This window comes from Pseudomonas sp. LG1D9, from assembly GCF_002949995.1.
GTDB lineage: Bacteria > Pseudomonadota > Gammaproteobacteria > Pseudomonadales > Pseudomonadaceae > Aquipseudomonas > Aquipseudomonas proteolytica.
This window is the reverse complement of the sequence record NZ_CP026881.1, coordinates 1-57,671: the sequence shown is the minus strand read 5'-3', so window position 1 is coordinate 57,671 and position 57,671 is coordinate 1. Positions and strand designations below refer to the sequence as shown.

Here is a 57,671-nt window from a genome sequence, read left to right as displayed (position 1 = left end):
CGCGGTGCAGCACTTCCAGGGGGATATTGGCTGCATGGGCTGCCGAAATAAAGCTCTCGGACATCGCCGCCAGGGCGATGCTCATGCCGCCGGAGGCAGAGCCGGTGATACCGGCCAGCAGGGTCACGGTAATCGCTTCGTTGACCAGCGGGTTGGGGATGCCCTTGAGCCAGTCGGCCAATACCAGGAACCCCGGCAGCGAGGCGATCACGGCTCCGAAGCCGTATTCCGAGGCGGTGTTCATCGCCGCCAACAGGGCGCCGCTGACTGCGCTCTTACTGCCTTCGGCCAGCTTGCTCTTGATCGCCGAAAAGCCGAACACCAGGACCATGATGATCCCCACCAGCAACGCGGCCTGCACCGCCCAGATGGCGGTGAGCTTGGCGATTTCCGTGGTGACCGGCGCGCTCATGCCCGGCAGCGCGAGGCTGTGGGTCTTGCCATACCACTGTGGGATCCAGTGGGTGAACAGCAGGTTCATCACCCCCACCAGAATCAACGGTGACAAGGCGATCCACGGGTTGGGCAGGCTCAGGTCTTCGGCGGTTTCCGGCTCGTTGCGCAAGTCGGTGCCATAGCCTTCACCGGCACGCTGGGCCTTGTTGCGCTGGCGTGCCAGGTACAGCATGCCGGCGCAGAACACAAAGATCGTGCCGATCAAGCCCAGCCAGGGCGCGGCCCAGGCGGTGGTGTTGAAGAACGTGCTGGGGATGATGTTCTGGATCTGCGGCGTGCCGGGCAGGGCGTCCATGGTGAACGAGAACGCGCCCAGGGCGATGGTCGCCGGGATCAGGCGCTTGGGGATATTGCTCTGGCGGAACATCTCGGCGGCAAACGGGTACACCGCAAACACCACCACGAACAACGACACGCCGCCGTAAGTCAGCAGGGCGCAGACCAGCACGATCACCAGCATCGCCTGGCGGGTGCCGAGCAAGCGGATGGCCGCTGCCACGATCGAGCGCGAAAAGCCCGACAGCTCGATCAACTTGCCGAACACCGCGCCGAGCAGGAACACCGGGAAATACAGTTTGATAAAACCGACCATTTTTTCCATGAACACCCCGGTAAACGCAGGGGCGACGGCGGAAGGGTCGGTGAGCAGGACGGCGCCGAGGGCGGCGATGGGGGCAAACAGGATGACGCTGTAGCCACGGTAGGCAGCCAGCATCAGCAGCGCAAGCGCCGCCAGGGCAATGATCACACTCATGGTGTGTCTCCATCGGATTGTTATTGTTGTGGGGTAAAGCTGTAGGAAGGGGCTATAGCGGGAATTGTGCCAAGTTCGTAACTTGTTGATATATATGGATATTTAAAGATTTTGGTGATTGGTTTTCGAGTCTTTTCTCTATATCAAGACAAACGACGTTCCAATGTGGGAGCGGGCTTGCTCGCGAAAGCGGTGTGTCAGCCAATGATTTTGTTGCTGATAGGCCGCTTTCGCGAGCAAGCCCGCTCCCACAATGGGATTGTCTTTGGTTTGAGATGCATGTCTCTTTATTGAGATTGGGCGATGCCCAACGCCACCATTTTCTTGTACAGCGTCGAGCGCCCCAGCCCCAGCCGCTTGGCCGCCTCCACCACATTACCCTCGCACTGGCGCAATGCTGCAGCGATCAACTGCCGGTCAAAGCGCTCCCGCGCCATGCTGAAGGTTTCGACTTCAACGGGTGCCATGGCATCGCGTTCCACCGGGCTGAACGTACCGATTGCTGCGCGAATCTCCCGCGCATCCAGCACCAGATCATCACTGAGCAAGGCGGCCCGCTCCAGCACGTTGCGCAATTCGCGGATGTTCCCCGGCCAGGCATGCTGGGCCAGCAACGCCAGGGCTTCGCGGTCCAGTTCATGCTGGCTGCGCAGTTCTTCAAGGATCGCTTCACTCAACGCCGGGATGTCATCCAGGCGTTCGCGCAGGGGCGGGACCTGGATCGGCAACACGTTGAGGCGGTAGTACAAGTCGGCGCGAAATTCGCCGCGCTTGATCGCGGCTTCCAGGTCGGTGGAGGTCGCGGCGATCACGCGCACGTCGCTGTGGATCATCTCGTTGGAGCCCACCGGCTCAAACTCTTTTTCCTGCAACACCCGCAGCAGTTTGCTTTGCAGGGGCAAGGGCATGTCGCCGATTTCATCGAGAAACAACGTCCCGCCCTGGGCGATTTGCAGTTTGCCGGGGCGGCCCTTGCGGTCGGCACCGGTGAATGCGCCGGGCGCGGTGCCGAAGAACTCGGCTTCCAAAAGGTCGTGGGGGATGGCGGCACTATTGATGCTGACAAAGGCTTTATTGGCGCGCGGCGAGGCACCATGGATGGCCTGGGCCAGCAGCTCCTTGCCGGTGCCGGTCTCGCCCAGCAGCAACACCGGTGACTCGGCGCTCGCACTGCGCCTAGCGCGGCGCTTGACTTCCAGGCTGGCGGCGCTGGTGCCGATAAAGTGCGCAAAGTTGTATTTGCTCTGGCGTGAGCGCAGCAGCGAACGGGTCGAGGCCAGTTCCTGTTGCATGCTCAGGTAGCGCTCGATCATCGGCGAGAGGTTGCGTAACTCATCGAACAGGGCAAAGCCGATGGCGCCGATCACCTTGCCGGCATCGTCGTGGATCGGCAGGCGCATCACCACCAGCGGGCCTTTGGGCGTGTCCTGGATATCCAGGAGGATCGGTTGGTCACTGCGTACCACCTGGCGCAGCAGGCTGTTGGAAATGACCTGTTCGCAGGGTTGGCCGATGGCCTGGTCAGCGCTTTTCAGGCCAAAGCGCTTGGCGTAGCGCTCGTTCATCCACACGATATTGGCGTCGCGGTCGACAATCACAGTGCCTTCGCTGGACTGCTCGATGATTTCGAACAGGGACTGGATCGCCAGGCCGCGAACGTGCTGGTAGTCCTTGAGGCTTTCGCTGGTGTTCATGCTGGCGCCGCCAATAAAAAGGTGAATAGGATCACGTCGCCCCTTGTAGGAGCGAGCTTGCTCGCGAAAAACCTGAGGACGCCTCGGGGTGGCAGGCTTTTCGCGTTATCGTTAACGATCTTCGCGAGCAAGCTCGCTCCTACAAGGGCAGTTGTGTGGCTGCGAGCAGTTCTTGGGTGTAGGGATGTTGTGGTGAGTCGAACACCTCAGCGCTCGGGCCGCGTTCGACCACCTTGCCGTCCTTGATCACGATCATATCGTGGGCCATGGCCCGCACCACGGCCAGGTCATGGCTGATGAACAGGTAGGTCAGGCCGTACTTTTCCTGCAGTTCGCGCAGCAGCGTCACGACTTGTTTTTGCACGGTGCGGTCCAGGGCGGAGGTGGGCTCGTCCAGCAGCATCAAGGCCGGGCGCAGTACCAGCGCGCGGGCAATGGCGATGCGCTGGCGCTGGCCACCGGAAAATTCGTGGGGGTACCGATAGCGGCTGGCCGGGTCGAGGCCCACATCCTGCAGCACCTTGATCACCTGCGCGTCACGCTCCTGCAGGCTGCAGGGTGCGTGTACCTCCAAGCCTTCGCTGATGATCTGGTGCACAGACATGCGCGGGCTGAGGCTGCCGTAGGGGTCCTGGAATACCACCTGCATCTGCTTGCGCCAGGGCCGCATCTGCTTCTGGCTCAGGCCATCGAGGGCCTCGCCCTGGAAGCGGATGCTGCCGCTGGAGTCCAGCAGGCGCAGGATCGCCTGGCCCAGGGTGGACTTGCCGGAGCCAGACTCGCCGACGATACCCAAGGTCTTGCCCCGTTGCAGGTCCAGGCTGATGCCGTCCACCGCCTGCAGGTACTGCTTGCGCCGGAACAGCCCGCCACCGATGGGGAAGCGCACACTCAAGCTGTCGACCTGCAGGACATTTTCGCGTTCCTCCTGGCCCAGCGCCGTGCCGACTGGTTCGGCATCCAGCAGCAGGCGGCTGTAGGGGTGTTGCGGGGCACTGAACAGGGTTTGGCAGTCGGCCTGCTCGACAATTTCCCCGGCCTGCATCACGCACACGCGCTGGGCAATGCTGCGCACCAGGTTGAGGTCATGGCTGATCAACAGCAAGGACATGCCCAGGCGTTGCTGCAAGGATTTGAGCAACTGCAGGATCTTGCGCTGCACCGTCACATCCAGCGCGGTGGTTGGTTCGTCGGCGATCAGCAATTCCGGCTCGCACGCCAGGGCCATGGCAATCATCACCCGCTGGCGCTGCCCGCCCGACAACTGATGGGGGTAGGACTTAAGACGCTCCTGAGGGTTACGGATGCCCACCAGGTCCAGCAGTTCGAGGATACGAGCCTGGGCCGCCTTGCCGGCGAGGCCCTTGTGCAGCAGCAGGGTTTCGCCGATCTGCTTTTGGATGCTGTGCAGGGGGTTGAGGGAGGTCATCGGCTCCTGGAAGATCATCGCGATGCGGTTGCCGCGCAGTTTTTGCAGGGCGCTGGGCCCGGCGCCGATCAACTCTTGACCACGGTAACGCACCGAGCCGCTGCTCGCGGTGCCGGCCTGGGGCAGCAATTGCAGGATCGAATGGGCGGTCACCGACTTGCCCGAACCGGATTCGCCCACCAGCGCCAGGCACTCGCCGGGGCGGATATCCAGGGACAGATTGCGCACCACGGTCTGGCCGCTGAAGGCGACGCACAGGTTGCGGATCTCGATCAGGTTGTCGCTCATACGGATTCACTCATGAACGTGGGTCGAAGGCATCGCGCAACGCCTCGCCGATAAATACCAGCAGCGACAGAATCAGTGCCAGGGTGAAAAACGCCGTCAATCCCAGCCAAGGCGCTTGCAGGTTCTGCTTGCCCTGGGCGATCAATTCACCGAGGGACGCGCTGCCTGCCGGCATACCGAAGCCGAGGAAATCCAGGGCGCTGAGGGTGGAAATCGCCCCGGTCAGGATAAAGGGCAGGTAGCTCAAGGTGGCCGTCATCGCGTTCGGCAGGATATGCCGGCGGATGATCTTGCCGTCACCCAGGCCCAGGGCGCGTGCGGCTTTGACGTATTCCAGGTTGCGCCCGCGCAGGAACTCGGCGCGGACCACATCCACCAGGGCCAGCCAGGAAAACAGCGCCATGATCCCCAGCAGCCACCAGAAGTTGGGCTCGACAAACCCCGAGAGAATAATCAGCAGGTACAGGACCGGCAGCCCCGACCACACTTCGAGGATGCGCTGGCCGAGCAGGTCGACCCAGCCGCCGTAATAGCCCTGCAAGGCGCCGGCGGCAATGCCGATGGTGGCGCTGATCGCGGTCAGCGCCAGGGCGAACAGGATCGACACCCGCGCACCGAAGATCACCCGCGCCAGCACGTCTCGGGATTGGTCGTCGGTGCCCAGCCAGTTCACCGTGGACGGCGGGCTGGGGGCAGGGCGGGTCAGTTCGTAGTTGGGCGTGTCATCGCTGAAGGGGATTGGCGGGAACAGCATCCAGCCGCCGTCCTTCTTGATCAGTTGCTGCACGTAGTCGCTGCGGTAGTCGGCCTGGAACGGCAGTTGCCCGCCGAACTGCTGCTCGGTGTAGCGCTTGAACACGGGGAAGTACAGTTCGTCCTGGTAGCTGAGCACCAGTGGTTTGTCGTTGGCGATCAGCTCGCCACCCAGGGTCAGGATAAACAGCCCGATAAACAGCCACAGCGACCACCAGCCGCGGCGGTTTTGCTTGAAGCGTTCGAAGCGCCTGCGGGCCACGGGAGACAGATTGAGCATCAGGCGTTCCTCGCGGCGAAGTCGATACGCGGGTCTACCAGGGTGTAGCAGAGGTCGCCGATCAGTTTTATCAAGAGGCCGAACAGGGTGAAGATAAACAGCGAGCCGAAGACCACGGGATAGTCCCGCGACACGGCGGCCTCGTAACTCATGCGGCCGAGGCCGTCGAGGGAGAAAATCACTTCGATCAGCAAGGAACCGGCGAAGAACACACTGATAAACGCCTGGGGGATTCCGGAAATCACCAGCAGCATGGCGTTGCGAAATACATGGCCGTAGAGCACGCGGCGTTCGCTCAGGCCCTTGGCCCGTGCCGTGACCACGTACTGGCGCGTGATTTCATTGAGGAACGAGTTTTTGGTGAGAATGGTCAAGGTGGCGAACCCGCCGATCACCAGTGAAGTGACGGGCAACACCAGGTGCCAGAAGTAATCGGCGATCTTGCCAACGGTGCTCAGTTGCTCGAAGTTCTCCGACACCAGGCCGCGCACCGGGAACCAGTTCAGGGTGGTGCCGCCGGCGAAGACCACGATCAAAAACATCGCAAACAGGAACGCCGGCATCGCGTAGCCGATGACGATGGCGGTACTGCTCCAGACATCAAAACTGCTGCCATGGCGCACCGCCTTGCGGATCCCCAGGGGGATCGACACCAGGTAGGTGATCAGCGTCGCCCAGAGGCCGAGGGACACGGTCACTGGCAGTTTTTCCAGGATCAGGTCGGTCACTGTGGCGCCGCGAAAGAAGCTGTTGCCGAAGTCCAGTTGGGCATAGCTCTTGAGCATCAGCCACAGGCGTTCGTGGGCTGGTTTGTCGAAGCCGTATTGTTTTTCGATGTCCTTGATCAGTTTCGGGTCAAGGCCGCGGCTGGCTCGCGAGCCGCTGCTGACGCCGTCGCCGGACGACCCGCCGACGCTTGCGCCGCCGATGCCTTGCAGATGGGCGATGGCCTGTTCCACCGGCCCGCCGGGCGCGGCCTGGACGATCACAAAGTTCACCAGCAGGATGATCACCAGGGTCGGGATGATCAGCAGCAGGCGCCGTACGATATAGGCAAACATCAGTGGGCACCTCGCGACTTGCTCAGTTCGGCTTTCATCTGCTCATTGGTCAGGGGTGTCGGGCTGACTTCCCACCACGATTCCAGCGCCTCGTCGTTGCTGGCTTCGATGGCCGGGCGGCCGAAGCGGTTCCACCAGGCCGCCGAGGTGCCGGGCGGGTAGTAATTGGGGATCCAGTAGTAATTCCATTGCAACACCCGATCCAGGGCATGGGCGTAGCTGAGCATCTGCGTCTGGGTGGTGGCGCGCACCAGGCCGGTGATCAGGGTGTCGACCGCCGGGTTTTGCAGGACGAAGTAGTTGTTGGCGCCTCGGTCGAACGCCGCGGCTGAGCCGAAGTAGTTGTACAACTCAAGGCCCGGCGAGGTGGTGACAGGGAAACCGGTGACGATCATGTCGTAGTCGCGGCTCATCAGCCGGTTGACGTACTGCGAGGAGTCGATGCGCCTGATGTTCAGCGTGATGCCGATCTGCGCCAGGTTGCGCTTATAGGGCAGCAGCAGGCGTTCGAGGCCGTTTTGCACATTGAGGAAAGTGAACTCCAGCGGCTCGCCGGCGGCATTCACCAGTTTGTCGCCCTTGGGCGTCCAGCCTGCTGCTTCCAGCAGGGCCAGGGCTTGCAACTGCTTGTCGCGAATCATCCCGGTGCCGTCGGTGGTGGGCGCCTTGAACACCTGGGTGAACACTTCGTCGGGGATTTGCCCGCGCAAGGGTTCGAGAATCGCCAGCTCCTGGGCGTCTGGCAGTTGCGTCGCGGCCAGCGGGCTGTTGGAAAAGTAGCTTTGCTGGCGGATGTACAGGTTGCGCATCATCTGCCGGTTGGCCCACTCGAAATCCCAGAGCATGGCCAGGGCCTGGCGCACACGGCGGTCCTGGAACATCGGTTTTTGCAGGTTGAACACGTAGCCCTGGGAGTTTTGCGGCGCATCCTTGGCCAAATGCGCCCGTTGCAGGCGGCCATCATCCAGGGCCGGGCCGTTGTAGCCGATGGAATAGCCGGTGGCGGAAAACTCACGGTTGAAGTCGTAGGCGCCGCCACGCAGGACCTGGCGGGCGACTTCGGTATCGCCGAAGTATTCCAGGCTCAGGCGATCGAAGTTGTACAGGCCGCGGTTGACGGGCAGGTCCTTGCCCCACCAATCGGGGTCGCGCTGGAAGGTGATGGTGCTGCCGGAATTGATCTTGCTGACCTTGTACGGGCCGCTGCCCAGCGGTGCTTCATAACCGCCGCCATTGGCGAAGTCGCGGCTCTTCCACCAATGTTCGGGGAGTACCGGCAGGGTCGCGACATCCAGGGGCAGGGTACGATTTTGATTGCTGGAGAAGTCAAAGCGCACTTGCAAGGGGCCTTCGACCTCGACGCGCTTGACGTCGGCAAACAGCGTGCGAAAGCGCAGGCTGCCCTGGGTCATCAGCAGGTTGAAGCTGTAGCTTACATCTTGGGCGGTGATCGGCTTGCCGTCGGCAAACCGCGCCTTGGGGTTGAGGAAAAACCGCAGGTAAAGGCCATCCTCGGCGCGCTCCATCTTTTCAGCCACCAGGCCGTAGACGGTATAGGGCTCATCCAGCGAGCGGTAGGCCAGGGGCGAATACACCCAGCCGTCCAGTTGGCTGACGCCGATGCCTTTGTCGATATACGGCAGCACATGGTCGAAGCGGCCGACTTCCAGGGCCGAGCGCTTGAGGCTGCCGCCCTTGGGGGCATTGGGGTTTACATAGTCGAAATGACTGAACCCGGCAGGGTACTTGGCGGGCTCGCCGTAGACAGTCAGTGCATGTTGAGGGGCCGCGAACGAGACAGTGCTCGCCAGCAGCAGGGCCAGGGTAGAACCAACCAACGTGAGGAAGTCCAGTCGCATTATCAGCCTTGGGCGCCGGGTGAAGAAGGAAGGGGACTTGTACCCTAACCGCGTGCGGGTCGCCAGTCACCCTGCTGCCACACAAACACAACGGCCCACCAAAAGGCGGGCCGTTGTGTTTTGCAAAGACGGGGATCAGTCCTGGCGGCTGGTCACTTCCAGCAGGTGATAACCGAACTGGGTTTTCACTGGGCCTTGCACGATGTTGACCGGGGCGCTGAATACGACAGTGTCGAATTCCTTGACCATCTGGCCTGGGCCGAACGAACCCAGGTTGCCGCCATCACGGCTCGATGGGCAGCTGGAGTTGGCTTTGGCGATTTCTGCGAAATCAGCGCCGCCTTCGATCTGGGCTTTGAGTTCGTTGCACTTGTCTTCGGTGGCAACCAGGATGTGACGGGCGGTAGCTTTGGGCATGGTGGGTAACTCCTTGAATAAAAAAGGTGAGCGTACCGGATTCAGGCGGTTATTTCCCGGCAAAGTTCCACTGAATTATCGGGTCGGGTTCAGGCATCGGAGAATGTAGCTGGAGTGCCTGTTGTAGGCAGGGGATCGGTTGTAGTGAGAGGGTTCGTTGTGGCGAGCGGGCTTGTTGTGGCGAGCGGGCTTGCCCCGCGCTGGGCTGCGCAGCGGCCCCAGTAAGTCCGCTGCGGTTTTTCAGATAAATCTAGGCTGTATGGTCTTAGGGCTGCTGCGCAGCCCAGCGCGGGGCAAGCCCGCTCGCCACAACAAGCCCGCTTGGCACAATATGCCTGCTTGGCACAATAAGGCCGTTACCGTTCAACGGCACGGCCAGTTCGCTTACGCAGACCCCGGCGTTTTCTGAGCGCGCAGGCGTGCGGCCGCTTCACGCAGCAATTGCTCGGTGCCGTCCCACCCCAGGCAGCCGTCGGTCACCGAAACGCCGTAGCGCATCGACGGGCTGAGCGGTTGGCAGCCTTCGAACAGATGGCTCTCCAGCATCATGCCGATCAATGAGGTGTCACCCTGCAAGCGTTGCTCCAGCACGTCATTGAATACCCCAGGCTGACGCATCGGGTCCTTGCCGCTGTTGGCATGGCTGCAATCGACCATGATCCGCGTGGCCACTTTGCTTTTGGCCAAGTCGGTCTTGACCTGGGCCACGCTCTGGCGATCGTAGTTCGGGCCACGGTGGCCGCCACGCAATACCAGATGGGTATCGGCGTTGCCCGGGGTCTGGATGATCGCCGGGTGCCCCTGGCTGTCGACGCCGAAGTGGCGGTGCGGGTGAGCCGCAGAGCGCATGGCGTCACAGGCGATGGCCACGCCGCCGTCGGTGCCGTTCTTGAAGCCCACGGGCATGCCCAGGCCGCTGGCCATTTCCCGGTGGATCTGCGATTCGGTGGTACGGGCGCCGATGGCGACCCAGCTGAGCACGTCATCGAAGTAGCCGGCGGCCATCGGCTGCAGCAGCTCGGTGGCAACCGGCAAGCCCAGGCGCAGCATTTCGCGCATCAATTCCCGCGACAGCGTGAGGCCGGCGGCCATGTCATCGCTGCCATCGAGGTGCGGGTCGTAGGCCAGGCCTTTCCAGCCGATGGTGGTGCGCGGTTTTTCGACGTAGGCGCGGATCACCAGGAGCATCTGGTCACTGACGTCATTGGCCAGCTTTTTCAGATTGCGCGCGTATTCCATGGCGGATTCGGGATCATGGATCGAGCAGGGGCCGACGATGATCAGCAGGCGGGAGTCTTCACCCTTGAGAATCGCGCGGATGGCTTGGCGATGAACGTTGACTTGCTCGGTCAGGAACGGGCTCAGGGGCAACTGATGCTTGAGCTCAAGGGCGCTGGGCAAGCGCTGGGTCAGCGCTTCATTGGCGCTGGCAAGGGTGGTGACGGGCAGGGCGGCGATGGATGAGTTCATGGTTTCTGCTTCCTGGGCAAGCGGCGGGCTGTTCCCGCACGCTCTGCCCTACTGGGGTGTTCGACAATTGGCCGTATTGGCTGCGTGTGTTGGCTTGCCACCAATAGGTGACCGATCGGAGGCGGCAGGCTGTCCCGAACGGAGCTTGCTAAATCGCCAGGCGGTGCAGGTGTCGTAACGGTAATAAGTGGAGTAGTTCATGGTGTGATTTCCTTTAAGTTCGGTGTGTAGCAAAAATTGTTCAGGGCTGAAAAAACAAAACCCCCGGTCGGGGAGCCGACCGGGGGTTAGATTTCTCTGGCAGGCGACCCCTTGAGTAGTGGGCGCCGATTTCAGGTATCAGGCGCGCCAGTGGCTAAACCAATACCCAAAATAAAAGCTGACCAGTGCGCTCAAACCGTTCACGCGGGTAGCCACGACCGAACACTGTGCGTTGGCAGTAGGGCAAGCCTGGGTGAGGGTGAGTTGCAACATGGTGTTTCTCCAAATGATGGGGTGGAGCTTAACTGAGGCATGGCGGTGGATTCAATCAGTAATTTCTATCGCGATGAGGGGCTTACCACTATGGGGGCGCCCCGATATGCTGGATGGATACTCATAATGATAGCCAGGACGCGACCATGACCACCTTGACCCTTGCCAGTGCCCAAACCTGTGCCATCGCTGGCGACCTGTCGGGCAATATCCAGCGTCACCTGGCATTTATGGTCGCGGCCGCCGAGCAGGGGGTGCAACTGCTGGTGTTTGCGGAATTGTCTCTGACCGGCTACGAGCCTGCGCTGGCGGCGGGGTTGGCGATTGCGCCGGACAATGCAGTGCTGGCGCCCCTGCGGGACCTGGCGCGTGAGCTGCACATGACGGTGGTGGTTGGCATGCCGATTCGCGTGCCGTCGAGCAGCGGGGTGCTGATTGGTGCGCTGGTGTTGGCGGCGGATGGTTCTATGGCGGTCTACAGCAAGCAGCATCTGCATCCTGGCGAAGAGGCGGCATTTACGGCAGGTTCGGGTGGAGAGGCGTTGGTGTGGGGTGAGGATCGGATTGCCCTGGCGGTCTGCGCCGACTTTTCCCACGCCAGCCATCCACATGATGCGGCGAAGCTCGGCGCTACGGTCTATGCGGCCGGTGTCTTGATCAGCGAGGGTGGTTACGCCGCAGACAGTGCGTTGCTTCAGGGATACGCCGCCGAGCACTCGATGGTGGTGTTGATGGCCAATCATGGCGGGCCATCCGGCGGTTGGGCGTGTGCCGGGCGCAGTGCTATCTGGGGGCCTGATGGCGAGTTGATTGCGGCTGCGCCCGGTATGGGCGATGCCCTGGTAATAGCGCGCAGGGAGGCTGGCAGTTGGAGCGGCTGGCAGGTCATGCTGTGACGTAATGGAGGCCACCGCGATGGCATTCACCCTCAAGGCTGCATCGGACCAGCACCTGGCCTTTGCGCGCACCCTGACACATCAGGCGATGGGCCATTACTATCGGCAGTACGATTTGACGTGGTCCGACAAAGGCTTCGATACCGCCTGGGCCGGGCGGGAAAATTGGTTGATTTGCCAGGATGACAGGCTGGTAGGGTTTGTCAGTCTGAGCCGGGATGACAACGCGCTATACATTCGCGAGCTGCACATTCTCGACACTTTTCGCCGCCAGGGCGCAGGCAGTTGGGTGCTAGAGCAGATGATTGCCAAGGCGCGTGTCGAAAACCGGGGCTATTTGCGCTTGACGGTATTCAAGACCAATCCGGCAAAAAGGCTGTATCAACGCCAGGGCCTGAGTATCGTCGGTGAAGAGGGTTGTTTCTGGCGCATGGAGTCCGTTTGTCTGCCAGCGCAGTCGTCGCGTTAAACCTCGCGCTCGACTTGAATCGGTGCATACTGCCCTTTAGGAGCCGATCTCCTGATCATTGCCCAGGCTATTTGCCTCGTTAAGGATGATCCCGTCTTTCATGCCCAAAAGGACCGCGACCTTATGGGCTTCCCCACGCCGCCCTTTTTTGCGCCCAGCGAGCACTTGATAGGTGGTCGCCGGGTCCACGCCATGCTCCCTGGCGAATGCCTGGACCGACTTTCCTTGATGTTCCAGCCAGGCTTTGGCTTGTGCAGCGGTACGGATTCCGGGCATAGTTCAAAACCGTTCAAGTTTGTGTAAAACGAGATGACATCGTCACCTCTTGGGGTGTGCCATAAAGGATATTACATCCAAATGAGTGGAATAGGTTCGCGCTTAAGGCAAGAGAGGGAGCGGCTGGGTTTGTCGCAAAAGGTTTTCGGTGAAATAGGAGGCGTGGAGGCTAACGCCCAAGGTCGATACGAAAGCGGTGGTCGCGCGCCAAAGGCTGATTACTTATCGCGCGTTGCAGAGAAGGGTGTCGATATCCTGTTTGTTTTGACAGGGAGCCCCACGCCCATCCAGCTGGAAAACCTGAGCCAGGTCGAAGAAAAGGTTCTGGGTAACTACCGCGCGATGTTTAAAGAGGATCAGGATGCGATCCGCCGGCTGACCAGCACCTTGGCAGAGCATTGCTCTGTGGTGAATGGAAAATCCCCGCCGATCCCCAAGGAATCCTGACCTTTTACCCAGGAAACACCCCCGCCTGCCGCTCGGCAGGCGTTCGTAGTGTATTGAAACTCTATATATATGACGCGTTCAGCTAGGTCTGTGCCGTGGTTTTTTGCTAAGGTGTCCGGCAACCTATAAGACCATTTCGCGAGGTGTCTGCTTGATTAGGGTGCTAGTAGTCGATGACCATGATCTCGTTCGTACAGGCATTACACGAATGCTGGCTGACATCGATGGCCTGCAAGTAGTCGGTCAGGCCGAGTCGGGGGAGGAATCCCTGATCAAAGCGCGTGAATTGAAGCCCGATGTGGTCTTGATGGACGTCAAGATGCCGGGGATTGGTGGTCTTGGCGCTACCTGCAAGTTGTTGCGCAGTCATCCGGATATCAAGGTCGTCGTAGTGACGGTCTGTGAAGAAGATCCTTTTCCCACAAGGCTTCTTCAGGCGGGCGCGGCAGGCTACCTGACAAAAGGTGCAGGGCTCGCGGAAATGGTCCAGGCCATCCGCCTGGTATTCGCTGGCCAGCGTTACATCAGCCCGCAGATTGCCCAACAACTGGCAATCAAGTCGTTTCAGCCGGTCAGTGACTCGCCATTTGATGCCTTGTCCGAGCGCGAAATTCAGATTGCCCTGATGATTGTGGGGTGTCAGAAGGTCCAGTCGATTTCCGACAAGCTCTGCCTGTCGCCGAAAACCGTGAACACCTACCGTTATCGAATTTTCGAGAAGCTATCCATCAGCAGTGATGTGGAACTGACCTTGCTGGCGGTTCGCCACGGCATGGTGGACGCCAGCGCCTGAAATGCAAGCCACTGAAATAACCGCCGCGTTTGACCCGAGTGCATTTCTTGCGACCTGCAGTGGCCGGCCTGGCGTGTATCGCATGTTCGACAGCGAGGCGCGCCTGCTGTACGTCGGCAAGGCCAAGAACCTCAAGAAGCGTCTGGCCAGCTACTTTCGCAAGACCGGCCTGGCGCCGAAGACCGCTGCGCTGGTGGGGCGTATCGCCCAGGTCGAAACCACCATCACCGCCAATGAAACCGAGGCGCTGCTGCTAGAGCAGACGCTGATCAAGGAGTGGCGGCCGCCCTACAATATTCTGCTGCGTGACGATAAGTCCTACCCGTACGTGTTTCTGTCGGACGGTGACTTTCCACGCCTGAGCATCCATCGCGGGGCAAAGAAGCGCAAGGGCAAGTATTTTGGCCCTTACCCCAGCGCCGGGGCGATCCGCGAGAGCTTGAGCCTGCTGCAAAAGACCTTTTTCGTGCGCCAGTGCGAAGACAGCTTCTACAAGAACCGTACCCGCCCGTGCCTGCAATACCAGATCAAGCGCTGCAAGGCGCCCTGTGTCGGGCTGGTCGAGCCCCAGGAATATGCCGAAGACGTGCGGCACTCGGTGATGTTCCTTGAAGGGCGCAGCAATGCCCTGGCGGATGAACTGTCCGGCGCCATGGAGCAGGCAGCCAGTGTCCTGGACTTCGAAAGGGCCGCCGAACTGCGCGACCAGGTGTCCTTGTTGCGGCGGGTGCAGGATCAGCAGAGCATGGAAGGTGGCACCGGTGACGTTGACGTAATTGCAGCCTTCGTCAATCCAGGTGGCGCCTGTGTGCACCTGATCAGCGTGCGGGGCGGTCGGGTGCTGGGCAGCAAGAATTTCTTTCCCCAGACGGGAATCGAGGAGGAGGTGGCCGAAGTCATGGCGGCGTTCCTCGGCCAGTACTACGTCAGCAGCCCCGAGCGCGACCTGCCGAGCGAACTGATCGTCAACGTGGTGCATGAGGATTTCCCCGCACTGATCGACGCGATCCATGCACTGCGCGGCCGCGAACTGGACATCAGCCACCGGGTGCGCGGCACCCGTGCGCGCTGGCAACAACTGGCGGTGACCAACGCCGAGCAGGCCCTGAGTGCCCGTCTGGCCAACCGCCAGCATGTGGCCGCGCGTTTTGAAGCGCTGGCTGACGTGCTCAAACTCGACGAGCCGCCGCAACGCCTGGAGTGCTACGACATCAGCCACTCCAGCGGCGAGGCGACGGTGGCATCTTGCGTGGTGTTCGGGCCGGAAGGGCCGATCAAATCCGATTATCGCCGCTATAACATCGAAGGCGTCACCCCGGGCGACGACTATGCCGCCATGCACCAGGCCTTGACCCGGCGCTTCAGTAAACTCAAGGACGGCGAGGGCAAGCTGCCGGATATCCTGCTGGTGGACGGTGGCAAGGGCCAGTTGTCCATGGCCCGTGATGTACTTAACGAACTGGCGGTGCCCGACCTGATCCTGCTCGGCGTGGCCAAGGGCACGACGCGCAAGGCCGGTTTCGAAACGTTGTACTTGAATGATGCGGCCCATGAGTTCACCTTGAAGGGCGATTCACCGGCGCTGCACCTGATTCAGCAGATCCGTGACGAAGCCCACCGCTTTGCCATTACCGGCCACCGCGCCAGACGTGGTAAAACCCGGCGTACTTCAACCCTGGAAGGGGTTGCAGGGGTAGGGCCAAAACGGCGGCGTGAACTGTTGAAACATTTTGGTGGATTGCAGGAATTGTCCCGTGCCAGCATTGAAGAAATAGCCAAAGCCCCCGGTATCAGTAAAAAGCTCGCTGAGTTGATTTATGCAAACCTACACAGCGAGTAGAATGCCTTCTCACCTCGTAGCCAGTTGTGCCGATGAATATCCCTAATCTGATCACCGTTCTACGCGTCCTGCTCATTCCGATCTTCATTTTGCTGTTTTACCTGCCCTATGAATGGAGCTACATGGCCTCCAGTTCGGTCTTTGCCTTCGCGGCCGCGACCGACTGGCTGGATGGCTACCTGGCACGACGCCTGGAGCAGAGCACGCCGTTTGGCGCGTTCCTTGACCCTGTGGCCGACAAGCTGATGGTCGCCGTGGCATTGGTGCTGCTCGTCCAGGAGCACGGCAACCTGTGGCTGACCCTGCCTGCTGCCGTGATCATCGGTCGCGAGATCGTCGTATCGGCCTTGCGCGAGTGGATGGCCGAAATCGGCGCACGCGCCCACGTCGCCGTGTCCAACATGGGCAAATGGAAAACCGCCGCGCAAATGCTGGCGCTGGTCATCCTGCTGGCCAACCCGTCGAACTTCACCTTCTGGGTGCTGTTGGGCTACGCCTTGCTGCTGATCGCCGCCGGCCTGACCCTGTGGTCCATGCTGCAATACCTGCGCGCCGCGTGGCCCCACTTGCGCACGACCGTGGAAAAGAAATAAAACTTTTTTGAATCAAGGGCTTGACGTGTGTTCTGGAATCTATAGAATGCACACCACCAAGACGCGGGAATAGCTCAGTTGGTAGAGCACGACCTTGCCAAGGTCGGGGTCGCGAGTTCGAGTCTCGTTTCCCGCTCCAAATATTGCGCTACAGAGTTCCATTGAATTCTGTAAGTGATTGAAATCAGGGCCTTTAGGCCCTTTTTTCGTTCCAGCGGGAGCCACTGAAATCCAGCACTATCCGGTGCGTTTAAGTCCAGAATTGAGTCCAGGATTCTGACGAGCACCGAATCGGTTTAATGCTGGAGCAGATTGTGTAGCGAGATGAGCATCTGGCCCTGACTCTGTTCAGGAGCTCGCTATGGCACTCTCAGAAATGACAGTTCGGCATGCCCGAATCACCGGTAATGACTACACCCTCGGCGACAGTGATGGTCTCACGCTCAATGTGACGGCCAGAGGCGGAAAAGTCTGGCTCTTCCGTTATTACTGGGCGGGCAAGCAGAAGCGCATGTCCTTGGGTTGTTACCCTCAAATCCCCCTCAAAGAAGCACGTACTCGACGTGACGAGGCGCGCGCCTTAGTTGCCCAAGGCATCAACCCCTACGAGCATCGTAAACAACAGCGACTTGCTGTTCATGCTGCGAAGGAACACACCTTCGAGGCCGTGTTCAATCAGTGGGTGGAGTTCCGCAGGCTAAGCCTGAAGGAAGGGCGCCAGAGCACGCTCTCGCAGATCTTGCGAATCTTCAACAAAGACGTCTTGCCCGTACTGGGTGGGAGGTCTATTTACGACATCAATCGTCACGATCTGCTGGATTTACTGAGCAGGATCGAACAGCGCAAAGCCTTAACGACCGCCGAAAAATGCCGGACCTGGTTCAACCAATTGTTCCGCTATGCGCTGGTGAAGATCGAGGGGCTAGAACACAATCCGGCTTCAGACCTTGATGTGGTCGCACTTCCCAAACCTCCGGTTACGCACAATCCGTTTCTCCGAATGGATGAGCTCCCGGCATTGATGGCTGCTCTTCGAAATTACGGTGGCGCCAACCAAACTCGGCTTGGCCTTAGGTTGTTGTTGCTGACCGGTGTCCGCACGGGCGAATTGCGGTTGGCGACACCAGATCAGTTCGATCTGGAGAAGCGCTTGTGGGTCATACCGGCGGAGGTGGTGAAACAGCTCCAGTTGGCGATGCGAAAGCCGGGTAAGCAACTTCAAAATGTACCGCCCTACATTGTCCCGCTGTCGGTCCAGGCGCTGGAGATCGTGCGTCACTTGCTGGACCAGGTGGCCCCTGCGCAACGCTACTTGTTTGCGCATCGAAGCGACCTGAGCAAGCGTATCAGTGAGAATACGCTGAATGGCGCGTTACGTCGGATGGGGTATGCCGATCAACTCACCGGTCATGGCATGAGGGCGACGATCTCGACGGCGCTGAATGAGATCGGATATCCGAAGGTTTGGGTGGATGCTCAGCTTTCTCATGCTGATCCGGACAAGGTGAGTGCGGCCTACAATCACGCGGAGTATGTCGAGCAGCGCCGGACGATGATGCAGGACTGGGCGAATCGTCTGGATCTATGGGGGCAGGGCCAGCTGAAAGCGGCAAGCTCTCCGCTTACCATCCGATTGGAGGGGGCCGCTTCGCTGCCGTCGCTGGAAAACGTGAACACGAATCCCATTCAGTATAACGAAGCCTTTCCAAAGGCAACCGTCTCGGTGCCCAAGGCTTCGGTTAGTAACGAACCAGCTCTTATTATGTTGCACCAGTCGCCTGTCGTACCTCACCCGGTCCCGACTGAAAAGCCGCATCAATCTCACGTGTCTGACATCCAGCGAGAACGTGCCGAGATGCTTGCCATTTATGAGGCCGCTAGTAATTTGCCGTTACTGGTTTTCGCTAAATTGGCCGGCAAATCCCGAGATCAGATCAACCGTGATATCAAGGCTCGCCGTCTGCTGTCCCTGAGCCTGGGGAATCGTGGTCAGCGCATTCCAGATTGGCAGCTTGATCCACTGCGGCACAAGTTGGTACTTGCTGCTTTAGCGCGGTTTCCGGATGTCGATGGGTGGATGCTTTATCGGACGGTCTGTGAGCCTCATGAGCGACTGAAGGGGCGTTCGCCAATCGATGTGCTCACTTTGGAGAATTTCGACGTGACAGCACGAATCGTTTGCAGTGCCCTGGGCCCAAGCTGAGGAACTGTTTCGTGCGGTGATAACGGATGTCGCTGCTTCCTTGGGACTATCTAGCGGGACTACACAAGTCGCCTGATGTTTCGGAGCTGGTCGGCTAGAGGAATCTATTGCGCAGGAAGGCACCATTTGGCAGTATCCCGTTCCCGCACTCTCTTGCCAGCTCTCCATCCCTCTCATTTGGGGGCTGCGTTTCGGAGGGGCAGGTAATCACCCGGCCTCGTGCCGGGTTTTTTATGCGTTCGGCAGGTACGGCTGGCGGATAAACATGGAATTCAGCTATCCCACGTATGGGGTGCTAGGGGTCGAGTGTTCGAATCACTCCGTCCCGACCATATTTTTCAATGACTTAGCCCAATCTGAAAAGATTGGGCTTTTTCATGTCTAAAAAATACTCCCACATTTACTCCCACGAATATCTTGGATCTCTGTAGATATGCCACTTGAAAGGCGTTCGACTCTCGTTTCCCCCGGGCAACTCGTATCAGTGCAAGAGTCAGAAGGCGCGAGTAGGTTTGTTAAAGGGCTGCCGATTTGGAGATCGGTTGCGGTTGATGCTGAGTCGCGCCGCGAAGCGTGGTAAGCCGGAAGCCTGTAAATACAGTTAAGGTCGCTCTCTCCAAAGAACGTTTTGACTGGGCTTCAGCAAGGTGGTTTTAGCTCAAAAAACGAGTTATGCCCCATTTTCCTCCCTCATTCGCGCCGAGTGTGCGAGCGATCGCGAATGGTGATTTCTGACGGACTCAAGTATGGCAGTGGCTAGTATTCGGTACGCCTCCTTATACGGGCGAACAACCCGTCTATGGCAAATCTTTGGTCGTTCGGAAGACGATATGGAGATGAGTGGATATCCTAAGTGCGGTCGGTGTGAGTCGGGAGCGTGTCGAGCTTACTCAGCGATGCCTGTGAATTTATCTCACCGATAAAAAAGATCGGTCTAGGGCAATAAAGAAGACAAACCGGCGCTACCATGATGGCAAAGTGTCATTGTTCTATTCGAGCATAGTCAGGTACGACGATTGACGATCCATAGCCAATACACGCGCGCAATAGATGGCAGCTTGCGTGTACATGTCCCCGTTCGGCTTTATGAGCTAACGCTAAAGCACCACCTACTGGATCAGTTAGGAGGTTTTTCCCATTTGCTCCTTGAAGTGCTCGATACGATGCCCTTTCGTAGGATCGAATGGATGCTGGAACTTATAGGGCAACCTAATCTAGGTTCGATAAACCACTACACGCCAGCGAAGAGTTGTGAACTCCAAGACTGCGATCCACCTAACGCGAGGTGCTACGTTTGAAGGATTTATTGGCAGTCGATGAGTCAGAGGCGTCGGAAATTACGACTGATTCCAACACGGCTAACCGACCTGCACGTAACCAAGGAAAGGCACCCATCCATCAACCCTCAGCAGAAGCCGAATACGTACCACCTGATTTCAGCGGGAGCCGGCGAACCAGGATTGGCTCGAGTTTCATTGAGCAGTTTGTTGCAGGACATGATGCAAGTGACGTCCTGCGCGAGCTTGTCCAAAACGAATATGACGGCGGCGGAGCTTCACTGACGCTCAACTTCGGAGGCCATTCGCTTGAGGTGGTCGGTACTGGACGAAATATAGAGCGCAATGGGTGGGAGCGGCTCTCTGTGATTGTCGGTACGGGCAATGTGCTGGGCAGCCGGCAAGAAGAGGTCGTGGCGCCGAAAGCAAATGGTATCGGCTCCAAGAATTTCGGATTACGTTCGTTGTTTCGTTTTGGCGATCAAATACACGTACGATCAGGCGGGCAGGTCGCATTGCTTGATCTTCAAACACAAGAAACAGGCCGTGAACGAGACCCGGCGTCGTCCCGGCGGAGGGGTGTTCGCGTTCACGTGCCTTATAGGCTTAAGTCGACAGAGCTGCTGGAGGCGTTTAGCGTCGAAAGAGAGGCGCATGCCCTCGATATGATGGCTGCAGGCATGCCGGACACGCTAGTCAAACTAGCACTTGCTGGAAAAAAAAGCGGACTGCGTGAGGTCATCATTCGATCGGTCCGCACTGGTCGCGTGCTTTATTGGAAACAAGACGCCAAACGCGCGCGCTCCTTTGCTGCGCGCGTCACTATGACGAAGAGGGCAGGTGCGCTCGTCGATCAAGATGGCAAGCGAATCCAGTTTCAGGAGGAGGAGTTTTTGCGGACGGTCGAAATTCCTGAAAGGTTTTCAGGACGATCTTTTCCGGCATATTACAGACAACCTGGCGGAAAGTTACGTATCGCGGTGTCGGTCCCGATCATTCGCCGGCGAATCGATCTCCGGCAGTTTGGTCACTTCTATTATCCATTGAAAGCACCCTCGTCCGTCACTGGCTGTGCCGTCAGTATCAGTGCTCCATTCGAACTCAACACGGATCGAAGCGGGATAAACGACCACGTCTGGAACGACTGGCTTATCGACCAAGCCGTCGAGCTGACACTTGATCTTCTCAAAACTGATTGGTTCGACAGATATGGCGCGGACGCATTCAAGGCACTCGTTAGCAACGGCAACCCCAGCTCGACGCGCTTTTCAAATGAAATAGCTCAGCGCCTTGCGACGGACGCTTGCTGGCCTACAGGGGATGCATCCAATCCTCACTTCGCCCGCGCGACTGAGATCGTGCTTCCTACGGATCCCGAGCTGCACGGTTTTCTCAGTGCTAATCGCTATCTGGTCCCTAAGCTTTCGGGCGACGAGGCGTTGTCCAGCTTGGCGGTAGAATGCGGTGCCAAGCAATTCACAATTTCTTCGTTAGTAAGGCTGCGATGTGCAGGTGATGATTTAAAGGGTCTTGAGACCAAAATTGGCAACGACGCGAATTACTCCTTTACGAACTATCTTGGTGCCATGACCGGCATAGACATGCAGAAACGCCAAGCTTTGGCGTTGTCGGCTTATCCGCGACGATTGAGTAAGCTGAATAAAGCCGACTTGGGTAATACTGCTTCGACTTTGAATGCTGTTGGTGAACTCTTACCCGCTGTTCGACTGATGATCGTAAGCCCAGATCTTTGGCTTGATTGCCCGGAACCTGTGGCCAACCGGCTCCATCCAGATCTCATTCAATGCAAATCAATTTCAAGTCACTGCCGTACGTTCGACGAAGAGCAATGGCTGATTGACGCCGCTGGCCGCTCCGCCTCCGCAGTAGGCGATGACCGGGAGCGAGAAACGCTCTACCGGAAGTTACTGACCAGCGAGAAGCCGATTAGCCGTCTCGTTCTATCAGCATTACGCAACAATCCTATTGTCAAGAATCAGCGTGGTCAGTGGGTAGCGCCGTCTACCATGGTGTACCTCAAAAAGCCCTTGGCAACGCAGCTCGATGCGGCGATAGATGCCCCATCGAAGGAGATGCTTAAGGCGTCAGGATTGATCGCGCGCTTGCGGATTCGTAGTTCGCTAAATGGCTCGGATCTCGTCCGTTACGCTCGATTGGTTGCCGAGCGTCCTGAGATAGCTGAACGATTTGAAAAGCTGCTTACCGAAAATTTCAATTTGCTCATTCCTGCGGTCGTAGATGAACTGCAGGTAATCCCCTGTCTGATGTCGCGATCAGGTCAGCCTACGGCTCCTTGCATGCTTCACCTCGACACGAGGGCCAATCGTTTATGCATCGATGACGACCACCGAATTGTCGGGGGGAGTCATGATCTGCTATATCGTAAGCTGAAACTCTCAGTCGCACCGGGTTTGGAGATTTTGGTCGATATTCTCAATCGCCGTATGCAAGAGGGACGGGCTCCTAATCGGCCTGATTTGATATATCCGGCGCTTGTGGAGGCCATTAAGCGCGAGCGGCGCAACAAATCTGAATTTCTTAATATGCGGATTTGTTGGGTTCACGACGGCTTCTACCCGCCCTCCGAAATCCTAGTTGGTTCCAGGACGGCAACCCCGCTAGGTGAGGTGTTCCCTCTCTACAAACATTCCGACGCAGTCGGAGATGCATATTTTGCGCTTGGCGCTGCGAGTCAGCCTAATGATACGCATTGGTCGCGCTTCTTCCGAAATGTAGCAGCCGCATGGGCAACTGACACCCACTTAACATCGGATAGACGGGCCATCCTACTAGAGGCTTACCGCCTACGTAGGAGCTTTGGCTTACCCTCAGGGCTTGAGGACGTTCACTGCTTGATCGACGATCAAGCGCGACTCTTCACTCTTGGTGAGCTGCGTTCTGGAAAACTCCTCGAACCAGATTTTCCAGCACTCGAACAAGCACTTCGAAATGCCGACAGTGCCACCGGAGTCGTTGACAGAACCGAACACGTGCGCTCATTTTTTGCAGGTCTCGGCATTCGTCCACTGTCAGCAATCGCTGGTACAAGTGAGGCTGTACTCGGTTCTTCGTGTCGACCACCACTTTGGTTCAAGCCTAAACAGGCCGAGCGCGTCATCGCCATTCTGCATAGACCGCTTCTTGCGCGTGCACTGTATGAAGTTGCCTATCGAAATCGGCATGGTCATTCAGGTTTCCAGCCAGCGTCACTTTCCATGATCAAAAGGGACCTCCTCAGTATTCGTGACATTGCTTTTTTTTCGAGTATGGAGCGTCGCTACAGCGTGGCTGGGACGAGCGTTGTCGTTCCTGCTCAGGTAGCGGTCAGTGCTGGGCAGGTCTGTGTCATTCCGCCAAAGACCAAAAGTAGATTTCAACTATTGCTTGCTGAAGCGCTTGCAGAAATCGCTGGCGCTACCAGCGTGGCGACGATGCGCAGCATCGCCAACGCATTTCTTCCGCTTCTTCTTTGTGGAACGCTTGAGGAGTTAAGAGAGTATCTAGAGCTGATGGGGCTTTCCAATAGCTTCCGATCGATCGCGGATGATGAGGAGGCCAACGAGCTCGAAGACGATGACGATGACGAAAGTGATGAGGATTTTGAGGAGCTTGCATTGCGTCAGGTCTTCGACAATCTCAACACCTCTGGTTCGACTAGCAGCGACGCGGTCCAGCCCGTTGATACAGCTACGCCGCGCATAATTAACGCTCCGCCTGCGGCACCTACTTTCGCTTTGCCGAATCTCGAAGATGTCTTGCTAACGGTCGCGCCGACCCAAGGAGTAGAAATCGAACTACGCGGAGGAGGGGGAGGTGGTGGCGGTGGAACCACGAATGTATGGCTACCACCCACGGCTGCGGAGAATGAACGGGCTAGTCGCGTGGGGCAACGTGGTGAGGAACTGGTCTATCGCATGGAGCTTCAGAAAGTACGAGATATGGGCTATGCGAAACCTGAGCTGTACGTCGTCTGGACATCGCAAGACGATCCGGGTGCCGACCATGACATCCGCTCCATTGACATCAACGGGGAGCCGCGGTGGATTGAAGTGAAATCGACTACAGGTGTGGATGGCAGATTTGACTGGCCCCGCAGAGAATTTGAAAAGGCACTGCGTGAGCGTGAGCGTTATGAGTTGTGGCGCGTTTATCGCGTCGCCGCTAAGGAACCCGTGGCAAAGTGCTTCACCAACCCATCGCGCATGCTTGGGGCGCGACAGATTACGCTTGAGCTCGGCATGTTGCGCGCCAATATCGAGAAGTTGGTTGAGTCGTTCTAGGGCAATCGCATCATGACTAGCTGAATTCTTGCCCTTACGCCGCTACTGAACTCCGGTTGTGGTCTCTGATAAGAGCGACTGGCGAGATTTCGGAAAAATTACAAAAATACGAAGGCTACGCTCCAGATATCCCACCTTTACGATCTCTTAGGTTGGTAATTCTGATGTGTATCGCTGAGGGCTGAGATTCATTGCAGCTAAAGCTGACATTTCATCCTGGCTGATCTACATTCTAGCCGTCCATCTGACTCAGGCGATCTTCATGCTGACTGGCTCCAATCACCTGTATGCAGCTTGCTATGCAGCATTGCCTATTATGAGGATGCGCAGGGCTTCAACTTGTCTGCGCGCGGGAAGACTGGGGCGTATCTCAGCCTGGGGAACCTCTGGCTCTGACTATCTAGTGATAGCGTGCGCGCCGAAGACATGCAACGTAATTTCAGGGGGTGACACGATTTGGATCTTTACTAAGCGTAATGTAATATCGCTGATGGAAACTGTTTCGGATGAGTTCTGGAAACGTTAACTTGTAATAGCGAAGTCCTAGCTGCTGCAAATTATTAGAAGGTATGGATACATGCAGGATAAGGCTCAAGATGGCACCGGTTTTTTTGACTCGGCGGTGATAAAAGTATCGGCGGTCATATTAGCTGTGGCAGTAATTTGTGCTGGAAGTGTCATTGTAATTTATAAAAAGCATTTTGCTGGCGACTATTTAGTCGATCATGCTGCATGGGGGCAGTTTGGTGATTTCTTTGGAGGGACTTTAAATCCGATACTCGCGATGCTGTCTTTGTTTGCGATATTAGGCGCTTTAATTATCCAGTCCCGAGAACTTTCTCATTCTACCTCTGCTCTGAAGGAACAAAGTGCTCATTTAAATGTTCAGGCGTTTGAAAATACCTTCTTTTCTATGGTTCTTCTTTATAATGAAAATGTCAAGACTTTAGATCTGGAAGATACTGAGAAAAAAGAGGATTATAATCAGGGGCGGGGAGCGTTTCGTATATTGCTGCGAAGACTCAAGATCAATTATGAGAACGTAAAGAAATATCATTCCACTGGTAGGGATGAGCGCGAAATAATTGCGCAGGCCTATAAGATTTTTAGTGCTGATAACGATAGGTTTATTGGGCACTACGTGGGATCTCTAAAAAGCATTATTGATTTCATAGAGGTGCGAAGCCCTAGCAATCCGTTGCAATACTACTCGATTGTTAACGCGCAGTTATCCGCAAATGAACGGCTTCTTATTTTTTACCATTCGCTGAATTGTGGTGGATCGTTAGCATTAGATAATTTAAATAAATATAACTTTTTTGGAGATATTTCAAAGCAGTTGTATTTTGATGCAGATCTTCATTCTTCTTTGGTAGTTAATCCCATTTAGTTGAGTTTTTAATTATGAATCCAAGTCAGCAACTGGCCACGAAGTCTACAAGCGTTAGTGAACTTATAAAGTCTACCTATTTTGTGGTACCTCCTAATCAGCGCGAATACAGATGGGGTTTTGAACAGCTCGAGAAGCTGTGGGATGACTTGATTACTGCTGTCAAGGAGCAAGGGCCTGGTGGTAATGCAATTGGTCACTTTTTAGGTGCGATTGTGGTGATTGGTCAAGAGCAGTCTCACGATAGCGCGAGATGGGAGATAATTGATGGGCAACAGCGGTTGACTACCATCACAATTCTTTCGGAGTGTTTGCGATCTTATACTTCCGAGATAATGGATCAAAAGATTCGCTTGAAGCTTGAGCATGTTTTACTTGATTGTGTTGTGGCGCCAAATGCCGGTTTTGTTCCCCGCCTAAAGTTGAACAGGGAAGATGATTTTTACTGCAATAGTTTATTCGAAAACCCTTCGGTCGAATCTAAGCGAGAGTATTGGGATAGAGCGGGTGATAAAAAATCCGAGGTTCAGGCCAATATTATTAGGGCGTTCGATTTTTTCTACAGCTCTATAGAAGAAGAGTTGAAAGGCAAAGATTCAGAGGAGAGGCAATCTCGGATAAGAGATCTGGTAGAGACTTTGACCGAGTTTTTTTATGTTTTGGTAGTTCGTACTGCTAATTTATCATTGGCATATCGCTTGTTTGAGACATTAAACGAGCGGGGGCTAGATTTGTCTCAAGCTGATCTTATTAAAAATGTCTTGTTGGAGCATGCAGTGTCCTCCGGCGGAAATGTAGTTGAAAGCGTTACAAGATTGTGGGATGTCTTTATAGATAATTCAGAAAGTCAGCCTGATAATAAGAAGCTAGATTTGCCTCAGTTAATTCAATTTTCTTTTACGTATCGTCATGAGCGGGTTAAAAAGGAGATGATATTTGAAGAGGTTTCTAAGGTGCTTTCGTCAACTACAATACGGGCGCTCGATTTTGCACAAGAGTTTAGTAAGGACTCCTTGAATTGGCGGCAGTTCCTACTTGGTGATTTAAAAGGGTGGGATGTCGAGTTAGAAGATTTGAGGTACGCAATTGTAGATCCATTATGGAAGTCGCACTGTGCTTCTTTCATCATGGCAATAATGGATAAGCACGGCGAAAATGTCGTAGCTCTTAAAAAGTATCTAGTTCTTGCTGAGAACTACTTGTTTAGACAGGGGCTTATTGCAAAAGACTCTGTGGGTTCGTTGCAAGAGTTTTTTGGAGAGGCATCCGCGATGGTAAGAGCGGATTTGTCACTCGCAGAAGTGTCGAATTATTTCTCGAGAAAAAGTTCGGATGAGCGGTTCGTGGAGAATTTCTCAAAAGCTGCTGTGAGCAATATTAGGCAAGCATTTTACATAATTTGGAAAATAGAAAATTACATCAAACCAGTTTTGGATACGAGGCCGCGTAACAATAATGCTTCCCAGAGAGTAGAGTTTATAATGCCAAAGAAGCCAGGGATGGAGTGGCTGGGAGTGCAAGAAAAAGAAGGTTATAGTGGATACTTAAATAGAATTGGCAATCTTCTTATGCTTCCTCATGATGTCAATCAGACTGTGAAGAACAAGGCTTTGTCTGTAAAATTTGAGAATGATGATAATTTGGACTATTTGCGAAGTGGCTTAAGCTTGCCAGTCAGTGTGGCAAAAAATACTCACAGTTGGCTGGAGAAAGGGGAGTGGACTTTTGAAAGTATTGCCAAGCGACAATTGTATCTTGCTGAAACCTATGCAACAAATGTTTGGCCTCTAAAGTTTGAGGAGTGATATTTTCTTTCAATGATTGTGGTGTAGCCCTATGTTCTCCTGTTATGGTAATGGACATAGGGCAATCGATTAGTATTAGTTAAATACAGCGGAGCAGTGCAATCGCCGCTGTTGATAAAAGTTTGGTCCAGTCTACTGACTGGGGTGACAGATACGCGGACAGCTTGAGATGAGGCAACCAGGATACCATTTTCTTCGGTGTAGACCCTGTAAGTTATCGTAGTGGCGAAATCGCCGCAAACTACATCGCAGTGGTTCTACACTGTGCGCTTACCCACGGCTCTTCAGGCCATTCCTCGATTCTATTTGGCGTTCCAAACTAAGTCGTCACGCGTCTTCCGAAATGGCGTATTGTCTCGTTAGCAACGAGTGCGGTTGTAACAAGCTCGTTTTAGTGCCTTTTTTTTCTTCGCCTGTTACTCTGACGTTGGAACTTTAGATTCGTAAACGAAAGGACGCCAAGGATGAATATCAAGCCCGTTCATGCTGCTGTAGGAGATGTTTTTGGAGATAAGACGGTTTTCTCCGTCCCTAAATATCAGAGAGGTTATGCTTGGGATTCTGATTCCGTTCAAGATTTCATTTCTGATGTGGATGTATGTTATCGCTCGCGTGTAGGTGGAGCGCATCGTGAGCATTTCCTTGGCGGTATTCTTAGCATTAAAAGTGATATTGAGGGGGTTGCTAATGCTGTCCATTATCAGCTAGTTGATGGTCAGCAGCGAATAACGACAATTGTGTTGTTCGGGTATGCTCTGATGGACGTCTTTAGTGAACTCGCGGGTTTTCTTGATGATCTCGAACTCAGGAAAAGGGTTGAGCACTATATAAAAAATCTCAAGATATCATTTGTTACTCACGAGCAGGTGGTTAATCGAGTTGTCACAAGTGCCAATGTTCTCACTTTGTCTAAGAAAGATGAGGGTTATTTTCGAGGTTTATTGGCAGGAAACGAACCAGATTGTGAAATTGACTCGCATGAAAAGTTATTATCCGCAATGGGTAAAGTTGTTGCGTATTTGAAAGAAGTACAAAATCAATGTGACGATTTTGCCGCGAAAGTTGACGCTCTTGAGCAGGTACATGATGTATTGCTCAGCGATTTTTCAATGCTTCATATGGTCGCGGAGAACAAACCAGATGCATATAGATTATTCCAGGTAATTAACGATCGGGGCGTTTCGCTGACAGATGGAGATTTGCTAAGGGTTAAGACCTTGGAGCTTTTGGAAGGTTATGGTGATGAGCAGTTAGCGGCTGAACAAATTTGGGACGATATACTGTCGGACAAGCCAAATAAAACGTATGATTTTTTACAGTGGATATATGAGTCTCATGCATATAGGCGAGCTAGGTCTGGTGCACTCGCTGATGTATATATGGAGGCATTTTTCGAAGGGTTGGCACCAGGCGGAGTAAAAAAGAAAGATGCAAAATATATCATCGCGCAGCTAAAAGTTATTCATGCAGATGTGGAGCGCTGCAGGGCTTTTACAAAGGGTGAGTGGATATTTGCAGATCAAAGGCCTGTGACGCCCTGGGATAGAGCCCGGTTGGCAAGCTTGGTCGTTCATTTAGGGCACACCCTCAGTGTTCCTCTATTGCTGGCTGCAAGTGAACTGGGTCATGTTAACTTCAGAGATATTGTTTTAATGCTTGAGCGAGCATTTTTCAGGTATAAAATTATTTGCAACGAGCATGTAACTCCGCTAAAGGGGCTTTATTATTCAGAATGTGAAGTCATACGTACTCAAGGTACTGCGTATAGCGTAAATTCACTAAGGCAGAAGCTAGGGGGCTTGCTTGAGCAGCGTGCACCATTACATAACTTTATCAATGGTTTGATGTCGTTGCATTATCAAAGCAAAACAGGAGGCAATAAAAACATAAAGCATTTTCTGATGATGCTTGATTCCTATTACGCTTGGTACGAGAGTGGGGCGGTAGGCGTGCCCAAATGCTTTGAAGGACATAGATTGTTGGATTTTGGGGAGACATCTATTGAACATGTATATCCAAAAAATGCAAAAGCAGCAGATATCGATATAGAGATGGAGCCTAGGAAAAATTCCATTGGCAATCTAACTATCCTTGATCCGGAGATAAACTCAATGGCCGATAACGATAATTTTGCGGCTAAACGAGGTGTCTTCAAATCGTCGTCGATTGCGTTAAATCAAAAAATCGGCAAGAAGCTCAAGTGGAATTTGAAAGCTTCTGTTGAGTATGAAAGGAATGTACTGGAAATGGCACGCCATATCTTCGTTGTGTAAAGTGAATCGTGCCGGCGGTGCTTGTAAGTTATCAAGTGCGTCCTGTTCCGTCGGCGTCAAATTACTAAGGCTAAAGGGAATATGGATCCTATCGTTAATTTTAAGATCGACCCTAAAAGCATCGGAATAATGGTGAGGCTTGCCTCACCTGTGAGTATGTGACCATTGCGATGGGTGATAAACCGCATCGCTGGTCAAGATTGTTGATTATTTACTAATCAGTAGCGCTACGTCTTTGAGCGAGCGTATATGCCCCATTTTATGAAGACCTACCTCGATCAGGGACGCTACATGCCTGACGGGATCCCAGTCTAAATCACTTTGATGTGTGAATTGCCTGAGCAGCGCTTCGTAAATATCTAAGTGCTCACCAAATAGGGTGGGGGCATTGAACTCCTGTCCTTCTAAATCCGATACGCTGGCATTGCCTAGGCCATTTTCATCGGCCAGAGCAAGGGCGATTGCGTACCGGCTTAAGATATTAGGCGTTAGACCAGTCTTAGATTTAAGATATTTTAGTTTTGCGGTTGACGAAATTGAAATCCTGAATTTGTGCGGAAATGTGTTCATGCGTTATTAACCCACCGCCAGAAATATCCTTCCTCGGCTTGAGTAGATCGAGTTTCTGGGTTGTATACCAGGTGATAGGAGTGAGAAATACTTCCCTGAAGTCCCTCATAAAAAGCGTAATCAATCTCTGTATCTGTCGAGAGAATAATTACTTGATGGCTGGTTTTAGGGAAATAATTCTCCACGAGTTTTTTACGATGAACAGAATCGAGGCGACCAAGCGGCGTGTCGATTACTACTGGCAGGCTTCGCCCCGACGTTCGCGCTAACGCCTCTAGAACAGAGATTGCGAATATCTGCTTCTCACCTGCTGACAGCTCATCCTTACGTAGCGATACACCCTCATCGTCAATAAGAACGACCTCGAAGGAGCTAGGATCAATCTGGATACTGAGGTTTCGATCTTCTTTGCGCGCGAGACCGTTGAATGATATGAAAAACTGCGACTCAAGTTCTTTGAGCTTTTCAATTCGAGCACGTGCAGAGAACTCTCTTAAAACTTCTCTGGCATTTTGTGCAAGGCCGGTTAGACGCTCTGCTTCTTGGGTTTCGGCAATTTCTGTATATAGTTCATCTAATTGGCGTGCTGCAGTGGACAATTGATTGAGAAGTGTCTTCGCTTCCTCAACTATCAAAGATCTTTGTTCTTCTAGAACGGACAAGCGCCCTTGTAGCTGCCCTTGTTCGTTAAACAGTGGCATTAGCACTTTTTCTTCTGGGGCTCGAGCAATATTTTCTTTAGCAGATTCGATTCCGGTGTCAGTGTCCTGAAGCTTTGCCACTAGACCAGCGGCTCGTTGTTGGAGCGCTCCCATATCATTCATCAGGCGGTGAGTGATGCTAGATCGCTGGGTGTCCGAGAGCTCATGTACTGGCGATAGGCTTCGATCGCTATTACCGAGTTCTGAACCGAATGTCCTAAGGAAAATATCTTGAAGGGCAGGTCTCTGCTCCTTGCTGATTTTTAGCGTCGATTCGAGTTCTGTCAGAAAATTGATTTTCTGACGCTCCAAATATTCAGAAAGAACCTGCACTTTTTCCGCGCGTTGCTCAGAGTCCAGTTGTACGAGGAGTTTTTCGTTCAATTTCCGGGTAATTGCAAACGGAAGTAAGCCACTCAGCATCTCATGCAAAGTATGCTCTATGGCTTTTTTCTCACTCGCCAGTGAGTCAAGACTAGCTATTTCTTCCTCTCTTGTAGCGCTCCAGGCACCGCCGCGCGCATTAATACTTGCCTCAATGTTGGCCAGGTTTTTGTTTGCCTCGACGGTATTGACACGCATATGGACAAGTTTTTCGCGTGTATCAGCGAGCTGCTTCTTTAGATCCTCGTAAGTTCGTTCTGCTTCAGCTATTTTTTGCTTGCGATCTTCAGATGCTTTTTTTACTGAGCGGCCTCTGATGATCACGGATAGGTCAGAATGCAGCCTGTCGATGAGGTCCAAGCCTAAAAGTTTGTTGATCGACTCTCGTAGAGCGTCCCCGGATGTTTCTTCAGCGAGGCTTGCGATTTTTTCGCCGTCAAAGAAGAACAGCTCGGATACGCCAATCGGGATCAGCTCGTTAAGAAAAGCTTGTGCCTGATCATATGAAAGCTCGGTCAGGTGTTTGCCGTCCCTGGAAATTATAAGGCCTTCTTTGATCTTGCCGCCACGATCAATAAACCAATCCCGGGTCAATTGATAACTCGAGATGAGCCCATATTGCGCATAGCGGAAGGTAAGTTCGACAGCCGCCCGTGTAGGTTTGGCAATGCTGTTGTGTGCTCTATGGATGCAGTCACGAAGATATTGGTGATAGTCGACAACTGTTGCGCCTGAGCCCAGTACGCCTTTGCCATACAAAGCAAGCTTTAGCGCGCTTAGAATGGTTGTCTTACCGCCGCCATTTAAACCGCCGAACAAAACGATAGGCGCGTTTTTGCCTCTTTTGATCTTAGGAACCAGATCAAAGTTGTGGGCTCCGCTAAAAACTCGGAAATCTAGTACTGAAAGGGAATCAATAATCATTGCAGCAAACCATCTATTTCAGCTTTCATGGATTCGAAAGCGGTTTTATATGTGTCGTTAACTTTAGGAATGGCGCGCCGCTCCATAGCTTCATCAAGTCCACCCCAGTCCTGCTCCAGGATTTTCTGCAATTCCTCCAGAATGCCTTTGCGGCGTGACAGGCCGGAGAACGACTGCTCTGTATCGATCAGCTTCATGATCAATACTGCCGGCACACCATGTTCCGCTTCCAGTGCATTGAGGATGGCGGCATCAGGCTCGGTGAACGCGCCGGCATCATTCTTGATCCACTCAACCGTATCCGCGGGATAGACCTCGGCATAAATTTTAGGAAGTGAATCAACCCAGTCCGGCTCATTCGGGTCTTTCAGCCATTGCTGGCGGATTACTTGCAGTTCATCACGGCCGATCAGTTCGATATCACGATCCGTCTCACGAATACCTTTCTCAATCTCCAGAAGCAGCTTCAGCCACTCTTTGCGATACTTCATCCAATACGGGCCAGGCACGTGTTTGGTTGCAGCATTTGTGTCGTCGTCTATAGCCCCTCTCGCGAAGGTCACTTTTCCGGTACGACGTTTGTAGTTACGGTATTCAGTTTTGTTTTCGGGGAGTGAGCTGGCATGTAGCTGGTTGCGGAACTGCAGCAGCGGCAGCATCCAATCCTCGCCGCTGTTTACGAGGCCCTCGATTGCTTTGTCATGAGTCACCACGGTGCACGTCCAGCAGCCGAAGCGTGAATTGCCACAGGATGGTGTATTGGTGTCGATTACCAGTGGGCACTCGCCAGCGTTGGAGTCTTTGTACAGCTCAAACAACACTCGATTGGAGCCGCCCCAAGGCCTGGCAGCACTCATGAGATATTCCCAGACATCGTCAGCGTGCCATAGCTCAATGGGCATATAGGTATAGGCATTTGGCAGGGTGGTATGCCGGCCCAAAGCAGATCCATCGATTTTGTGGCGCGTGATCACCTGCGCACGCGTGTTGCTTTCTTCGCGTCTCGAGCCGAGTACCACCACGACTTCGCCGAAACGGGCTACCTTGTCTTTGATAAATTCGCTAACTGGATCGATTTTCATCCGCTCTGTGCACCAGCGAAACGCCTTGGTCGGTGCTGGGTAGCCCTTACCTAGGAGGTTGGCCCAGAACGTTTCTCCAACTTTAGGGGTGACAGAATGGGCTGTCATCGGAATCTGATCTTGAACGGCTTGAGCGTTCACCGAATCAAGTACCTGGCGGATCATGTCGACTACTACAGGGGTTTCTACTCGAGTGTCGGAGGAGACGACGTACACGTGCTTGTGGCGTTCTTCAGGCGGCAACATCTTCAGGGCATAGTATGTGAGCGACAGGATGACGGTAGAGTCCTTGCCGCCGCTGAAACCCACTACCCATGGGCGATTATCGGCCTTGTAGATGCTTTGAAGCTCACGGATAGCATCCGCTAGCGGTCTTCCAGAAATGATCGCTTCTTGAACGAAATCATCGTGCGATGGATAGAGGAATTGATCATTACTCATTATTGAGGAAACCTGTTTTCTAACTCGCGTTCAACCGTGGATAGCGGGACGCCAAGTTTTTTCTTGATAAGACTTGCTGTGAGCGCCACGTTCGTTGTGGCTTTAGAGATCCGGCCGTGAACCATGGCGCGACCTTCCCATTCCGGGTTTGCTCGAGACCAATCGATGCTCCGGAGCTGGCTTATGGTATTTTTCCATTCAGACTCCTTACGGATTATCAGTTCAGATCCGACAAGTCCCATTGCTTGCAGCAGCACGCCGTGGGCGTGAATGTAATTGTCCCGTAATTCGGACGTCGACAGCTCTTTGTTTTTTGCTCTGATCCAATCAGGCATCTGCAAGGACACCTCTTCCCAGAACGATTTTGCGAGCTCCCGCTCATTCTGCGCAATGAGATCCCCTTTCCCTTTTTTCAATAAGACGCGGGAGGCGTTTTTTATAGCGCTTAGGGTGAATAGCTTGGAGCTGCGGGGAGAGAGGCTAGATTTCTCCAGCTCTGTCATCCTGGAGAAAATTTCGACGTTTTTGGCCAGGTACCTGGCCAGATCGGAAATTTGGTCTCGATGATCGTAAAGCGTGCTTATTGAATTACTCGGTCTCACAGCATGCTTGTTGAGATCAGCAAACATTTGTTGACTACGATTCAGCCCCTCATCAATGAAGAAAAGCACGGGGATGTTGTCGTAGCCAAGTTCTGGATTTTCGCGGATAGCTTGCTCAATGGCTGCCCGACGGTGCTGACCGTCGTTGATTAGAATTTGAGCATCCATTGGTATGGTTAGCGTACCGATGCTTTGCTCTAAGCCAGTATCGGAAGCAGGATTGAATTGGACTACCCCATCAACAGAAGCGGTGATTGCAGAGAGGGTGTAGTCGTCGCGATTGTCAAGCAAATATGCGGAAATCTCAGGAACCCTAGCCAAGTTCAACGTTCGCTGTGCGCGCAAATCCGCAGGCACATTTTCCTCGTTGAAAATGAAAATCTTTGGCACAAGGCGCATCGGGCACATCGCTATGTAGCAAGGCCTCCCGGCTTGAATGCCTCGGACGCAGGGGAAGGAATGAATATAGGTCGTCATGTGTTCGCATGTCTTTTCTCTGCAGGTACGTTATTTTGCATATTTTTAACATACACGCAAGGCGGGATGTCGCGACGGTACGGTCCAGCAGCTTGCTTGTGAGTTGAGGTCAGTAGGGCGACGGGTTAAACAGCGGAGCCTGCGCGTGGTAGACGTCAAGTTTTTGAGTGCGGAACAGAATGACAGTATGGATACCTGTATCTGGGTGGTCGTTAATCTGCATTTCTCACATGCTTGAAGAGATCGCTGATGCGCTGCGTTGGGCACACCGACGCTTCGGGAGGAGCGTGTCATGGATAGATCTGCAGCTAGATTGTAAGTGACAAAAATATAGAATCTGGGAGGCAATCCTTGCATGGGCAGTGCCCAAGAAAAGAGTTGGACGGCTGCCTATGTGAGGTCGTTAGCCATCATCAAGCGCAAGAAACGGGTTGTTTGGTGGTATCGATTCTAAAAGTGATGTCGGCTCCGCAATCAGATATCCCTTCAAAGTTGTTTTCTTCCTGGGACCTTGCACTTTGCACGCCCAGATGTTCAAACCATCAGCGCGCTTTCGGTGGACCTTCAGCTTCTCAAATTGCTTCTGCACCCAGCGCCATTCTTCGATCTCTTGACCGGTGCCATGAGACACACCAGGAAACTCCTGCGCATAGCGTTGAAAGAGGCCAGGGGTCACGAGAAATACAGTGCCGTCCACCGTGTGAACCTTCGCCTTGCTGTCATTGATGACCAGCTTGTGGCTCAAGATGCTTTCTTTGACCCAATTCAGAAATGCCTGACCTGGGCCATCCAGCGAGGTATTTGAGATTTCGAGAGTGCTTGCTGACGATTCAGCGCTGACCTCAGGCTCTTCCAGCTCGAACATATCCAATAGCGTGCCGAGATAGTCAGCGTCTTCCATCGCCATGGGATCGGGTTGCGATGGGCTTTGACGCGATCCTGTACTGACAGTCTCTGACGCTGCTGGTGATGCCGGGGCGCCAGTCGGGTGGTCATGGACTGCAATGCTCACTGTTCCGCTGAAAGCTTCGGGACGTTCTTCGTTCCTCCAGATCAACGCCGGCTGAAGGCGCAGAAAGGTAAAGCTCTGCTCCCAGTCTCCCTGCGTCACCAGCGCGGTCCAGATGGCTTTGCCTTCTGGGGTGGACTCGGCCAGCCCATGCGACTGGAGTTCATCGAACACCGCGATGTTGGATGAGGGAATACCCTCGATCGACTGCGACAGCAGATAGGCTCGCAGCTTGTCCGTGACCGTCTTGCTGACCAGCCACAGCGCGTCTTGGGTCAACCAACCCGCGGCGCCCGGCTGGTTGAGTTTTAGCTCGTGCTGAACCAGATGACGCAGTCCGCTGACCAAATGGTGTTGCAACGAATGAACTGGTGCTTGCAGCGCCTTGCTAGGGTTACCTCCGATATTCTGCGCGGTGGAGAAACGGTCGGCCTGAATGACCAACTCACCGAGCACGCCGGCACGTTCGTACTGGCCGGCCAGGACATACAGCAAGCTGCCCCAGAGCGACGGAAAGCCACTGAGCCAATCGAGGATTGGGCGGTCGAGAATTTGGGTGTAGAGCAAGCCTACGGCGGCGCCGTGCAGGTGGTAGTCACGACCCTTGATGTAACGAAAACGGTAGGGCTGATCTAGGGAGCCCTGCCAAGGATGCCAAACACGGCCATCCTGGCGTTCGACCAGCAGGTCCACGGCGATCTTGCCGATGTCATGCAGCAGGGCACCATAAGCGATGCCAGCCGACCAGGCATCGGTCTGGGCGGCTTGGTCTTCGGGCGCGGCGCCGGTGGGCAGTAGATACGACTGACGCAGTTTCAAACTGCAAGCGACCAGCTCCAGGCCATGGTCGAGCATGCCACCGAGATACGCATGGTGGTGCGTCTCGCTGGCCGGGAGTTGCTGGACCTGTTCGGCGTAGCGATGGATTGGATTTAAGTAGAGCTGGGTGAATTGGACGTGGGAGAGGGCGGTGTATTGCCAGATGCGATCGAGCAACTGACGGCGGTGCTCCACTGCTAAGAGGGTATGGGCTGACTCGACGGACAGGTAACCTTCGGCGACGTTGACGGTCGGTGGCGGAGGAGGCTTCTGCCTTTTGTGGCGAAACAGACTGAGCATCAGGACCTCCGGGAAATGGTTGGGTCAGTGGCCTTTTAGCCTTTTCGGATAGGGCTCTTACCCTTGACTCCCCATTCCCCTTCCAACCCTTACCTATCCTTTTGGTGTGTGTCCTTTTGTGCGGCAATCGGAATATTGATATGGCAAGACATCGTTTTGTTGGAGGGCTGGTACGGAAAAGACAAGAGTCGGTACACTGCGGTGCGAATTTTCTCGGGGCTTGCCATGAATCTGACAGACGCCACGCTGGTGCTGCTGCTTGCGGCACGTATCCATGGGACAGACGAAGCCGTCAGAGCCTCGGCGAAGAGCCTGGTCAAGAAGTTGCCGCGCAGTAAGCGTGATCTGATCTACAAGGTAATCGATAGCCGTAGTCCGCTCGAACTGGTGGATTTTCTGGCACAGAACCTGGATTCGGAATGACAGGCTGATGGATGGAGCCTTTCTTCTGAGCATAAAAAAGGGCCCAACTCGCGTTGGGCCTTTTGACGCGTTTGCAATGGTGAGGTATCGATTAAGCTCCATCGTTCATGCAAGACGAGTCATCCAAGACCGCTTGCTTCAGTTGCTGCTCCAGGTTGAGTACATACTCCGAGGCGCTGCGGGCGTGACCACTGGCCCGAAAGATCGCGCGTTTATCTGTCTTGAGTAGACTGAGCCAGGAGTCGATATAGCTCTCGTGCCGCAGCTCTCCCTGAATGCCGGCATAAGCACATAAAAAAGCAGCACCCATTTCGGCGATCAACTCCTCAAACCCGTAGCCTGGTGAGCCGAACGGACATGCTGACGTCACGCCTTCGCGCTGCAACCGAGCGTGATGCCCGGTCCAGTGCGTCAGCTCATGCAGTGCCGTGGCGTAGTACCCGCTTTCATCGTGAAATTGTGCCTTTGTCGGCAGTTGGATGATATCTCTGATCGGGTGGTAAAAGGCTTCGTTGGCAGGCCGATGAACGATGCGTGCACCTGAACTTAACAGCAGATTTTCCGCGGCGCTGTTGGGCTGGAAGGGATCACTCTGTTCCGTCTCGAGCAGGGTGTCACTAAGCATTTCGAGCCCCTCCGTTTGCTCGATGTTGAACAGAAAATGTGTCCTAACAATGCCAAAGTGAGCGACCTTGGGTTGACCGTTTTCATCGAGTACGGGTTGGCCTGACTCGGTCTGCTCCTCGCGTTCCATCGGCTTGTAGAGGACTGCCAGAGTGCTGTGTTCCCCCTTACGGATGTGCCCACCCGCCTTTCGGGCTTGATTGAAGGTCAGCCACCGATCTTGAGTGAACCCCTGCAACCTGGCCTCGGCCCAGAGCAATGGTAAATTGATGCCCGAGTAGGGACGACGCGTGATGGCATTGATGGGGAAGGGTTGATGACGACTGACGTCAACTGAGCCACTTGAGGACCAGGGTTTGATCCAGGGGGTAACGCCTTGGTCCAAAGCTTTAACGATCTTGTCTGTCACGTCTTGGTAGATATCGCGCATGGCAATTTCCTCGAGAGAAAGCGGAGGAACGCCGCGCCCATCGGGGAGGGTTCCCCGGTTGGGTGATGTGCTGGATCGATGCAGGTCTTGCATGGCGTCCGAATGTGGAGGTGGGCACTGTCAATTGCGCTTAGCGCTGGTGTTCTCCTGCAAGCGCTATCAGCAAGGCGCTAGGCTGATCTGGTTCTTGGAGCAGGCTCAGGCTCAATTGCAGCGACGGGCCGTGGTCTAAGTAATCGGTTGGTTCAATGTGGATTACCTCGAACAGCACGTAAGGCTTGTGTGGATAGGCCAGGTGGGCTTCGAAGGCTGCGCGCAATACGTGGCTCAACCGGTCGACCTGCAGCTTCTCAGCGTGATCGGATTGCTTGAGCAGGACTGCGCGTTGCCACGCGCCAGGGGTGAACACGATGGGCAACCGAAGGCTGTTCAGTGTTTCCGGTGTAAGTGAGTCGGGCATGGTATGTCTCCGTTGAAAGCGCGAAGAAACCTGCCCCGTGCGGGAGAGAATTTCCCCGCGGTGGGTTGAAGAAAAACGAGAAGGTTTGCTTGGTGAGCGGGGCTCGGAAGACGCTCAGAAGAGCAGTAGGCGTTCATCACCGTAGAAACGGTGACCGTGCGAGCTACCGAACGCTGATCGCACTTGGGGAAGAACCATCACCGAAGTGACGTAGCCTTGAAGGTTCTGGCTGCCTGGGTAGGGTGCTGTCGATAACAGCGATCCGTACCTTGTATTTAGCGGAGCGATTTATACGGGTCAACCTCCGAAGAGACCCTGTGTCACGATGTTCGTCTTCTGTCTTCCAGTGAAGTTTTTTTGGCTTGGCAAGCTGATAAACGGTCAGGCACGGACAGTTTTCAGTAGTAGGCTGTTACTCCTGTCTCAATCATGAAAACGCTCAGAAGAGGGCGAGAACATGCCGACTCAGAACCCTGTTCAGAATTCACGTGCCCACCGCTGGGCATATACCTGTGGCATGTCGATAAAGCGCGGGTATCGCAATTTGAAAGCGTTTGAGTCCCGCGTGGCTGAGCGTGCGGTGACGGCGGGATTGCCCGCGGGTAAATTACTTGTTCGCGGGAGCTTTCTGATTGCCAAACTGGCAATGATCGGAGGGCTGCTCTTTGTCAGTGTTTGGATGGTTACTTTCATTGTGATGGTGCTGGCTGTCACTACTTTGCTATGGCTCAGGGTTTTTATTGGTGCCGATCAACAAGAGAAAAACCCAGGGCCAGACTACCTAGGTGCTGACCTCTACATCGGTGAGTTCGACGACAATGGGCATTATATAGGCGACAGCAAGTCATCTAATTGAACGCTTAGCAGCACCCAATATTTGATCCGTACCTTTGCTCGCGGCGTCACTTGCTGCTTTGCTACCATTCGCCAACATGCCTTGAATCCCGCTGCCGACTGAATATCCCGCCCAGCTCATGGCCCCTAGAAACAGCATCGGCAGCACGATGAACATCGCCCCCATCACATACTCGATCACCTGCGCGGTGACAGTCCCATCCATAAACCCGGATGTGGGCAGCGATAACAGCACTTGATTGGACGCCGAGACCTGGTTGTACAAGGTATCGAGCATGCTGGAGTCGACCCAACGAGCCAGTTCCCACCAGAAGCTCAGCATGTGTAAGGTGAACAGCGCGAACGTCACGGTCATGACGGTCTTCAGCTGATAGGTACTGACCAACAGAATCAGCGGCAAGCTGATGATGACGCCCATGATCAGGAAAGCCTGCACCATCGGCAGGGCGGCGCGTAGTGCATTCATCGCCGGGAAGTTGCTGAAGGAACCCAGTGCCAGCCCGGTATTGGTGGCCAGGTTATTGAGCCCCTGATTGATCGAGCCGCCTCGGGCACTGGAGCCATAGTCCTGGTACACCTGTCCGGGCGACATGGACATCGATTGCTGGCGCGGGCTGACCAACTCACGCAGGGTTGCATCCTCGATCTCGTTGCTCGAACGGCCAGTCAACCAACCTTTCAGTTGAGTCAGCAGCGAGGGATCGACCTGCTGGATCAAGCGGTCGCGCAACCCAACGCCGCTATCACTCCACCACTGCTTGCAGGTGGGGTAGCCCGCGCCATTCTCCAGCCGCGGCAAGGAAACATCGCGGCTGTCGTTATACGGCCAACTGGCTCGCGGTGTACGCGAGCGATCCGTGTCGTAGTAGCCGGGCGTGTCGAGAAGATAGCTTGAGCCGATCCAGGACGCGTCGTGACTTTGTACCTTGTCCAGTTGCGGGCGATTGGTAAACAACCGAGAACGGGAATAGCCATAGCAGTCGCGAGTGAAGTCGGCGACTTCCTGCAGCAGTACCTGGCTGTCGATGCGCGAACTGTCGATCTCCATGCGCATCTGCCGGATATCCGCTGCGCAGGGGATAGAGGCAGTGGCTGACGCAGTCACGCCTTTGCTCAAGGCATGCACCAGAAACCACCAGATCGGCACATTGGCGGAGCGTTCGCCGATAGTATTGAAGGTCGTCCCCCAGGCGGTTTCCGTCGGTTGGGCCACACTCACGCCGCAGCGCTGACTCGCCGCATCATCGAACGCCATCGAGGCGAGGCTCAACGGAAAGACCGGCGCGCAACCGAACAATACGACGATGTAGGCCAGCCACAACCGGTTCTCGATCCGCGGCACCGAGAGCAGTCCCTTGTTGCCTTCATCCGCGCCTTGCTGACGGGCTGACAGCCATTCCTGGAGGATGATCGCGCCGAAGGGCGCGGCAAATAGCCCGGTGTCGGACAGGACGCTCCAGAGGCCGTTATTGATGATCCAGGCCAGCAGAGAGAGGTAAAACTCGAGGTAGCTGTTGGTGCTCATGAGCATGGTGGTGGCCTCACAGTCGGGTGAGTTCGACGCAAGTAACGAGCACGAGCCCTAATGCTCCGATGCACTTCACGCGCAATCGATCCTGGGGTCGATGTCGGTAGCGCTGAAACAGATCCCACCAGAGCGCAAAGAGGGCGGCGTAGAGCAGGGCACGCCACCCCCGCAGATAGGGTCGTACGGATTCGAATGCCTGCTGCCAGGCCTCGAAACTATCCAGCGCAGTGCGTCCGATCCAGGCGACCAGTACAGTGGTCAGGATCATCACTGCGGCAATCCCCAGACTCGAAAGCAAAGTGAATAGCGGTGAGCGTTTCATGGCTCACTTGCGCCTGGCGTCAGCATCATTGAGTCGGCCGGGCTCGGGGTCGCCTTGCTCGACGGTACGCGATGCGTCGGCACCACCGGCATGTCGGTCGAGTACCAGGCTGGCGGTGTTGGTCGCCAGCATCTGCCGGACCTGCAGTTCGGTCTGCAGCAGGCGTATTTCGCGCTCCAGGGTGTCGATGTTTTTCGTCAAGGCGCTCTGTGCCGGCTCGGCGGAGGCGATGTTCGGTTCGTGACTGCCCGCCAGCAGGGTGCGCAGTAGCAGCAACGCTTTGTCGAGCACACTGGACAAGGCCGTCTCACTGGCCAGGCGCCGCGCCAACAGGTCCTGATCGGGGTCGTCACGCAGGGCTTCGACCACACCACGGGTCACCGGCAGCATCGGGCTGGAGGCTTTCGCCAGGTTGTCAGGGGTAGGCGGCAGAGAGCCAGACAACAGCCCTTGCAGGGCCTTGAGGCGCACGTTATAGGCCTCTTGGATCAGCGGCGTCAGTCCGCTGCCAGCGGTCGCACGCAGAGTTTCGCAGCTGTCGCAGGTCGCGACTTCGCTCTCGCCCAACACGCGGACGGCCCATTCGGATTCCTCTTGGGGCGAGGTCCAAGTCTGGCAAATAGCCCCGCCTAAGCAGTCGCTGCTACTGATCGAGGCGCTGTCATCCACCGACCGGTTATGCAGCAGGTTGTAGCCTGCTCGCACTACGTCGGAAGTCACCCGGATGGGGGGGTGCCCACTACCTCCAGCCTTCTGGCCGCCGACCCAGGACACCCCATTGTTGCCGTTTTGGGCCTCGGTGTTTTTCACTGCGGCCACTGCATCACCGCCGGTTTGCTCCAGGTTGCCCTGCATCTCCTGGTTCTTGGCCAGCGCGCCCCAGCCGGCTTGACCGACCTTGTCCGCCATCTTTTCGGCCATGGCCTGGCAGGTCAATTTGGAACGATCGAAGTCGATGCGACCCTGCATAACGCCGTTACTCAGCAACTCATAGAGTCCGGGGTTGGCGCGCTGGATGATCAATGCTGGCAGCGACATCACGGCTTGGGTCGCGTTCTGCACGATGCTGCCCATGATCTGCTGGAAACCTTCGGTGACGCCGTTCAACTGGTTCTGCAGGGTATTGGTGAGGCTCATGTTTCCGCACATCATGTTTGCTCGCCAGGACCCGCCGACACCGAGACCGCTGGGTCGGTAGAGCGAGCTCGGTGAGCCCACTGCCGAGCCGCCACCGATGGTGTACATCACTCGGTCATCGAGCACTTCGCCTTGAGTGCCCAGGCGGTAATCGCCCTCGGCGGCGTGGGCATGAGTGGCCATAGCGAGTAGCCCGTAGAGCAACAGACTCATCACGCCCAACCAGGGGCGCGCGAGAAACCGGCTCATGAAGCACCTCCTTCGAAGTCGATGCTGAACAGGAAGGTCTGCCCCTCACGTTTGCAACAGCTATAGGGCCGCCACAGCGACCAGGCGTAGCCACCATCCGCGCTCTGTACCGGATCGCTGGGGAAGATGGCGCACGTGGGCTGCACCTGGGGGTAGAGCAATTGCCATTTGTGGGTCGAAGCGTCGTTTTCAACGATCGGACCCGGCGGCCAGTAGCCGTCGCGTTTGGCGGGCGTGAGTGGTAAGTACACATGCGGCTGCCAGTTGCGGGTAATCACATCGCCGGCCCGTTGCGCCATGACTGCGGCCGCCTTGAAATCGTCGGGCTGTACCAGAAAGCCCTGCCGGGGATAGACGTTGCCCCACATGTTTCCCGAAGCCTGACGTCCGATTTCACGGATCCCCGGCATGAGCGACTCGGGGTAAAGACTTTCCGGGATGCCATGACGCCACGCCAGTGAGTCCAGGGTACTCAGGTAGTAAGGCATGAATGCAGTTGCACCGCTGGCGCAGGCATAGCCGGATTGCGAAGCCAGTTGCGTGGCGATCCAGCCACCGGGGTGGCCGATACCATCGACGTTCTTAAAGCGGGGCAGGTTGTCGCGGTGGGTGTTCGGGGTGATCAGGTTGCCGCCACCTTCCGCACCGCTGATGGGCGAGGAGAGGGTGGTCATCTCGGTCCAAGGGTTATTGCCGGTGGTGGCGTAGCTCGAGACCACCAATTCAGGAGTGAAATGACGAACCTTGGTCGAGGTTTTGACTGTGCAGCCGAAGGGCGTGCAGAGGAGCCAGAAACAAATACCGACGACCCTGTAGTCGAGGCAGTTTTGCGAAAGCACGGAGGACGTGATGCTGCCGGTGTCCAGCGCCACGCTTGGGCCGCACGCCAGCAGGATACTCAGCGCCAAGGGCCGTAGCTTTGTGGGCGGGATTGACGAGCAGGCAACAGGCATGATCCAGGCTCTCAGTGTATGGCCTGGGCAGGTTCGATTACGGACTGAAGACTGTCAGTGGAAATTATGAAGGCGGATCTATCGGGTTTGTGAGGCGTGAGACTATTATTTGACGTGAAGGGCGCTACGCAGGATATCGGGTTCCACAAGTAACTGATCTGCGGTAATTTCGAGAATATTGGCGAGCTTGCACAGGACCAACAGCGACGGATTGCCCGTGCATCGCTCGATTTGACTGACGTACGTGCGATCCACCTCGGCCATGAGCGCGAGCTGCTCTTGGGTAAGGTTTTTAACGCGTCGCATCAAGCGGATGTTTTCCGCCAGCTGCAGACGAAGCTGTTCGTAGTCTTGAGTCATGCGCGCAAATTGCGCCTTGAGGGACTCTCAATCCACGGGATATAGTCTACATTTGCATTGATCTAGGCCATTTGATGCTCATGCTTGTTATTGAGCGTTCATTTGGTTTCGTTAAGCTTTTCGAAGCTGGACCAGCGTCTAACAATAAAATCAGACATCTAGGGTGTGTATGGACGAAAACTACATTTCAATTCCGGCGGCGGACGGTTGTCCAAGCCTTCTGACACCCTGGGGCAACGAATTTGCCCCAATGATTGAACGTGGCGTGCAATGTGCCCAAGCTTGGCTTGATACGCCGGGTGAGATTCCACTGTGGTGGGAGTTGGCGCAAACCCGCAAGACCTTCCCTGTCGGTGACTGCCAGGATGCCTTTGAAGCCGGATTCTTGTTGCGGATTCAGCAGCGGCTTCGAGGCGCATCGTAATAACTGGTCACTCGCTTTAGAGCGCGATACCTGAATAGATTCCCCTATGTGGGTTCTATGCCTCGCGCTCTATCGATCCGGTCAGCTATCCGATAAGCCGCTTCCAACTCTGAGCAGCCATTCTCCTGCATCAGTGTCCAGCGCTCGGCTTTTTCCTCGGGCTCTGTCATCGCCAGGGCGAGGTAAAGACTGGGCGGCACGGCCCGGAACAGCGTTTCGAGCTTTTTCGACAGCACCACTCCTTCGGTGTATTTGCCCGGCTCCTTGCTGGCGGAGAGCAACAAGGCTTTCTGTGCCGGCGTGAGTTTCTTGAAGCGAGCGATTTCTTCGATTTCCGCGGGCGGCATGTTCAAACAAATCCACCATTCGATCATGTTGAGCATGGTCTGCGCGGCAGTGGGGAAGTCGGCAAGGTTTTGCGTCGCCAGCCAGAACCAAGCGCCGAGCTTGCGCCACATCTTCGTGCCCTTGACCACGAATGGCGCCAGCAGCGGGTTTTTGGTGATGATATGGCCTTCGTCGGTGACCATGATGATTGGCCTCCCCAGGTACTGGTCGCGTTCGGCTAGGTTGTTCACGGTGTTCATCAGGCTGATGTAGCTGATGGACATCTGCGCCTCGTAGCCTTCGCGAGCGTAAGTGGCGAGATCGACAATGGTCACATCGCTCTCGGGCCAAGACGTGCCCTCGCGATCGAACAACTCACCCTCGAAACCCTGGCAAAACAGGTCGATGGACTCGCCCATTTCCTGGGCACGCTCGCGACGTTTCTCCGGTAAGTGCGGGTCAGCGGCGACGCGTAATAAAGCGTCGCGCACGTCGCGGGTCAGTACCTGGTGACCCGCCGCGATACAGGTCTGCGCCGCATCCAGGATGCACTCGCGGATCAGGCTGCGGTCGGCTCGACTCAGGCGGGCTTCTTCCTTGGCCTCGCCGCCGGTGATCATCAGTCGAGCGGTGATTTCCAATTCGCCGAGAACATCGCGTTGGTCTTCGCGACTGGCTACCGCCTCATCGTCCAGCTCATCGATCGACAGACTCGCCACCTGATCCGGTTGCTCGACCAGGCGCCAGGCATCGACAAAGGGCGCGAGAGTGACCAAGGCGCCAGGTTTCAATTGGACCTTGTTGACCGACAGGCCCTGTGTCGCGAAGTAGTCGCCCTGCAAGCCAAACGAATTGCCTGCCTCGACGATAAACAGGCGAGGGCGGTACACGGCCATGACCTGCATCAGTAGGGTAACCAGAGTGGCCGACTTGCCGGCGCCGGTGGGGCCGAACAACAGCAGATGACCATTCATAGCTCGGTCCAGGCGTGATAACGGATCAAAACTCAACGGCGAACCACCACGATTGAACAGGGTGATACCTGGGTGGCCGGTGCCGGTGCTGCGGCCCCACACCGGAATCAGATTCGCCAGGTGCTGGGCAAACATCAGGCGGGTGTACCAGTTGCGCGTGTCGCGGGCCGGGTTGTAAGCCATCGGTAACCAACGCAGGTAACTGTTGCAGGCGGCGACTTCATCGCCTTCGCGTACCGGTTGTAGGCCCGCACCCAGTAGTGCGTTAGCCAGGCTGCCCGAGCGCTGGTGCAATTGCTGTTCATCGTTACCGCGCAGGTAGAACGCCAGGGTGCCGCGGTACAGCTTGTGCTGGCGGCCGATGATTGCACGAGCCTCTTCAACATCTTGGCGGGTCTGGGTCGAGGCCTGGTTTTCACCGATGGCTTTGCGCGCCAGGCGGTTCAACTGCTCCTCAAGTACATCCTGCGGTTTGACCACCAAGGTTAGACTCGTGACTGTACCTTCGGGTAACTGGTCGAACAGTGCATTCACCGCGTCACCTTTGCGGGTTTCTCCGGTGAGTTGACCAATCAAGGGCGCTCGGCGCAGCTTGTCCACCACCATGATCCGATGGGGTTGATCATCGAAAAACCAGAGCCCGTGCTGGACATCCGAGCGCGGTTCGTTGAAGAACAGCCGCTCGGCGAAGTCATGATCGAAGGGCAGTTCCAGCGACTCGCCGTCGCCCGACTCCGGATAGGTCACGCGGCGGTAGAACTCCTCGGGCGCTTCATCGGTGAGCCTGGGTGCCGGATTGAACCAGGGCACTAACCAGGCATACAGACCTCGGCCATCGACTCGCGTTGTTTGCACCCCGCATGCCTGCAACGAAGCAGCAATACGTTCGCAAGCCTGATGCAGGGATTGCACCGGGGTGAGTCCCGTCTCCTCAGCGTCAGACTCAAGCCAGCGATAGACCACCAGGCGCACCAGTCGGTTATTGCCGCGCCAGGGGAGGCGTGTGACGGCCTTGTCCTCAAACAGCCCACCCGGTTTGGCAACGGCCTTCAGATGACGGCGAGTGAGTTCTAGGTACGCTTCCGTGAAGACCGTCCCTCGCGCGCTGTCCTGGATATAGCTAGTGAGCCGGTTCAGGTAAGGGGTGAAGTCGTTATCGTCCTGGCAGAAAAACTGCGCCACCCACGGCGCTTGATCCAGCTCGTCAAAGCTATCCTGCAGAGCATCCTCGAGGGCATCGCGGGCTGCCATCAGCCAATCGGGTTCGCGCCCTTCGGTGCCAATGGGCAGCAACTCGAACACCGCACCCACCGAGCGGTTGTCATCCAGCAGAAAACACTGCTCGGTGTCGAGGTATTCGACCCATGGCAGGTGATCGGTGAAGCTGGGGTTGTGCGCATAGAGTGCCGCTTCATCGGCCAAGGTGGCGCGAGGGCGCAATGGGTGGCGCCAGGCTTTCCATGCAGAAGTGCGGTTGCCCGCATCGCTCGTACGCACTACAAGTCTTCCTGATGTTCACCCGGCAATGCGTACTGCACCCGTTGGTAGAACGGAAAGACGGTCGAGTAACCCGGAACTGGTGCCTGCTCGGTACCACTCAAATGCGGATAGACGTACAGCACCAGATCGGGATTAGGCAGGCGCGGGAACAGGTTGCGAATCTCGTTCGCCGCTGTACGTGTGTACGGTTCCTGGAGAGCCGCGGAGACATCTGCCTGAGCCAGCGGGCGGCGTAACTGTTGCCGAGCCTCCAACAGTTGCTGCTGAGTGCCTTGCGAACCGGCGCCGTTCCAGATATCCAGCATGGTTTGCTCGCCATGGGGCACCAGCGTGTCCTTGTCGGTGGAACACCCCGTCAGGACCCAGCAGAACACGCTAATCCAGGTCAGGCAGAGAAGCATGGTCTTTTTCATGGCGAACGCTCCGGCCCTTGGGCTCGTAGTCGATGGTGATCTCATGGTCGAGGTGCAGTGCGACCTGTGCTGCAGGTGGTACGTACACCGCCGCAAAGGCTTCGCCATACAGTTTGTTCACCCACTCGCGGATGTCGCTGACCCCACCACTGAGAATTGAATTCAGTGCGCTGTTGCCACTGCTGCTGTTGACTCCGAGCGTACTGCCGCCCGAAGTGATCACACTGCTGTTGTTCCGCTCATCCCCGAGCAGCGCTGCGACACCGGCACCGGCGGCAGTGATCAGGCTCTGGCTGCCGAGGTATTGCTGGGCGTTCGAGCGGCGCTCGCCAGCGATGCAAGGAATGCCATACGGATCGGACAGGTAACCGAGCCCACCGCGGATCTTGTCGGTGTTCGAGCTCTGGGTGGTGGAGGCAGTGCGGCTGGCTATCGCCTTCGGCTGAGGCACCGTGCGGATGGTGCCATCGGTGAATACAAAGGTGATTGACTCGACCTGTCCGCGTACGCAGGACAGGGTCCAGTCACCGGACGCCGCGCCGCTCATCACGGCCCCGGCGACGTCCGGCAGGTCGATGCCGTTGGCGGTCAGGTTCTCCGGACCGACCAGCACCTTGAAGGGATAGGGGTCATTCACGGTGCCGTCCACCGGGACTCGGCCGATCAGCGCGGTCATGGCGACCGAGCCCATCAGCGTGGCGTTTTCGGGGATGGTGTAGACCGGCTTCGCGCCTTCGGTACGATCAACGGATCGCTTCAGGTCGTGCTCACCCTTGGTAACAGCACGTAGCTGTTTCTGGCTGCGATCAATCGCGTTGTCTTTCAAGCCTTGCAGAGAGTTGAAGGCGGTAGGCAGGCTCAGTGCGGAGGAAGTCTTGGTTTTGCTTCTGGCGTCGGAGGACGGAGCATCCGAGGGTTCAATCCACTGCAGCGCATCATTGGTAGAGTGTCGCCCTTCGAACTGAGCGCCGTCGCCGGGCTCAAGCCCCAATCCGATCGGCATTTCTTTGCTTTTGCCGGTCAGCCCCGACAACTGTTCCTGCAATTGCGTCAGCAGGCCGCGAGCCTGACGACTGTCTTGTTCCGCTTTGAGTCGGGCCTCGTTGGCTTGGCGGCGGCCTTCGTCGACCTGCTGGGTCACACTGCCAAGCGCGGTCTGGATGCGTGAATCGACACTGTTTTCCCGCTCGCGTAGGCGGTTGTTTTCCGTCTGCAGCGAATCGTTGTGTTTCTTCAAACCGAGCATGTCGCTGCGCATGGCCTTCACCTGGCCGACCAGGGTGGCGACCGTATCGCGAGGGGTGTCGCCCGCAATGCCGAGCGACCTGGCTTGCTCGGCGGATAACTGAAGGTTGCCCTGATCAACTGGGTTCTCTGGCGAGGGCGTGCTGCCACCCGCGACCCAGGTTTTCAGGATGATCAGCACCACGGCCAGCAGCGCCGCCGGTACTAGCCATTTGAGCAATGCATTAGCCTTCATCGCCAGCACCTCGCGCAACGGGCGGGAGCAGCACGGCTTGTTCGATGCCGACACCGCGGGTGACGAGGTAGGCGAGTGTGGTGTCTTCAGCACTGCCGACAGGCCCGAGGAAAGCATGCTGAAAGGTTGCGGCGAACAACTTTGCCTGAAGCCTGCGAGGATCGAGTTGCACAGTCTCCAAACCACGATTGCGCAACTTCACCGCCGTCACCCAGTAATCACCGAGTCGCCAGGCGGCGATGGGCGTGCTGGACACGTTTTCGGTCGGCAGCAAGGTCGGCAGTTCGCTGCGCAGCTTGAGCGGGACGCGGCGTACACCGGGCAGGGACTCCACGGTGCGCAGCGGCGCGTACAGGCTTTGCGCGGCGTAGCGCGTCAACGCGACCGGGATCGGTGTGCGTTCTGGAACAGGGACGGCGCTCGATTCAGCCTCGGTAGCTTGCCCCTGAGCATGCTTGAGAATACGCACCGGCTCCAGCGGTTGATCGCCGGGCGTGGTCGCGATATCCAGCAGGATGATCTCACCCGTCGCGACCGATTGCAGTTGCAGTCGGGTCGGGGCAATGGCTTCCGACGCGCGCAGGTACAGAGTGCCGCCGGTGGATTGCACGCGCAGCTTGCCCGTCAAGGTTGAGGGCACGCCGACGCGAACAGCCTCATCGACAAATACCACTCGCTCCTGATTGATCACCAGCGGGACCGCGAGGGGGAGGCGTTCCCAATGCATCAGCTCGACGGCCTGTGCCGCGACTCCCCACAGCGTTAGTGCGACGGTGAGTCCCAGGGTCGACATCCGCTTCATGGTTCACCTCCAGGCAGGAAGATTTTTTGCGGAGTGCCCTGGTAGCAGTCCAGAGCCAGCCCCACTTGTTGCGCTCGGGATCCAGGTCAAAACGCACCACGCGTAATGGATAACGCACCACCACCCGTTTCACCGGTTCGGCGGCGTAATACTCATCGGCATTGAGGTCGAGTTTGACCAGCCAACTGTCGCGGTCGAGTTGCTTGACCCTGAGTTCCGGGTCTTCGCTGTAGCCTCGGCCCAGAATTTCGTAGACGCCACGCACCCGCTGGCGCAGCTCGCCGGCGGCCTTACGGAACTCATAATCACCGTCGAGGAAGGCCTTGCAGGCGGGTGTCAGGTAGGACTGCAGGCCATAGATGGCGCGACGATAATCCTGCTCGCCATCCGAGGGCCAGCGGTTGAGCTGACCGAAGATGTACAGGGCAAAGGCATAGACATTCTCCGAGGGGATATCCCACCACTTGCGCGTGCTGCCCGAGCGCAGATCTGGCGGTACATGTACGGTCAGATCGGTCGGTGCCGAGCGCCAGCCATACCAGAGTCCGGCACAGAGCAGAGCAAGGATCACTACCGCCAGACGCAGGCTGAAGATGTGTGCCTGTTGGGCATCGACCTTGTTCCGAAATCGGCTCATGGCTGCCACCGTGACAGGGCAGGACGCAGCCGACTTGAACGGCGGACCGTCCAGGCACCGGAGTGGAGGATCAGACTGCCGCGACCCAAGCGCCAACGGCTGGCGAGCATCCATTCGAGTTTGCGGTACAACCAGGTCTCGGGGCGAGCCCGTTTGGCCCGGCGCAGTAGCGTGCCACCGGCCAATAACACCAGCGCCATGCCGGCGATCATGCCGGTCGGCGCTATGGCAATGGAAGCGGTGGCAATCGCTAGAGGGACGCCCAGCAGCAGGCCAATGACGGCGCCAGTGCCGAGTGCTACCCACATCTCATCATTGGTCAACCCTCGCAATACGGCGGGATCACGATTGAGTCGCTCTGGAAGAAAGACCAAGGTGCCGTCGGCAAGGCGTTCGATAGTGTCGTTCATACCGACCTCACAGAATGGCGGCCGCCTTGGTCAGGAACCAGATGATGATCACCACAGCAGGGCACCGATGCCGACCACTGCACCCAAGTCCTTCCAGGTCTTTCGTTGGTTTTGCACGTCGGCGTACACGGTCAACGAGTGCCACGCCACCCCCAGAAAGCGAGTAAGGCGATCAGCAGACCGAGCAGGATGCCGCCGTCGTAGGCATAGTTTTTGATCGTCTCGATCAACCCGGAGCCTTCGCCGCGCGAAGGGGCTTCCATGGTGGGGAGCTCGGCAAAAGCCAGGCTTGGGCCGAGCACCAGCAGCAGTCCGATCAAGCGCTGGCTCGCACGATCACGCAGGTTGTTTTTCAGAGGGGTAAAACACTTGAGCATGGCGGCGATCTCCTGGGTTAGGACAGGGTGAAGAACATCAAACCAGCAAGGTGAGCAGCACGCGTGCGGCGCTGCCGCCGAAGGCTCCAAAGCGCACGCTGCCGCTCGCCCAACCCCGTAAGCCGTCCACATCACCCAGGCGCACCACAGCAAGGTCAGGACGAGAACCAGGGACAGCCACAGCGTCGAACTGCTCTGCGGTGCGAAGCCGGCGGCGTTTTGGAACGCAGCGATCTGAACGTCAGTCATACTCATGGCGAGGGCTCCGCAATCGGAGTGTCGAGGCGGTAATCACCGACCAGTTCACTGGGGTCGCGGGGTTGCGCACGGGAGGGTACAGATAGCTCTGCACCCCTTGGCGGATGCGCTGAATGTCCTGGGTCAGTCGGGGGTAGTCGAATCGATAGCGTTCGATTGGTTCAAGGGTACGGGCTGCCTCCGCTCGCGTCGCAAGGCGTTCGAGAGTGTCGAGTTGCTGCTGGACTAGGCTGAGCTGTTCCTGTTCCTGCTCATGAGTCGATGCGGCATAGCCGCTGACATGAGCGATGGCCAGTGAAAGGAATAACAAGCAGCGAAAGACGGTAGTCGACATGATGCTGGTCCATGTGGAGATGGCGCCAGCATCAAGATAGGGGTTGAATACTCAGTATGAAACGCGAGATGGATGTATCGCTTTTTTGGAGGCGAGCGGAAGAAACTTACTCACAGATACACGAGCAATCGATTGGGCGAAAAAGAGAGCACAGTCTAGCAATCCTTCCCCATTAGTAATGTGTTGCTCATAGGGCAATGAGTGAATTCACTTCTGCTTGAAACGCGTATGGGTGACGAAGAGTCAATCATCGCTTAGCATGAGGGCGTTCACTTCTCATTTCCCTAACCTGAAGGAAGTTTCACATGTCTCGTTTGGCTGAATTTCGCAAGCTTGAACAACAACTGGCTGAACAGCTCGCAGAGCTCGAGTCGATGAAAAGTGACTCCGGTCTGAAAAAAGAAATGGAATTTGAGAGCAAACTACGTGCGTTGCTTGGCGAGTACGGCTTCAGCTTGAAGAACATCATTGGCATCCTGGATCCAGAAGCTGGTCGTCGTACCTCGACACCAATAGCTGCCCCCGTAAAGGCAGTCCGTAAGGCTCGCGAAGTGAAGATTTACAAGAATCCAAACTCGGGTGAGGTGATCGAAACCAAAGGGTGGAAATCATCGACAACTTAAAGAATGGAAAGTCGAGTTTGGCGCAGACGTTGTTGACTCGTGGCGTACTCAGTAAGATCGGTTTGATGATCAGGGGCCTGTAAAGGCCCTTTTTTATTGGTGAGAATTATAAGTCAAGAGTGCAAGTCTTGACCCAGTCCTGCACCAGTTTAATTGCTGGTTAGATCCTTGAATTCCGCCCAAATCTTGGAAGCCTACATTTCATCTGATGCTCTAATCCATAGTGGGAGTCGAGGACGACCTCTAGCAGCTTTATTTGCATCCGTATGGTGTGTCAGTTTTCGGCCTGGATAACTATCCTGGCATCGGGACATGTAAAAAAAACTGGTTTTTCCGAATCAGAGATACTTCTTGAATGTCGTTGCCGTGATTGCCGTAATGATGCCGAGCATCACAGCACAAGGGAAAAACACAGCCATGGGATTGAGTGAAAAGGGTAGAGACAAGTAGATAACCCAGGGCACGATCAGCAGTGGTAACACGGCTCGTTTAGCTCGATGGTAGACAAAGCTACTTTCTCTCTCCCTGCGCCAAATTTACGTAGGTCCCGGCGTATCAGTCCATCGACAAAACCAGTGAATATGGCCAGCAGAAACAGGGGATGGCCAGGACCAGAATGGTCAGGCGCGCCACGAAGGTTAAGGTCACATACACTGCAGCCAGTACGAAATCCTCGATGCTCACGTATAGCTGATTGGTCCAACTCCAGAAGCCGTTGCCCTGGCTCGACACCCGAGCCTGCCGGGCAAAATCCGCAAAGCCAGTCTCGACCAGCAGCCACTGATTTAGAAAATCCAGTACTTGAACGATCGTTTGCCCGGGTTGTTGGAGGATGAGTGAAGCTTTGAAGTGCTCGCCGAGCCATCCCAATTCGCTATTCAACATGGCCTGGCTGTGTCGCCAACCCTGATCCCCCAGAACAGTAGCAGACCTGCGAACTCGATGAGGATCGAGAACAGCAACGAGGCGATCAGCAATCCGATGATGCGGAGAACCAGGCTGATCACCGAGATGATCAACCCCGGGCGCTGGACCGATTGTGGCGGCGTGTTCTGGACGGAAGTCGCCATCGTTCACTCCATTGCGCACTGCAGAGTTGAGTTGGGCACGACGTCTTCCGGATCGCTTTCTGTTGAGTCGAAACCTAGGTCAGGGTAGGGCTACCCCACCTGATCTAAATCGAAGTTTGTTGTTGGGCCGCCACCGCTTGCGCTCCACCACTGACCCGCCTGCGCGTTGTAGGCCGCCCGCATCCGTTGAGTGAGTTCCTGTAGGTCCTTGGGCATGGCGTCGTCGTTGGAGGGTTTTGGCAACGGCATGCGGACTTTCCAGAGCTGCCCACCGGCCTGGAAGGAGAACATTTGCCCCTTGGGCAAACTGACGATATGAGCAGGCTCGATCAACGGCACACTGGTGCTGCTGACACGGTCCTGTGAGGACGAGGTGAAGTCCGTGTTGGCCTCCGGATCGGAGGTGTCGGTCGCACCCGACACCAGGGTCTTGGTCAGCACGTTAACCTTGGGTATCTGCTGGGTGAGCAGTTCAGCGGTGGCGGTTTCGCGCACGCGGAGCATCTGCAGGGTGTTGAAGTTGCCAATCACCTGGCCAGCTTTGGCGCGGTTGCCGATACGTGCTTCGATATCGCTGAGGGTCTGGGTGTAGGCGGTTACCTGGATACCGGCGCCGCCACCTTTGTTGATCAGGGGGATGAACTCATCGCCCATCAATTCGTTGAACTCATCAGCGTGCAGGTTGATCGGCAGCTTGTCACTGCTGCTGCCTGATGGGGGCAGGCCATGGTCAATGCCGTGTTTGTAGATGTGGCCCGCGACCGAGACCAAATCAGCAAACATGGAGTTGCCCACAGCGGCTGCGACTTCGGCGTCGGTCAGCGCATCCAGGCCGATGTAGACGATGCCGCGTTTGCGAATGATCTGCATCCAGTCGAATATTGGTCGCGGGTCATCTAGGTCGGTGTAGTTGGGGGCCAGCAGTTGGGCGGTCTTGCCGGTGGTGAGTTTCTCCAGCAGCGGCAGCAGCGAAGCAACGATTTTGTCGAAGTAGGTGCGGTCGTAACGTACTGCCGAGCGCAGTCCATCCAGCACCGGATCGAATACCCGTTTCACCGCCAGGTACTGTTCGATGGCCACCACACGCTTTTCGCGTCCCACCATATGCCGGGGAATGTTCTTCTCAGTGAGTTTGCCTTCCAGTTGGACGATCACTTCCCAGGCTTTCGGATCGGTTTTGGCGAAAAACTGCTGAGCGTATTCGACGAACAGCGCGTCGATATTGACCACATGTCGCTGGATCTGCAGGTAGTCCGGACGCCGGCCGAGCTCGATCAGGGCACGGGCGATGATATTGACAAAGCGCCAGGCGAACTCACGGAAGGCCGCAGAGTTACCTTCACCACTGAGCTGCCCGGCGATGCGTGACGCCACTTCCGAAATGCGTCCGAAACGTCCCACCGCGTTGTAGCGCGCGGAGATCTCCGGCCAGCCCAGATGGAAAACATAGAATTCCTTTTCCCGACCGGCCCGTTTGGCTTCGACATACATCCGCTTGAGCAAGTCAGCATCGCCTTTCGGATCGAAGACGATGACTACCTCATGTTCGATGCGATGAATGTCCTGGGTGATGTACACCTCGGCGAGTCGCGTCTTGCCGACACGGGTAGTGCCGAGCACCAGGGTGTGTCCGACCCGTTCGCCCAGCGGCAGACTGACTTCCGTTTCATCGGGCTCGACCCCATGCAATAGTGGCGAGCCACCTACCGGGGCAAAGGGCGCATCGGATTGAAGGCACTGTCCCAGGCCGTGACACGGGCCAGTATCGAGAGTGGAAACGGTGCATGCTCCAGGCGCCGTTCGAGACCACGGGCCAAGCGGTAGCTGGTCGGTTGGTCGACATAGTGGGCGACCGCCGGATCCTGGGCCTCGACCAAGCGCTGGTGTGCAGGCGGGTCCAGCGAAAGCCGCGACCCATGAACAAACGCTTACGGCTGACCGGAATCTGGCGACTGGTCAGTTCGTAGCGGGGCAGCCGACGGATATTGCGCCGATAGCGCAACACCTCCCATGCTTGGCGCAGACGAATCAGGCCAAACAGGGCATAGGCCAACGCTGCAACCAGACCGATCTCGGGTGACAGGGCCACGGCCCAGGGCGAGTACACACACAGCACAACGGCGGCGATGCAGATCGCCACGGTGTACAGCTCCACCGCTGGCCGGAGCTTGGACTCCATTGCATGGTCGGCCATGGCTTGGACTCACTGTTCCAGTGATGTGGCGGTGATCAATACGGGGTAGTGCTCTATCTGCAGGCGAGTGGCGATGTCGTTGCCGTTGACCGGCAGGATGGTGATGCTCGGAGCGGCTGCTCGAATCCGGTCCAGGGCTTCATTATCGGCCACTTCGACGGCGAGGCCGGCCGCGCCCATTTCCTGCAGTTCAGCTGCGCGTTGACGCAACCAGCCAGTGATTGGGGATCCTCACCGACCAGGAAAAATGGCCGCAAGCCCGGCATGTTCAGGGCGCGAGGCGTGATTTTGCCGGGGCTCAACTGAGAGCTGCGGATGGGCAGTATCCAGGCTTCATCGGTAACCGTGGACAGGTCCGCATGCATGGCCCGATCAGGCTGGGTCCTGTTGTTTATTGGCGGTCTGGAAACTTGAAAATGGGGCCGGGTGAAGTCGCTGGGCTGATCCCCGGCTACGCTCAGTTCCGGCTGGGCGAAAGGTGCCAAGAGCAGGGTGAAATAGTAGGTAAGGGGGATTCGCTTCATGGTGGTGTGCCCTGTTCGAAGGAAATCAGCAGCTGTTCGAGTCTCTGGGAAAAGCCAGCACGGTAGCGTGCTGCCGGCGCGCCTCCTGCCGGACGATGATAGCGCCCGGCAGCCAAGACCCAATCACCGGTGGCAGCGTGATGCTCCTGCAGCAGTGCGGCGGTCACCGCGAGATTTCGGTAGGGATCAAGGGCTTCGCAGGGACTGGAAAAGCGTTGTCCGTGGTAACCCAGGTTGGTTTGCCCGAGACCGACATCGACCCGCTTGGCGTCATGTCGGGCGAGTGCCTGAAGTAAGGCGTGACAGGCGGCCTGGCGAGTGGCGAAGCGGTAAGGGCTACCGGCGATGTTCAGGGTCCAAGGCCAGGGCCGCAGGCGACCACGGACGCGGATACCACTCTTCCTGCAGGGCAATCGCGAACAACACCGTAGAAGGAATGTCGGCGTCATGCGCCGCCAGTTGGTAGGCAGGAGGCGGCAATTCGTCAGCTTGGACGGCGAGCATCGTCAACAGGAGCGCAATAGCACTCAGTCGAGGCGTTGCCATTGTCCGTTCACCTGTTGAAATGTGGCAGGCAATGGCCCCGGGGCACCCAGGTTGAACCAGCGACCACGGTCATGGTTCAGGGTGATCTGCCGACGTTGGACCCTTGCCGGATCGATGTCCGCTGCCGAGCCCAGCTACGGATGCGTTCATCCTGGCCTTGGCTGCCCACCAGATAGATATCGAACGCCGTGTCACTGCTTTGCAGACGCTGCGCTTCGGCGGTGCACGCTGGGCAGTGGTCCTCGACAAACAGAGCTTGGCGCGGCGCGACCGCTGAGTTGGTAGGGATGGGGATGCCATGCCCTGGATCGGCAGCAGCCCGGGAAACAGCTTGGCCCAGGCTGCGGTGTAAGCGTTCTGGTAGGCCAGTTCGCGCTCGGCGCGTTTGGCTTCCAGCGCTACCTGTAATTCGGCATAGCGCTGGCGTTCCTGGTCGGTCTGGGCCTCGACCCGAGCGCGGTCAACGGATCGAGGTTCGGGCTCCAGAACCCGCGCGGGCCGGCTTGGATCTGTTCGAAGCGCGTCCACTCCTGCTCCGTCAGCCCCCAACTCGCCGCCTGTTCAGAGTCAGAGCGCCCCAGCGGAGCAGACTGCGTGTCCTGGCCGAGACTGTGTCGTGACGGGGTTGCC

Annotated in this window: 40 protein-coding genes, 1 tRNA gene and 9 pseudogenes (1 of these 50 running past the window's edge); 16 read left to right on the top strand and 34 right to left on the bottom strand. The window is 56.2% G+C overall.

What is annotated here, in order from left to right; all coding sequences use genetic code 11:
- From C5F71_RS00260 to C5F71_RS00225, 8 genes are all read right to left on the bottom strand, one after another.
- Positions 1–1,210: the 5' portion of a GntP family permease gene (locus C5F71_RS00260; protein WP_029293751.1), read on the bottom strand. Its footprint begins 182 nt before the window's first position; 1,210 of the gene's 1,392 nt are visible here — the first part of the coding sequence; it begins with the start codon at positions 1,208–1,210; its stop codon lies beyond the left edge, outside the window.
- 287 nt (positions 1,211–1,497) lie between these two features.
- Complete coding sequence (locus tag C5F71_RS00255) at positions 1,498–2,904, bottom strand: sigma-54-dependent Fis family transcriptional regulator (RefSeq protein ID WP_104910349.1); 1,407 nt, start codon at positions 2,902–2,904, stop codon at positions 1,498–1,500.
- A 139-nt stretch (positions 2,905–3,043) separates the two neighbouring features.
- Complete coding sequence (locus C5F71_RS00250; RefSeq protein ID WP_104910348.1) at positions 3,044–4,621, bottom strand: ABC transporter ATP-binding protein; 1,578 nt, start codon at positions 4,619–4,621, stop codon at positions 3,044–3,046.
- Positions 4,622–4,631: 10 nt separating this feature from the next.
- Positions 4,632–5,654 (bottom strand): ABC transporter permease, encoded by a 1,023-nt coding sequence (locus C5F71_RS00245; RefSeq protein WP_029293756.1) that lies wholly within the window; start codon positions 5,652–5,654, stop codon positions 4,632–4,634.
- Positions 5,654–6,715 (bottom strand): microcin C ABC transporter permease YejB, encoded by a 1,062-nt coding sequence (locus tag C5F71_RS00240; protein WP_029293758.1) that lies wholly within the window; start codon positions 6,713–6,715, stop codon positions 5,654–5,656. Before C5F71_RS00240 ends, C5F71_RS00245 begins: the two co-directional genes overlap by 1 nt.
- Positions 6,715–8,574 (bottom strand): extracellular solute-binding protein, encoded by a 1,860-nt coding sequence (locus C5F71_RS00235; RefSeq protein ID WP_104910347.1) that lies wholly within the window; start codon positions 8,572–8,574, stop codon positions 6,715–6,717. Before C5F71_RS00235 ends, C5F71_RS00240 begins: the two co-directional genes overlap by 1 nt.
- Positions 8,575–8,709: 135 nt before the next feature.
- On the bottom strand, positions 8,710–8,991 hold the full coding sequence (locus tag C5F71_RS00230) for a peptidylprolyl isomerase (RefSeq protein ID WP_092239309.1): 282 nt from the start codon (positions 8,989–8,991) through the stop codon (positions 8,710–8,712).
- A gap of 384 nt (positions 8,992–9,375) precedes the next feature.
- Entirely contained in the window at positions 9,376–10,461 is a 1,086-nt protein-coding gene (locus C5F71_RS00225) for a 3-deoxy-7-phosphoheptulonate synthase (protein WP_104910346.1), read from the bottom strand.
- A gap of 620 nt (positions 10,462–11,081) precedes the next feature.
- Between C5F71_RS00225 and C5F71_RS00220 the strand changes: the two genes are divergently transcribed.
- Both C5F71_RS00220 and C5F71_RS00215 read left to right on the top strand, forming a co-directional pair.
- Positions 11,082–11,831: a carbon-nitrogen hydrolase family protein gene (locus tag C5F71_RS00220; RefSeq protein ID WP_104910345.1), complete on the top strand. Its 750-nt coding sequence runs from the start codon at positions 11,082–11,084 to the stop codon at positions 11,829–11,831.
- 19 nt (positions 11,832–11,850) lie between these two features.
- On the top strand, positions 11,851–12,300 hold the full coding sequence (locus C5F71_RS00215; protein ID WP_104912572.1) for an N-acetyltransferase: 450 nt from the start codon (positions 11,851–11,853) through the stop codon (positions 12,298–12,300).
- 36 nt (positions 12,301–12,336) lie between these two features.
- On the opposite strand, the gene C5F71_RS00210 is transcribed toward C5F71_RS00215, so the two are convergent.
- The gene (locus tag C5F71_RS00210; RefSeq protein WP_029293771.1) at positions 12,337–12,576 is read right to left on the bottom strand and encodes a DNA-binding protein; all 240 of its coding nucleotides are present in this window, start codon (positions 12,574–12,576) and stop codon (positions 12,337–12,339) included.
- An 81-nt stretch (positions 12,577–12,657) separates the two neighbouring features.
- On the opposite strand from C5F71_RS00210, the gene C5F71_RS00205 reads away from it, so the two are divergent.
- The 10 genes from C5F71_RS00205 (at position 12,658) to C5F71_RS00160 (ending at position 29,498) form a co-directional block, all read left to right on the top strand.
- Positions 12,658–13,023, top strand: coding sequence for a helix-turn-helix domain-containing protein (locus tag C5F71_RS00205; protein WP_070996119.1), 366 nt, complete (start codon positions 12,658–12,660; stop codon positions 13,021–13,023).
- Between the two features lie 151 nt (positions 13,024–13,174).
- Positions 13,175–13,816, top strand: coding sequence for a UvrY/SirA/GacA family response regulator transcription factor (gene uvrY, locus C5F71_RS00200; RefSeq protein ID WP_029293774.1), 642 nt, complete (start codon positions 13,175–13,177; stop codon positions 13,814–13,816).
- 16 nt (positions 13,817–13,832) lie between these two features.
- A complete protein-coding gene (gene uvrC, locus C5F71_RS00195; RefSeq protein WP_029293775.1) occupies positions 13,833–15,656 on the top strand; it encodes an excinuclease ABC subunit UvrC in 1,824 nt (607 codons plus the stop codon).
- A 32-nt stretch (positions 15,657–15,688) separates the two neighbouring features.
- Positions 15,689–16,249: a CDP-diacylglycerol--glycerol-3-phosphate 3-phosphatidyltransferase gene (pgsA, locus tag C5F71_RS00190; protein ID WP_029293776.1), complete on the top strand. Its 561-nt coding sequence runs from the start codon at positions 15,689–15,691 to the stop codon at positions 16,247–16,249.
- A gap of 63 nt (positions 16,250–16,312) precedes the next feature.
- Positions 16,313–16,388 (top strand) — tRNA-Gly (locus C5F71_RS00185).
- Positions 16,389–16,610: 222 nt separating this feature from the next.
- Positions 16,611–18,452, top strand: a complete 1,842-nt coding sequence (locus tag C5F71_RS00180) for an integrase arm-type DNA-binding domain-containing protein (protein ID WP_104910344.1) — start codon at positions 16,611–16,613, stop codon at positions 18,450–18,452.
- 1,294 nt (positions 18,453–19,746) lie between these two features.
- Complete coding sequence (locus C5F71_RS00175) at positions 19,747–24,030, top strand: DUF3883 domain-containing protein (RefSeq protein WP_104910343.1); 4,284 nt, start codon at positions 19,747–19,749, stop codon at positions 24,028–24,030.
- Positions 24,031–24,607: 577 nt separating this feature from the next.
- A complete protein-coding gene (locus tag C5F71_RS00170) occupies positions 24,608–25,420 on the top strand; it encodes a putative phage abortive infection protein (protein WP_104910342.1) in 813 nt (270 codons plus the stop codon).
- A 14-nt stretch (positions 25,421–25,434) separates the two neighbouring features.
- Complete coding sequence (locus tag C5F71_RS00165; protein ID WP_104910341.1) at positions 25,435–27,225, top strand: DUF262 domain-containing protein; 1,791 nt, start codon at positions 25,435–25,437, stop codon at positions 27,223–27,225.
- A gap of 464 nt (positions 27,226–27,689) precedes the next feature.
- Positions 27,690–29,498 (top strand): DUF262 domain-containing protein, encoded by a 1,809-nt coding sequence (locus C5F71_RS00160; RefSeq protein WP_104910340.1) that lies wholly within the window; start codon positions 27,690–27,692, stop codon positions 29,496–29,498.
- 207 nt (positions 29,499–29,705) lie between these two features.
- Here the strand turns inward: C5F71_RS00160 and C5F71_RS00155 are convergent, their stop codons facing one another.
- The 5 genes from C5F71_RS00155 to mobH form a co-directional block, all read right to left on the bottom strand.
- Positions 29,706–30,068 carry a DndE family protein gene (locus C5F71_RS00155; protein WP_104910339.1) on the bottom strand — a complete coding sequence of 121 codons (363 nt, stop codon included), beginning with the start codon at positions 30,066–30,068 and terminating at the stop codon, positions 29,706–29,708.
- Complete coding sequence (gene dndD / locus C5F71_RS00150) at positions 30,065–32,077, bottom strand: DNA sulfur modification protein DndD (protein ID WP_104910338.1); 2,013 nt, start codon at positions 32,075–32,077, stop codon at positions 30,065–30,067. Before dndD ends, C5F71_RS00155 begins: the two co-directional genes overlap by 4 nt.
- On the bottom strand, positions 32,074–33,600 hold the full coding sequence (dndC, locus tag C5F71_RS00145; protein ID WP_104910337.1) for a DNA phosphorothioation system sulfurtransferase DndC: 1,527 nt from the start codon (positions 33,598–33,600) through the stop codon (positions 32,074–32,076). The genes dndD and dndC overlap by 4 nt, the downstream gene beginning before the upstream one ends.
- Positions 33,600–34,679, bottom strand: coding sequence for a DNA sulfur modification protein DndB (dndB, locus tag C5F71_RS00140; RefSeq protein ID WP_104910336.1), 1,080 nt, complete (start codon positions 34,677–34,679; stop codon positions 33,600–33,602). The genes dndC and dndB overlap by 1 nt, the downstream gene beginning before the upstream one ends.
- A gap of 403 nt (positions 34,680–35,082) precedes the next feature.
- Entirely contained in the window at positions 35,083–36,807 is a 1,725-nt protein-coding gene (mobH, locus tag C5F71_RS00135) for a MobH family relaxase (protein WP_104910335.1), read from the bottom strand.
- Positions 36,808–37,032: 225 nt separating this feature from the next.
- On the opposite strand from mobH, the gene C5F71_RS00130 reads away from it, so the two are divergent.
- Positions 37,033–37,230 carry a hypothetical protein gene (locus tag C5F71_RS00130; RefSeq protein WP_061449399.1) on the top strand — a complete coding sequence of 66 codons (198 nt, stop codon included), beginning with the start codon at positions 37,033–37,035 and terminating at the stop codon, positions 37,228–37,230.
- A 91-nt stretch (positions 37,231–37,321) separates the two neighbouring features.
- Here C5F71_RS00130 and C5F71_RS00125 read toward each other — a convergent pair whose 3' ends face one another.
- Both C5F71_RS00125 and C5F71_RS00120 read right to left on the bottom strand, forming a co-directional pair.
- Entirely contained in the window at positions 37,322–38,284 is a 963-nt protein-coding gene (locus C5F71_RS00125) for an ArdC family protein (RefSeq protein WP_104910334.1), read from the bottom strand.
- A gap of 130 nt (positions 38,285–38,414) precedes the next feature.
- Positions 38,415–38,744 carry a hypothetical protein gene (locus tag C5F71_RS00120; RefSeq protein ID WP_104910333.1) on the bottom strand — a complete coding sequence of 110 codons (330 nt, stop codon included), beginning with the start codon at positions 38,742–38,744 and terminating at the stop codon, positions 38,415–38,417.
- A gap of 457 nt (positions 38,745–39,201) precedes the next feature.
- On the opposite strand from C5F71_RS00120, the gene C5F71_RS00115 reads away from it, so the two are divergent.
- On the top strand, positions 39,202–39,600 hold the full coding sequence (locus tag C5F71_RS00115) for a DUF3742 family protein (protein WP_104910332.1): 399 nt from the start codon (positions 39,202–39,204) through the stop codon (positions 39,598–39,600).
- On the opposite strand, the gene C5F71_RS00110 is transcribed toward C5F71_RS00115, so the two are convergent.
- From C5F71_RS00110 to C5F71_RS00090, 5 genes are all read right to left on the bottom strand, one after another.
- On the bottom strand, positions 39,589–41,130 hold the full coding sequence (locus tag C5F71_RS00110; protein WP_104910331.1) for a conjugal transfer protein TraG N-terminal domain-containing protein: 1,542 nt from the start codon (positions 41,128–41,130) through the stop codon (positions 39,589–39,591). The genes C5F71_RS00115 and C5F71_RS00110 overlap by 12 nt on opposite strands.
- Positions 41,131–41,140: 10 nt before the next feature.
- Entirely contained in the window at positions 41,141–41,449 is a 309-nt protein-coding gene (locus tag C5F71_RS00105; RefSeq protein ID WP_104910330.1) for a hypothetical protein, read from the bottom strand.
- A 3-nt stretch (positions 41,450–41,452) separates the two neighbouring features.
- Entirely contained in the window at positions 41,453–42,835 is a 1,383-nt protein-coding gene (locus C5F71_RS00100; protein WP_104910329.1) for an integrating conjugative element protein, read from the bottom strand.
- A complete protein-coding gene (locus C5F71_RS00095) occupies positions 42,832–43,788 on the bottom strand; it encodes a TIGR03756 family integrating conjugative element protein (protein WP_104910328.1) in 957 nt (318 codons plus the stop codon). The genes C5F71_RS00100 and C5F71_RS00095 overlap by 4 nt, the downstream gene beginning before the upstream one ends.
- 105 nt (positions 43,789–43,893) lie before the next feature.
- A complete protein-coding gene (locus C5F71_RS00090) occupies positions 43,894–44,148 on the bottom strand; it encodes a helix-turn-helix domain-containing protein (RefSeq protein WP_029290836.1) in 255 nt (84 codons plus the stop codon).
- Between the two features lie 169 nt (positions 44,149–44,317).
- Between C5F71_RS00090 and C5F71_RS00085 the strand changes: the two genes are divergently transcribed.
- Positions 44,318–44,572, top strand: coding sequence for a LasR-specific antiactivator QslA (locus C5F71_RS00085; RefSeq protein WP_032866288.1), 255 nt, complete (start codon positions 44,318–44,320; stop codon positions 44,570–44,572).
- A 44-nt stretch (positions 44,573–44,616) separates the two neighbouring features.
- On the opposite strand, the gene C5F71_RS00080 is transcribed toward C5F71_RS00085, so the two are convergent.
- The 9 genes and pseudogenes from C5F71_RS00080 to C5F71_RS00040 form a co-directional block, all read right to left on the bottom strand.
- Positions 44,617–47,370, bottom strand: a complete 2,754-nt coding sequence (locus C5F71_RS00080; protein WP_029290838.1) for a conjugative transfer ATPase — start codon at positions 47,368–47,370, stop codon at positions 44,617–44,619.
- On the bottom strand, positions 47,370–47,786 hold the full coding sequence (locus tag C5F71_RS00075; protein ID WP_032866290.1) for a TIGR03751 family conjugal transfer lipoprotein: 417 nt from the start codon (positions 47,784–47,786) through the stop codon (positions 47,370–47,372). The genes C5F71_RS00080 and C5F71_RS00075 overlap by 1 nt, the downstream gene beginning before the upstream one ends.
- A complete protein-coding gene (locus C5F71_RS00070; protein ID WP_029290843.1) occupies positions 47,749–49,266 on the bottom strand; it encodes a TIGR03752 family integrating conjugative element protein in 1,518 nt (505 codons plus the stop codon). The genes C5F71_RS00075 and C5F71_RS00070 overlap by 38 nt, the downstream gene beginning before the upstream one ends.
- On the bottom strand, positions 49,256–50,068 hold the full coding sequence (locus C5F71_RS00065; RefSeq protein ID WP_029290846.1) for a TIGR03749 family integrating conjugative element protein: 813 nt from the start codon (positions 50,066–50,068) through the stop codon (positions 49,256–49,258). The genes C5F71_RS00070 and C5F71_RS00065 overlap by 11 nt, the downstream gene beginning before the upstream one ends.
- Positions 50,065–50,705: pseudogene (locus tag C5F71_RS00060) on the bottom strand (PFL_4703 family integrating conjugative element protein). Before C5F71_RS00060 ends, C5F71_RS00065 begins: the two are co-directional and overlap by 4 nt.
- Complete coding sequence (locus C5F71_RS00055) at positions 50,702–51,115, bottom strand: TIGR03750 family conjugal transfer protein (protein WP_029290850.1); 414 nt, start codon at positions 51,113–51,115, stop codon at positions 50,702–50,704. Before C5F71_RS00055 ends, C5F71_RS00060 begins: the two are co-directional and overlap by 4 nt.
- A gap of 7 nt (positions 51,116–51,122) precedes the next feature.
- Positions 51,123–51,492: pseudogene (locus tag C5F71_RS00050) on the bottom strand (TIGR03745 family integrating conjugative element membrane protein).
- 17 nt (positions 51,493–51,509) lie between these two features.
- A pseudogene (locus C5F71_RS00045) lies at positions 51,510–51,747 on the bottom strand (TIGR03758 family integrating conjugative element protein).
- Positions 51,744–52,084: pseudogene (locus tag C5F71_RS00040) on the bottom strand (RAQPRD family integrative conjugative element protein). Before C5F71_RS00040 ends, C5F71_RS00045 begins: the two co-directional pseudogenes overlap by 4 nt.
- 305 nt (positions 52,085–52,389) lie before the next feature.
- Here C5F71_RS00040 and C5F71_RS00035 point away from each other — a divergent pair.
- Positions 52,390–52,762, top strand: a pseudogene (locus C5F71_RS00035) (histone-like nucleoid-structuring protein, MvaT/MvaU family).
- A 283-nt stretch (positions 52,763–53,045) separates the two neighbouring features.
- Here C5F71_RS00035 and C5F71_RS00030 read toward each other — a convergent pair.
- The 4 pseudogenes from C5F71_RS00030 to C5F71_RS29140 all read right to left on the bottom strand — a co-directional run bounded on the left by C5F71_RS00030 (position 53,046) and on the right by C5F71_RS29140 (position 57,041).
- Positions 53,046–53,777 (bottom strand): annotated as a pseudogene (locus tag C5F71_RS00030) (TIGR03747 family integrating conjugative element membrane protein).
- Between the two features lie 90 nt (positions 53,778–53,867).
- Positions 53,868–55,971 (bottom strand): annotated as a pseudogene (gene traD / locus C5F71_RS00025) (type IV conjugative transfer system coupling protein TraD).
- A 9-nt stretch (positions 55,972–55,980) separates the two neighbouring features.
- A pseudogene (locus C5F71_RS00020) lies at positions 55,981–56,495 on the bottom strand (integrating conjugative element protein).
- A pseudogene (locus tag C5F71_RS29140) lies at positions 56,492–57,041 on the bottom strand (lytic transglycosylase). The pseudogenes C5F71_RS00020 and C5F71_RS29140 overlap by 4 nt, the downstream one beginning before the upstream one ends.
- Positions 57,042–57,671 lie beyond the last annotated feature (630 nt).

What these genes read in the sequence shown, in the direction of transcription:
- C5F71_RS00210 (WP_029293771.1), bottom strand. Translation starts at nt 12,576, where the DNA reads ATGCCCGGAATCCGTACCGCTGCACAAGCCAAAGCCTGGCTGGAACAT.
- C5F71_RS00235 (WP_104910347.1), bottom strand. Translation starts at nt 8,574, where the DNA reads ATGCGACTGGACTTCCTCACGTTGGTTGGTTCTACCCTGGCCCTGCTG.
- C5F71_RS00130 (WP_061449399.1), top strand. Translation starts at nt 37,033, where the DNA reads ATGAATCTGACAGACGCCACGCTGGTGCTGCTGCTTGCGGCACGTATC.
- C5F71_RS00165 (WP_104910341.1), top strand. Translation starts at nt 25,435, where the DNA reads ATGAATCCAAGTCAGCAACTGGCCACGAAGTCTACAAGCGTTAGTGAA.
- dndC (WP_104910337.1), bottom strand. Translation starts at nt 33,600, where the DNA reads ATGAGTAATGATCAATTCCTCTATCCATCGCACGATGATTTCGTTCAA.
- C5F71_RS00100 (WP_104910329.1), bottom strand. Translation starts at nt 42,835, where the DNA reads ATGAGCCGGTTTCTCGCGCGCCCCTGGTTGGGCGTGATGAGTCTGTTG.
- C5F71_RS00090 (WP_029290836.1), bottom strand. Translation starts at nt 44,148, where the DNA reads ATGACTCAAGACTACGAACAGCTTCGTCTGCAGCTGGCGGAAAACATC.
- C5F71_RS00255 (WP_104910349.1), bottom strand. Translation starts at nt 2,904, where the DNA reads ATGAACACCAGCGAAAGCCTCAAGGACTACCAGCACGTTCGCGGCCTG.
- C5F71_RS00220 (WP_104910345.1), top strand. Translation starts at nt 11,082, where the DNA reads ATGACCACCTTGACCCTTGCCAGTGCCCAAACCTGTGCCATCGCTGGC.
- C5F71_RS00180 (WP_104910344.1), top strand. Translation starts at nt 16,611, where the DNA reads ATGGCACTCTCAGAAATGACAGTTCGGCATGCCCGAATCACCGGTAAT.
- C5F71_RS00170 (WP_104910342.1), top strand. Translation starts at nt 24,608, where the DNA reads ATGCAGGATAAGGCTCAAGATGGCACCGGTTTTTTTGACTCGGCGGTG.
- C5F71_RS00070 (WP_029290843.1), bottom strand. Translation starts at nt 49,266, where the DNA reads ATGAAGGCTAATGCATTGCTCAAATGGCTAGTACCGGCGGCGCTGCTG.
- mobH (WP_104910335.1), bottom strand. Translation starts at nt 36,807, where the DNA reads ATGCTCAGTCTGTTTCGCCACAAAAGGCAGAAGCCTCCTCCGCCACCG.
- pgsA (WP_029293776.1), top strand. Translation starts at nt 15,689, where the DNA reads ATGAATATCCCTAATCTGATCACCGTTCTACGCGTCCTGCTCATTCCG.
- C5F71_RS00055 (WP_029290850.1), bottom strand. Translation starts at nt 51,115, where the DNA reads ATGAACGACACTATCGAACGCCTTGCCGACGGCACCTTGGTCTTTCTT.
- C5F71_RS00215 (WP_104912572.1), top strand. Translation starts at nt 11,851, where the DNA reads ATGGCATTCACCCTCAAGGCTGCATCGGACCAGCACCTGGCCTTTGCG.
- C5F71_RS00245 (WP_029293756.1), bottom strand. Translation starts at nt 5,654, where the DNA reads ATGCTCAATCTGTCTCCCGTGGCCCGCAGGCGCTTCGAACGCTTCAAG.
- dndD (WP_104910338.1), bottom strand. Translation starts at nt 32,077, where the DNA reads ATGATTATTGATTCCCTTTCAGTACTAGATTTCCGAGTTTTTAGCGGA.
- C5F71_RS00085 (WP_032866288.1), top strand. Translation starts at nt 44,318, where the DNA reads ATGGACGAAAACTACATTTCAATTCCGGCGGCGGACGGTTGTCCAAGC.
- C5F71_RS00250 (WP_104910348.1), bottom strand. Translation starts at nt 4,621, where the DNA reads ATGAGCGACAACCTGATCGAGATCCGCAACCTGTGCGTCGCCTTCAGC.
- C5F71_RS00225 (WP_104910346.1), bottom strand. Translation starts at nt 10,461, where the DNA reads ATGAACTCATCCATCGCCGCCCTGCCCGTCACCACCCTTGCCAGCGCC.
- C5F71_RS00240 (WP_029293758.1), bottom strand. Translation starts at nt 6,715, where the DNA reads ATGTTTGCCTATATCGTACGGCGCCTGCTGCTGATCATCCCGACCCTG.
- C5F71_RS00115 (WP_104910332.1), top strand. Translation starts at nt 39,202, where the DNA reads ATGCCGACTCAGAACCCTGTTCAGAATTCACGTGCCCACCGCTGGGCA.
- C5F71_RS00095 (WP_104910328.1), bottom strand. Translation starts at nt 43,788, where the DNA reads ATGCCTGTTGCCTGCTCGTCAATCCCGCCCACAAAGCTACGGCCCTTG.
- C5F71_RS00120 (WP_104910333.1), bottom strand. Translation starts at nt 38,744, where the DNA reads ATGCCCGACTCACTTACACCGGAAACACTGAACAGCCTTCGGTTGCCC.
- C5F71_RS00065 (WP_029290846.1), bottom strand. Translation starts at nt 50,068, where the DNA reads ATGAAGCGGATGTCGACCCTGGGACTCACCGTCGCACTAACGCTGTGG.
- C5F71_RS00110 (WP_104910331.1), bottom strand. Translation starts at nt 41,130, where the DNA reads ATGCTCATGAGCACCAACAGCTACCTCGAGTTTTACCTCTCTCTGCTG.
- C5F71_RS00105 (WP_104910330.1), bottom strand. Translation starts at nt 41,449, where the DNA reads ATGAAACGCTCACCGCTATTCACTTTGCTTTCGAGTCTGGGGATTGCC.
- C5F71_RS00205 (WP_070996119.1), top strand. Translation starts at nt 12,658, where the DNA reads ATGAGTGGAATAGGTTCGCGCTTAAGGCAAGAGAGGGAGCGGCTGGGT.
- C5F71_RS00155 (WP_104910339.1), bottom strand. Translation starts at nt 30,068, where the DNA reads ATGAACACATTTCCGCACAAATTCAGGATTTCAATTTCGTCAACCGCA.
- C5F71_RS00125 (WP_104910334.1), bottom strand. Translation starts at nt 38,284, where the DNA reads ATGCGCGATATCTACCAAGACGTGACAGACAAGATCGTTAAAGCTTTG.
- C5F71_RS00160 (WP_104910340.1), top strand. Translation starts at nt 27,690, where the DNA reads ATGAATATCAAGCCCGTTCATGCTGCTGTAGGAGATGTTTTTGGAGAT.
- C5F71_RS00075 (WP_032866290.1), bottom strand. Translation starts at nt 47,786, where the DNA reads ATGAAAAAGACCATGCTTCTCTGCCTGACCTGGATTAGCGTGTTCTGC.
- C5F71_RS00230 (WP_092239309.1), bottom strand. Translation starts at nt 8,991, where the DNA reads ATGCCCAAAGCTACCGCCCGTCACATCCTGGTTGCCACCGAAGACAAG.
- dndB (WP_104910336.1), bottom strand. Translation starts at nt 34,679, where the DNA reads ATGACGACCTATATTCATTCCTTCCCCTGCGTCCGAGGCATTCAAGCC.